General features: G+C 58.8%; 56 protein-coding genes and 1 tRNA gene (2 of these 57 only partly in view). 31 read left to right on the forward strand and 26 right to left on the reverse strand.

What is annotated here, in order from left to right:
- On the forward strand, positions 1–194 hold the 3' end of the coding sequence (hisA, locus tag BLT89_RS00510; RefSeq protein WP_090192583.1) for a 1-(5-phosphoribosyl)-5-[(5-phosphoribosylamino)methylideneamino]imidazole-4-carboxamide isomerase. 544 nt of this gene lie to the left of the window's left edge; 194 of the gene's 738 nt are visible here — the last part of the coding sequence; its start codon lies off the left edge, out of view; its stop codon occupies positions 192–194.
- Positions 195–293: 99 nt separating this feature from the next.
- Positions 294–1,064, forward strand: a complete 771-nt coding sequence (gene hisF / locus BLT89_RS00515; protein ID WP_090192584.1) for an imidazole glycerol phosphate synthase subunit HisF — start codon at positions 294–296, stop codon at positions 1,062–1,064.
- A gap of 12 nt (positions 1,065–1,076) precedes the next feature.
- Here the strand turns inward: hisF and BLT89_RS00520 are convergent, their stop codons facing one another.
- The 4 genes from BLT89_RS00520 to gpmI form a co-directional block, all read right to left on the reverse strand.
- On the reverse strand, positions 1,077–1,526 hold the full coding sequence (locus BLT89_RS00520; RefSeq protein WP_090192585.1) for a GNAT family N-acetyltransferase: 450 nt from the start codon (positions 1,524–1,526) through the stop codon (positions 1,077–1,079).
- Between the two features lie 53 nt (positions 1,527–1,579).
- Positions 1,580–2,911, reverse strand: coding sequence for a S41 family peptidase (locus BLT89_RS00525; RefSeq protein ID WP_090192586.1), 1,332 nt, complete (start codon positions 2,909–2,911; stop codon positions 1,580–1,582).
- A gap of 25 nt (positions 2,912–2,936) precedes the next feature.
- Positions 2,937–4,175 (reverse strand): murein hydrolase activator EnvC family protein, encoded by a 1,239-nt coding sequence (locus BLT89_RS00530; RefSeq protein WP_090192587.1) that lies wholly within the window; start codon positions 4,173–4,175, stop codon positions 2,937–2,939.
- Positions 4,176–4,268: 93 nt separating this feature from the next.
- Positions 4,269–5,804, reverse strand: coding sequence for a 2,3-bisphosphoglycerate-independent phosphoglycerate mutase (gene gpmI, locus BLT89_RS00535; protein WP_090192588.1), 1,536 nt, complete (start codon positions 5,802–5,804; stop codon positions 4,269–4,271).
- Between the two features lie 140 nt (positions 5,805–5,944).
- On the opposite strand from gpmI, the gene BLT89_RS00540 reads away from it, so the two are divergent.
- The 3 genes from BLT89_RS00540 to secB are packed head-to-tail and all read left to right on the forward strand — an operon-like array spanning position 5,945 to position 7,143.
- Positions 5,945–6,358 (forward strand): rhodanese-like domain-containing protein, encoded by a 414-nt coding sequence (locus tag BLT89_RS00540; protein ID WP_090192589.1) that lies wholly within the window; start codon positions 5,945–5,947, stop codon positions 6,356–6,358.
- The gene (gene grxC / locus BLT89_RS00545; protein ID WP_090192590.1) at positions 6,359–6,613 is read left to right on the forward strand and encodes a glutaredoxin 3; all 255 of its coding nucleotides are present in this window, start codon (positions 6,359–6,361) and stop codon (positions 6,611–6,613) included.
- A gap of 50 nt (positions 6,614–6,663) precedes the next feature.
- Positions 6,664–7,143, forward strand: a complete 480-nt coding sequence (gene secB / locus BLT89_RS00550; protein ID WP_090192591.1) for a protein-export chaperone SecB — start codon at positions 6,664–6,666, stop codon at positions 7,141–7,143.
- A gap of 81 nt (positions 7,144–7,224) precedes the next feature.
- Here secB and BLT89_RS00555 read toward each other — a convergent pair whose 3' ends face one another.
- Positions 7,225–8,199, reverse strand: a complete 975-nt coding sequence (locus BLT89_RS00555) for a serine/threonine protein kinase (RefSeq protein WP_090192592.1) — start codon at positions 8,197–8,199, stop codon at positions 7,225–7,227.
- A 56-nt stretch (positions 8,200–8,255) separates the two neighbouring features.
- Positions 8,256–8,990, reverse strand: a complete 735-nt coding sequence (locus BLT89_RS00560; RefSeq protein ID WP_090192593.1) for a ComF family protein — start codon at positions 8,988–8,990, stop codon at positions 8,256–8,258.
- 78 nt (positions 8,991–9,068) lie between these two features.
- On the opposite strand from BLT89_RS00560, the gene bioB reads away from it, so the two are divergent.
- From bioB to BLT89_RS00600, 8 genes are all read left to right on the forward strand, one after another.
- A complete protein-coding gene (bioB, locus tag BLT89_RS00565; protein ID WP_090192594.1) occupies positions 9,069–10,127 on the forward strand; it encodes a biotin synthase BioB in 1,059 nt (352 codons plus the stop codon).
- A 115-nt stretch (positions 10,128–10,242) separates the two neighbouring features.
- Positions 10,243–11,421, forward strand: coding sequence for an 8-amino-7-oxononanoate synthase (bioF, locus tag BLT89_RS00570; RefSeq protein ID WP_090192595.1), 1,179 nt, complete (start codon positions 10,243–10,245; stop codon positions 11,419–11,421).
- Positions 11,414–12,142 (forward strand): alpha/beta fold hydrolase, encoded by a 729-nt coding sequence (locus tag BLT89_RS00575; protein WP_090192596.1) that lies wholly within the window; start codon positions 11,414–11,416, stop codon positions 12,140–12,142. Before bioF ends, BLT89_RS00575 begins: the two co-directional genes overlap by 8 nt.
- Positions 12,135–12,932, forward strand: coding sequence for a malonyl-ACP O-methyltransferase BioC (gene bioC / locus BLT89_RS00580; RefSeq protein ID WP_090192597.1), 798 nt, complete (start codon positions 12,135–12,137; stop codon positions 12,930–12,932). Before BLT89_RS00575 ends, bioC begins: the two co-directional genes overlap by 8 nt.
- 4 nt (positions 12,933–12,936) lie before the next feature.
- Positions 12,937–13,626 carry a dethiobiotin synthase gene (gene bioD, locus BLT89_RS00585; RefSeq protein WP_090192598.1) on the forward strand — a complete coding sequence of 230 codons (690 nt, stop codon included), beginning with the start codon at positions 12,937–12,939 and terminating at the stop codon, positions 13,624–13,626.
- A gap of 454 nt (positions 13,627–14,080) precedes the next feature.
- Positions 14,081–15,886 (forward strand): phenylacyl-CoA dehydrogenase, encoded by a 1,806-nt coding sequence (locus BLT89_RS00590; protein WP_090192599.1) that lies wholly within the window; start codon positions 14,081–14,083, stop codon positions 15,884–15,886.
- Positions 15,887–16,046: 160 nt separating this feature from the next.
- Positions 16,047–17,336, forward strand: a complete 1,290-nt coding sequence (locus BLT89_RS00595) for a GGDEF domain-containing protein (RefSeq protein WP_090192600.1) — start codon at positions 16,047–16,049, stop codon at positions 17,334–17,336.
- Between the two features lie 128 nt (positions 17,337–17,464).
- Positions 17,465–19,243 (forward strand): acyl-CoA dehydrogenase C-terminal domain-containing protein, encoded by a 1,779-nt coding sequence (locus BLT89_RS00600; protein WP_090192601.1) that lies wholly within the window; start codon positions 17,465–17,467, stop codon positions 19,241–19,243.
- A gap of 109 nt (positions 19,244–19,352) precedes the next feature.
- On the opposite strand, the gene BLT89_RS00605 is transcribed toward BLT89_RS00600, so the two are convergent.
- From BLT89_RS00605 to rpsU, 4 genes are all read right to left on the reverse strand, one after another.
- Positions 19,353–19,429, reverse strand: a tRNA-Ile gene (locus BLT89_RS00605).
- 128 nt (positions 19,430–19,557) lie between these two features.
- Complete coding sequence (gene rpoD / locus BLT89_RS00610) at positions 19,558–21,405, reverse strand: RNA polymerase sigma factor RpoD (RefSeq protein WP_090192602.1); 1,848 nt, start codon at positions 21,403–21,405, stop codon at positions 19,558–19,560.
- Between the two features lie 66 nt (positions 21,406–21,471).
- Positions 21,472–23,388, reverse strand: a complete 1,917-nt coding sequence (gene dnaG, locus BLT89_RS00615; RefSeq protein ID WP_090192603.1) for a DNA primase — start codon at positions 23,386–23,388, stop codon at positions 21,472–21,474.
- 163 nt (positions 23,389–23,551) lie between these two features.
- Positions 23,552–23,767: a 30S ribosomal protein S21 gene (gene rpsU, locus BLT89_RS00620; protein ID WP_090192604.1), complete on the reverse strand. Its 216-nt coding sequence runs from the start codon at positions 23,765–23,767 to the stop codon at positions 23,552–23,554.
- 188 nt (positions 23,768–23,955) lie between these two features.
- On the opposite strand from rpsU, the gene tsaD reads away from it, so the two are divergent.
- Positions 23,956–24,981, forward strand: coding sequence for a tRNA (adenosine(37)-N6)-threonylcarbamoyltransferase complex transferase subunit TsaD (gene tsaD / locus BLT89_RS00625; RefSeq protein WP_090192605.1), 1,026 nt, complete (start codon positions 23,956–23,958; stop codon positions 24,979–24,981).
- A 28-nt stretch (positions 24,982–25,009) separates the two neighbouring features.
- Here tsaD and plsY read toward each other — a convergent pair whose 3' ends face one another.
- On the reverse strand, positions 25,010–25,579 hold the full coding sequence (plsY, locus tag BLT89_RS00630) for a glycerol-3-phosphate 1-O-acyltransferase PlsY (protein WP_090192606.1): 570 nt from the start codon (positions 25,577–25,579) through the stop codon (positions 25,010–25,012).
- A gap of 200 nt (positions 25,580–25,779) precedes the next feature.
- On the opposite strand from plsY, the gene folB reads away from it, so the two are divergent.
- Both folB and folK read left to right on the forward strand, forming a co-directional pair.
- Positions 25,780–26,133, forward strand: a complete 354-nt coding sequence (folB, locus tag BLT89_RS00635; protein WP_090198544.1) for a dihydroneopterin aldolase — start codon at positions 25,780–25,782, stop codon at positions 26,131–26,133.
- A complete protein-coding gene (gene folK / locus BLT89_RS00640; RefSeq protein WP_090192607.1) occupies positions 26,124–26,681 on the forward strand; it encodes a 2-amino-4-hydroxy-6-hydroxymethyldihydropteridine diphosphokinase in 558 nt (185 codons plus the stop codon). Before folB ends, folK begins: the two co-directional genes overlap by 10 nt.
- 29 nt (positions 26,682–26,710) lie before the next feature.
- On the opposite strand, the gene BLT89_RS00645 is transcribed toward folK, so the two are convergent.
- The 10 genes from BLT89_RS00645 to BLT89_RS00690 form a co-directional block, all read right to left on the reverse strand.
- On the reverse strand, positions 26,711–27,040 hold the full coding sequence (locus BLT89_RS00645) for a hypothetical protein (RefSeq protein WP_090192608.1): 330 nt from the start codon (positions 27,038–27,040) through the stop codon (positions 26,711–26,713).
- Between the two features lie 137 nt (positions 27,041–27,177).
- Complete coding sequence (locus BLT89_RS00650; RefSeq protein ID WP_090192609.1) at positions 27,178–29,919, reverse strand: LuxR C-terminal-related transcriptional regulator; 2,742 nt, start codon at positions 29,917–29,919, stop codon at positions 27,178–27,180.
- Positions 29,916–31,187 (reverse strand): multifunctional CCA addition/repair protein, encoded by a 1,272-nt coding sequence (locus BLT89_RS00655; RefSeq protein WP_090192610.1) that lies wholly within the window; start codon positions 31,185–31,187, stop codon positions 29,916–29,918. The genes BLT89_RS00650 and BLT89_RS00655 overlap by 4 nt, the downstream gene beginning before the upstream one ends.
- Before the next feature lie 74 nt (positions 31,188–31,261).
- A complete protein-coding gene (gene glpE / locus BLT89_RS00660) occupies positions 31,262–31,588 on the reverse strand; it encodes a thiosulfate sulfurtransferase GlpE (protein ID WP_090192611.1) in 327 nt (108 codons plus the stop codon).
- Positions 31,585–32,409 carry a symmetrical bis(5'-nucleosyl)-tetraphosphatase gene (locus tag BLT89_RS00665; protein WP_090192612.1) on the reverse strand — a complete coding sequence of 275 codons (825 nt, stop codon included), beginning with the start codon at positions 32,407–32,409 and terminating at the stop codon, positions 31,585–31,587. Before BLT89_RS00665 ends, glpE begins: the two co-directional genes overlap by 4 nt.
- 12 nt (positions 32,410–32,421) lie before the next feature.
- Complete coding sequence (gene apaG, locus BLT89_RS00670; protein ID WP_090192613.1) at positions 32,422–32,802, reverse strand: Co2+/Mg2+ efflux protein ApaG; 381 nt, start codon at positions 32,800–32,802, stop codon at positions 32,422–32,424.
- A 74-nt stretch (positions 32,803–32,876) separates the two neighbouring features.
- Positions 32,877–33,668 (reverse strand): 16S rRNA (adenine(1518)-N(6)/adenine(1519)-N(6))-dimethyltransferase RsmA, encoded by a 792-nt coding sequence (gene rsmA / locus BLT89_RS00675; protein ID WP_090192614.1) that lies wholly within the window; start codon positions 33,666–33,668, stop codon positions 32,877–32,879.
- Complete coding sequence (pdxA, locus tag BLT89_RS00680; protein WP_090192615.1) at positions 33,665–34,648, reverse strand: 4-hydroxythreonine-4-phosphate dehydrogenase PdxA; 984 nt, start codon at positions 34,646–34,648, stop codon at positions 33,665–33,667. The genes rsmA and pdxA overlap by 4 nt, the downstream gene beginning before the upstream one ends.
- Positions 34,645–35,937 (reverse strand): peptidylprolyl isomerase, encoded by a 1,293-nt coding sequence (locus BLT89_RS00685; RefSeq protein ID WP_090192616.1) that lies wholly within the window; start codon positions 35,935–35,937, stop codon positions 34,645–34,647. The genes pdxA and BLT89_RS00685 overlap by 4 nt, the downstream gene beginning before the upstream one ends.
- Positions 35,918–38,605 (reverse strand): LPS-assembly protein LptD, encoded by a 2,688-nt coding sequence (locus BLT89_RS00690; RefSeq protein WP_090192617.1) that lies wholly within the window; start codon positions 38,603–38,605, stop codon positions 35,918–35,920. The genes BLT89_RS00685 and BLT89_RS00690 overlap by 20 nt, the downstream gene beginning before the upstream one ends.
- A 126-nt stretch (positions 38,606–38,731) precedes the next feature.
- Between BLT89_RS00690 and BLT89_RS00695 the strand changes: the two genes are divergently transcribed.
- The 9 genes from BLT89_RS00695 to trpC all read left to right on the forward strand — a co-directional run bounded on the left by BLT89_RS00695 (position 38,732) and on the right by trpC (position 46,823).
- Positions 38,732–39,757 carry an aminoglycoside phosphotransferase family protein gene (locus BLT89_RS00695; protein WP_090192618.1) on the forward strand — a complete coding sequence of 342 codons (1,026 nt, stop codon included), beginning with the start codon at positions 38,732–38,734 and terminating at the stop codon, positions 39,755–39,757.
- Positions 39,754–40,428: an N-acetylmuramate alpha-1-phosphate uridylyltransferase MurU gene (gene murU, locus BLT89_RS00700; RefSeq protein ID WP_090192619.1), complete on the forward strand. Its 675-nt coding sequence runs from the start codon at positions 39,754–39,756 to the stop codon at positions 40,426–40,428. The genes BLT89_RS00695 and murU overlap by 4 nt, the downstream gene beginning before the upstream one ends.
- The gene (locus tag BLT89_RS00705) at positions 40,429–41,187 is read left to right on the forward strand and encodes a DnaJ domain-containing protein (protein WP_090192620.1); all 759 of its coding nucleotides are present in this window, start codon (positions 40,429–40,431) and stop codon (positions 41,185–41,187) included.
- Between the two features lie 106 nt (positions 41,188–41,293).
- Positions 41,294–41,968 carry a ribulose-phosphate 3-epimerase gene (rpe, locus tag BLT89_RS00710; protein ID WP_090192621.1) on the forward strand — a complete coding sequence of 225 codons (675 nt, stop codon included), beginning with the start codon at positions 41,294–41,296 and terminating at the stop codon, positions 41,966–41,968.
- Between the two features lie 44 nt (positions 41,969–42,012).
- Positions 42,013–42,666, forward strand: coding sequence for a phosphoglycolate phosphatase (locus BLT89_RS00715; protein WP_090198547.1), 654 nt, complete (start codon positions 42,013–42,015; stop codon positions 42,664–42,666).
- 180 nt (positions 42,667–42,846) lie between these two features.
- Positions 42,847–44,337 (forward strand): anthranilate synthase component I, encoded by a 1,491-nt coding sequence (gene trpE / locus BLT89_RS00720; protein WP_090192622.1) that lies wholly within the window; start codon positions 42,847–42,849, stop codon positions 44,335–44,337.
- 10 nt (positions 44,338–44,347) lie between these two features.
- On the forward strand, positions 44,348–44,944 hold the full coding sequence (locus BLT89_RS00725; protein ID WP_090192623.1) for an aminodeoxychorismate/anthranilate synthase component II: 597 nt from the start codon (positions 44,348–44,350) through the stop codon (positions 44,942–44,944).
- Positions 44,941–45,990: an anthranilate phosphoribosyltransferase gene (gene trpD, locus BLT89_RS00730; protein WP_090192624.1), complete on the forward strand. Its 1,050-nt coding sequence runs from the start codon at positions 44,941–44,943 to the stop codon at positions 45,988–45,990. Before BLT89_RS00725 ends, trpD begins: the two co-directional genes overlap by 4 nt.
- The gene (gene trpC, locus BLT89_RS00735) at positions 45,987–46,823 is read left to right on the forward strand and encodes an indole-3-glycerol phosphate synthase TrpC (RefSeq protein WP_090192625.1); all 837 of its coding nucleotides are present in this window, start codon (positions 45,987–45,989) and stop codon (positions 46,821–46,823) included. Before trpD ends, trpC begins: the two co-directional genes overlap by 4 nt.
- 53 nt (positions 46,824–46,876) lie before the next feature.
- Here trpC and crp read toward each other — a convergent pair whose 3' ends face one another.
- The gene (crp, locus tag BLT89_RS00740) at positions 46,877–47,521 is read right to left on the reverse strand and encodes a cAMP-activated global transcriptional regulator CRP (RefSeq protein ID WP_090192626.1); all 645 of its coding nucleotides are present in this window, start codon (positions 47,519–47,521) and stop codon (positions 46,877–46,879) included.
- 234 nt (positions 47,522–47,755) lie between these two features.
- Between crp and BLT89_RS00745 the strand changes: the two genes are divergently transcribed.
- Positions 47,756–48,178 (forward strand): OsmC family protein, encoded by a 423-nt coding sequence (locus tag BLT89_RS00745; protein ID WP_090192627.1) that lies wholly within the window; start codon positions 47,756–47,758, stop codon positions 48,176–48,178.
- 25 nt (positions 48,179–48,203) lie between these two features.
- Positions 48,204–48,692, forward strand: coding sequence for a DUF2505 domain-containing protein (locus BLT89_RS00750; protein ID WP_090192628.1), 489 nt, complete (start codon positions 48,204–48,206; stop codon positions 48,690–48,692).
- Between the two features lie 21 nt (positions 48,693–48,713).
- Here BLT89_RS00750 and coq7 read toward each other — a convergent pair whose 3' ends face one another.
- Together coq7 and BLT89_RS00760 are read right to left on the reverse strand one after the other, a co-directional pair.
- Positions 48,714–49,361, reverse strand: coding sequence for a 2-polyprenyl-3-methyl-6-methoxy-1,4-benzoquinone monooxygenase (coq7, locus tag BLT89_RS00755; protein WP_090192629.1), 648 nt, complete (start codon positions 49,359–49,361; stop codon positions 48,714–48,716).
- 65 nt (positions 49,362–49,426) lie between these two features.
- The gene (locus BLT89_RS00760) at positions 49,427–49,765 is read right to left on the reverse strand and encodes a histidine triad nucleotide-binding protein (RefSeq protein WP_090192630.1); all 339 of its coding nucleotides are present in this window, start codon (positions 49,763–49,765) and stop codon (positions 49,427–49,429) included.
- Positions 49,766–49,838: 73 nt separating this feature from the next.
- Between BLT89_RS00760 and BLT89_RS00765 the strand changes: the two genes are divergently transcribed.
- On the forward strand, positions 49,839–51,320 hold the full coding sequence (locus BLT89_RS00765; protein WP_090192631.1) for an AAA family ATPase: 1,482 nt from the start codon (positions 49,839–49,841) through the stop codon (positions 51,318–51,320).
- Positions 51,321–51,386: 66 nt separating this feature from the next.
- Here the strand turns inward: BLT89_RS00765 and BLT89_RS00770 are convergent, their stop codons facing one another.
- Complete coding sequence (locus BLT89_RS00770; RefSeq protein WP_090192632.1) at positions 51,387–52,379, reverse strand: DUF805 domain-containing protein; 993 nt, start codon at positions 52,377–52,379, stop codon at positions 51,387–51,389.
- Positions 52,380–52,499: 120 nt separating this feature from the next.
- A complete protein-coding gene (gene hemJ, locus BLT89_RS00775; protein WP_090192633.1) occupies positions 52,500–52,925 on the reverse strand; it encodes a protoporphyrinogen oxidase HemJ in 426 nt (141 codons plus the stop codon).
- A gap of 208 nt (positions 52,926–53,133) precedes the next feature.
- On the opposite strand from hemJ, the gene BLT89_RS00780 reads away from it, so the two are divergent.
- The 3 genes from BLT89_RS00780 to erpA all read left to right on the forward strand — a co-directional run.
- Positions 53,134–53,970 (forward strand): metal-dependent hydrolase, encoded by an 837-nt coding sequence (locus BLT89_RS00780; protein WP_090192634.1) that lies wholly within the window; start codon positions 53,134–53,136, stop codon positions 53,968–53,970.
- Positions 53,971–54,168: 198 nt separating this feature from the next.
- On the forward strand, positions 54,169–55,203 hold the full coding sequence (argC, locus tag BLT89_RS00785) for an N-acetyl-gamma-glutamyl-phosphate reductase (protein ID WP_090192635.1): 1,035 nt from the start codon (positions 54,169–54,171) through the stop codon (positions 55,201–55,203).
- Positions 55,204–55,291: 88 nt separating this feature from the next.
- Positions 55,292–55,375, forward strand: the beginning of a protein-coding gene (gene erpA / locus BLT89_RS00790; protein WP_090192636.1) for an iron-sulfur cluster insertion protein ErpA. 267 nt of this gene lie beyond the right edge of the window; only the first 84 of its 351 coding nucleotides appear in the window; its start codon is at positions 55,292–55,294; its stop codon lies off the right edge, out of view.

Here is a 55,375-nt window from a genome sequence, read left to right on the forward strand (position 1 = left end):
CCACTGCAGCCCTGGCAGCGGCCAGCAGGATTCCGGTGATCGCCTCGGGCGGTATTCACAATCTCGCTGATATCCGGAAATTGCTGGCGGCGAAGTCGCCCGGCATTATCGGCGCCATCACCGGTCGCGCGATTTACGAAGGCACTCTGGATGTCGCCGAGGCGCAAGCCTTGTGTGATGCCTTCAAAGGTTAATGAAGAAACATAGGGTGGAAAGCCGCGCAGCGTTTTCCATCGTGGAGCTTATGCTGGATAAGGCCGCTGGCCGTTTCCCAGCCTGCACGGGACACTCATATGGCACTGGCTAAACGCATTATTCCCTGTCTCGACGTGGACAACGGCCGCGTGGTCAAGGGTGTGCAGTTCGAGAATATCCGCGATGCCGGTGATCCGGTGGAAATCGCCCGGCGCTACGACGAGCAGGGTGCCGACGAGATTACCTTTCTCGACATCACCGCCAGCGTGGATAACCGCGACACTACCCTGCACACCGTCGAGCGCATGGCCAGTCAGGTGTTTATCCCGCTGACCGTGGGCGGCGGCGTGCGCAGCGTGCAGGACATCCGCAACCTGCTGAATGCCGGTGCCGACAAGGTATCGATCAATACTGCGGCGGTATTCACCCCGGAGTTTGTCGGCGAAGCCGCCTCGCGCTTTGGTTCGCAATGCATCGTGGTGGCGATTGATGCCAAGCGCGTATCACTACCCGGCGAACCGCTACGCTGGGAAATCTTCACCCACGGCGGACGCAAGCCCACCGGGCTGGACGCGGTGCTCTGGGCAAAGAAGATGGAAGACCTCGGTGCCGGTGAAATTCTGCTCACCAGCATGGATCAGGACGGCGTGAAGAGCGGTTATGACCTGGGGGTTACCCGCGCCATCAGCGAGATGGTCGGTATTCCGGTGATTGCCTCGGGAGGTGTCGGTAATCTCGAGCATCTGGCCGCCGGCATCCTCGAAGGCAAGGCCGATGCCGTGCTGGCCGCGAGCATCTTTCACTTCGGGGAATACACCGTGCCGGAAGCCAAGGCGTATATGGCCAGTCGCGGCATAGTAATGCGCTAGCCCACCCTGCGGTTAGCTGAGTAGCTGGCGGTACTGGGTAAAACCGGAATGCGTGGCGATGCGCTCGTAGAGCAGGCGAGCCCGGGTGTTGTCTTCCCGGGTCAGCCAGTGCACGCGACTTGCCTCGGCGGCTTTGGCGGCGGCATAGACATGCTCGATCAGGGCGCGACCGGCTCCGCTACCCCGTACATTTTCGTCAACGTACAAGTCCTGCAGATAGCAGTAGTCGCCGCTGGTCCAGCAGGAACGGTGGAAAATCCAGTGCACCATGCCGATGGCTACGCCATCCTGCCAGGCCAGCGCGGCGAACATCGGTTCGCCGGGATCGAGAAAGCGTTGCCAGGTCAGCTCGCTGGTTGCAGCAGGGATCGCGGTTTTGTAAAAGGCCTGATAGCCCAGCCACAGCGGCAACCAGTTCGCATGGTCACCGGCAGTCAACGGTTTGATCTGCAGCGCGGACATACTCGTACCTCACTGGAAACGGCTTGGCCAAGGGCGGCGCAGGGGCGCCTCAACTAGGGTCGGTTGCTGGTCACGTTGAGGCCCTTGAGCAGGATCAGTGCCTGGTTCAGCTGGTAGTCATCATCCTGGGGCCGCGGTTTGGCTTTGGCTTTGCTGCTCGGTTTGTCAGCACCACCATTGCCATTGCCCAGGTGGCCCGCCAGATCAGCTTCCTTGTAGCTCTCGTGAGCCTTCTCGCGGGTCACCTTGGCCGGTGTCACCTCGATATCCGGGGTGATGCCCTGGGCCTGGATGGAGCGCCCTTTAGGTGTGTAATAGAGTGCCGTGGTCAGCTTCAGGGCGCGGTCGTTGGTCAGGGGCAGTACGCTTTGTACCGAGCCTTTGCCAAAGCTCTCCGTGCCCATGAGGATGCCGCGCTTGTGATCCTGCAGGGCGCCGGCGACGATCTCTGCGGCAGAGGCGCTGCCACCATTGATCAACACCACCAGTGGTATGCCTTCGCTGGCGTCGGCCGGATCAGCCGAAAAGCGCATTTCGGAGTTGGGCACGCGGCCTTTGGTGTAAACGATCAGACCTTTTTTCAGGAAGTGATCGGACACCTCGACGGCAGCCTGGACCACCCCTCCCGGGTTGTTGCGCAGGTCGAGGACCAGGCCATTGAGCTTCTTGCCGCCATTTTCCTTTTTCAGTCTGGCGAGTGCGCTGCCGACTTCCGCGCCGGTATTGATCTGGAACTGGCTGATGCGCAGATAGCCGTAGCCATTGTCGAGCAGCAGGCTTTTCACGCTTTTCACCGGGATGGCGGCGCGGGTCAGCTCAACGGTAAAGGGGTCCTTTTCACCGCGGATCAGCGTCAGTTCGACGCTGGTGCCAACCTTGCCGCGCAGCAGCTCAACCACATCCATCATCGACAGGTTGTTGGTCGGTTTGCCGTCGATCTTGATGATCAGGTCGCCGGACTCGATACCGGCAGCGGCTGCCGGAGTGTCATCAATCGGAGCGACCACCTGGAACATGCCGTCCTGCATGCCGACTTCGATACCGATACCGCTGAACTCGCCGCTGGTGCTTTCCTGCAGCTCGAGAAAGTCTTCCGGGCCAAGGTAGGCCGAGTGCGGGTCGAGATTGCTGAGCATGCCCTTGATGGCATTTTCCAGCAGGGTTTTGTCGTCAACCGGTTCAACGTAGGAGCTTTTGATACGGTCAAACACTTCGGCAAAGGTGCGCAACTCGTCCAGCGGCAAAACACCCCGGGCACTGCTGTTTGCGCTGCTTTGCGTGGGGCTGGCGGGTGCTGCAGGCGGCTCGGCGGCGTGGCTGCCGGCGCTGCCCAGTAACAGTGCGAGACACATGCTCAGTGACGTTAGGCGGGACAGGTTGGGCATGAAAATCTCCTGATAGGGCGCGAGCTTAACCTTGCGTACGGCACCATTGGGTAGGGTTGACCGGGCGGCCCTGCTGGCGAATGGCGAAATACAGCGCGGGAGTCTGTTGTCCACCGGTGTTGCCGACGGTGGAGATGATTTCGCCGGTCTGGACAATATCGCCAGGGTTTTTCAGCAGGCTCTGGTTGTGCCCGTAGAGGGTCAGGTAACCGTCGCCATGGTCAAGAATAACCAGCAAGCCTGCGCCGCGCAGCCAGTCGGCAAACACTACCCGGCCGCCGTGTACTGCTTGTACCGGGCTACCTTCGCTGGCGCTGATCATGACGCCGTCCCAGGTGCTGCGCGAATCATCCCCGCGGGCGCTGCCAAAACGGGCCATCAGCCGGCCATTGACCGGCCATGGCAATTTGCCGCGGGCCTGGTTGATCGGGCCGCCGTAGCTGGAGGCGCTGCTCGAGACCAGCGGCCCCTGCACGGCAGGCGCGCCTTTGGCGGGTTCGACCTGTTGCGTCAGCGCTTGCTGGCGGGCTATCTCTGCATCTCGGGCCTGACGGGCGAGGGTTTCCTCGATGGTTTTCAGCACTTTGCCGAGCTGGGCCTGTTCCTGCTGGCGGGCCTTGAGCTTGCGGTCGCGGGCGGAATATTCCTTGTTCAGCTTGGCCAGCGCGTTACGCCGCTCCTGGCGTAACGCCACCAGCTGTTCGCGTTGCTGTTCAAGAGCGCTTTTCTGCTCATTCAGCAAGCCCTGCTGGGAAACGATGGCCTGTTCGACATTGGCCAGCTGGCGCAGGGTCTCGTTGAAGGCGCTGAGCTGCTCCAGCCGTGCCTTGCCCAGATATTCGTAGTAGGTCAGGGTGCGCGAGAACTTTTCCGGCTGTTGCTGGTTGAGCAGCAGGCGCAACGGTTCCTGCTCGCCGCTCTGATAGGCGGCACGCACCTGGATGGCGATCAGCTTCTGTTGTTCAAGGCGCGCGCTCTGCAGTTTTTTTTTCTCGTCATCCAGGCGATCCAGCTCGGTTTCGCTGTCCTTGAGTTCCTTCTGTAATTCGCGGACCTGCTTTTCCAGCGTACCCATCTCGGTTTCGGTCTTTTGCAGATCCTTCTGCACGCCGGATTTTTCCTGCTGCAGCTTCTGCATCAGCTGCTTGAGTTCGGCCACATCCCGGCTGGCCTGTTCCAGCTGCTGCTGGGCATCGCTGCGTTCGTCAGCAGTGGCTGGATGAAGCAGGGCAAAAAGCAAGATCAGGGTCAGGGCGCGAAACATGGCTGCTTGAAACCGGAAGAGTGATTGGCGGCTAGTATGCCTAAAAAACTGTCAGCAAGCTGCAGGGTTCGGGCTGTCCGCCGGCTGGCTGCTCTACAGCAGTTCGATTATCGATTTCCCGGTCATTTCGGCTGGTTGCGGCAGGCCAAGCAGCGTCAGCATGGTCGGTGCCACGTCGGCCAGCACACCGCCTTCGCGGAGTTTCAGCGGCCGCTTGCCGACATAGATGAACGGAACCGGTTCGCAGGTGTGGGCGGTGTGCGCCTGACCGGTGCAGACGTCTTCCATCTGCTCGACATTGCCGTGATCAGCGGTGATCAGTGCTTCGCCGCCGACCTTGTCCAGCGCTGCGGCAATGCGTCCGACACAGCTGTCCAGACACTCCACGGCTTTCACCGCCGCATCGAATACACCGGTGTGACCGACCATGTCGCCGTTGGCGTAGTTGACGATGATCACGTCAAAGCGCTGGTTTTCAATGGCCTCGACAATGCGGTCGGTGACTTCCGGGGCGCTCATTTGCGGCTGCAGGTCATAAGTGGCGACATTCGGCGATGGAATCAGGATGCGCTCTTCACCGGGGTAGGGCTCTTCGCGGCCTCCGGAAAAGAAGAAAGTGACGTGGGCGTACTTCTCGGTTTCGGCAATCCGCAGCTGGGTTTTGCCGTGGTTGGCCAGGTATTCGCCGAGCACATTGGTCAGTGCTGCTTGCTTGAAGGCGCTGGGGGCGGCAATCGAGGCGGCATACTGGGTAAGCATGACGAAATCGGCCAGCTGTGGCACGCGCTTGCGCTCGAACTCAGGAAAAGCCGGCTCGACGAAAGCGCGGGTCAGTTCGCGGGCACGGTCGGCACGGAAGTTCATGAACACCACGGCATCGCCGTCCTCGACCCGCACGGGTGCGCCGATGCTGGTGGCCTTGACGAACTCGTCACTTTCTTCCCGGGCATAGGCGGCCAGCAGGCCTTCCACGGCAGTTTCCGCCTGATAGGCGGCAGTTCCGTCGACGATCAGCTGATAAGCCTGCTGTACGCGATCCCAGCGGTTATCCCGGTCCATGGCAAAGTAGCGGCCGATCAGGCTGGCAACACGGCCCTTGCCCAGGCGGGCAAAAGTGCTGTCGAGCAGTTCGATGGAGGCCCGGGCACTGCGCGGCGGGGTGTCACGCCCGTCGAGAAAGGCATGCAGGTAGATTTTGTCGGCACCGCGTTGGGCCGCCAGTTCCGCCATTGCCACCAGATGGTCCTGGTGACTGTGTACGCCGCCATCGGAGAGCAAACCAAGGATATGCACGGCCTTGCCGCGGGTGACGGCCTTGTCGACCGCAGCACACAGGGCTGCATTGTGGAAAAACTCGCCGTCGCGGATGGCTTTGGTGACGCGCGTGAAGTCCTGATAGACCACGCGACCGGCACCGAGGTTCATGTGGCCAACTTCGGAATTGCCCATCTGGCCATCCGGCAAGCCGACATCCATGCCACTGCCGGAGATCAGGCTGTGGGGCTGGGTAGCCAGCAGGTGATCGAGAACCGGTTTGCTGGCTGAGTGGATGGCGTTGTATTCAGTGCTTTCGCTATGGCCAAAACCGTCGAGGATGATCAGCATCAGGGGTTTGTGCGTTGCCGTCATAATTTCGGGCTCTTCTCTGCAAAGTTGGGGAAGGCCGGCATTCTAAATGCGGGGGCGCTCTTAGTCACCGCCGGACGGGGCTTGGCCGACCTGCGGGGCTGTGTATACTGGCCGCCATTTTAGCTTTGTGGAACCTCCAGATGCTCGCCCACCTGATTGAATTTGCGAATAATCACTACTTGCTGACCAGTGCTTTCGTAGTTGCACTGGCACTGCTGGTTTTTTCCGAAACCCGCCGTGGAGCGCGCAGTATCAGCAATCGCGAGCTGACGGCGCTGGTCAATGGCTCCGGAGCGGTGATCGTGGACATCCGGGCGCACAAGGATTTTGCTGCCGGGCATATCGTGCAGGCGCTGAATATTCCCCTGGAAAAGCTGGCCGAACGTATGGTCGAGCTTGAAAAGCACAAGAGCGGCACCATTATTGTTATTGATGCGGCGGGACAGCACGCCGGTGGTGCCTGTCGCTCACTGAAAGAAGCCGGTTACGAGGCGGTGAAATTGTCGGCCGGGATTTCCGGCTGGCGTGGTGACAATCTACCGGTCGTTAAATAAATGCCTGATGTAGTCATTTACAGTTCCAGCTGGTGTCCATTTTGTACGCGTGCCAAGCAGTTACTGGCCAGCAAGCAGGTTGCCTTCAAAGAGCTCAATGTTGATGGCAACGCTGCGTTGCGTGCAGAAATGACGAAAAAAGCCGGTCGCACCTCGGTTCCGCAAATCTGGATTGGCGCTGCCCATGTAGGTGGTTGCGACGATCTTTATGCCCTGGAGCGTGCCGGCAAGCTCGATACGCTGCTGCAGGGCTGACCCACACTCCAATCAACCCGGATTCAATCGACCAACAAGAAGGCTCAGTCATGACCGAAGAAGCTAACAAGCCCGCCGCCCAGGAAGAACAGGGTCCACAATTTTCGCTGCAGCGAATTTATGTACGCGACCTGTCCTTCGAGGCCCCGAAAAGCCCGGAAATCTTCCGTGAAGAGTGGCGGCCGAGCGTTGAACTGGACATCAATACCCGTCAGCGCACGCTGGAAGGCGACTTCCACGAAGTCGTGCTGAAACTGTCGGTAACCGTCAAGAATGGCGAGCAGACAGCTTTTATTGCAGAAGTGCAGCAGGCCGGTATTTTCATGGTCAAGGGTCTGGATGCCAATGGCATGGGCCACACCCTCGGTGCGTTCTGTCCGAACATCCTGTTCCCCTACGCCCGTGAAGCGCTGGACAACCTGGTGACCCGCGGCTCATTCCCGGCTTTGATGCTGGCGCCGGTCAACTTCGACGCGCTGTATAACCAGGAGCTGGAGCGCATGAAGTCGGCCAATGAAATGCCCGCCTGATCTGACGCGCTGATCGAAAAAAACGCCCTTCGGGGCGTTTTTTCTTTCCGCAGCGGGGGAAAGCCCCGGTTTTCTGCTCTGCTAGAACAAGCGCAAGGGCTCTTCATCCAGCGCTGACAGTTGTTCACGCAATATCAGGATCTGCTCGCCCCAATAGCGCTCGGTGCCAAACCATGGAAAGCTCATCGGAAACGCCGGATCATCCCAGCGCCGGGCCAGCCAGGCACTGTAGTGCAGCAGGCGCAGCGAGCGCAGACCCTCGATCAGCAGCAGTTCGCGACTGTCGAAGTCATGGAATTCCTGATAGCCGTCGATCAGCTCGGCGAGCTGGCTGAGGCGTTCGTGACGCTCACCGGCCAGCATCATCCACAGGTCCTGAACCGCCGGGCCCATGCGGCAATCATCAAGATCGACCATGTGAAAGCTGTCATCGCGGCACAGCAGGTTGCCCGGGTGGCAGTCGCCATGCAGGCGAATCGGCGTGCAGCTGACCCGCCCGAACAGCTCGTCCAGACGCTTGAGGAGGTCGCGGGCCACCGACTCGTAGGCTGGCAGCAGGCTGCGCGGTAGAAAATTACCTTCGAGCAAAGTGGCGAGGGAGGCATGGCCGAAGTTGCTGACGCCCAGCGCTTCACGATGGGCAAAGGGCCGGATGGCACCCACTGCATGCATGCGTCCGAGCAGTTGGCCGAGGCGATACAGCTGGTCAAGGTTGCCCGGCTCCGGAGCGCGGCCGCCACGTCGCGGAAACAGCGCGAAGCGAAAGCCGGCATGGCCGAACAGGGTCTGGCCGTTGTGTTGCAGTGGCGCAACCACCGGCACATCACGCTCGGCCAGCTCGGCACTGAAGCTGTGCTCCTCGAGAATCGCCGCATCACTCCAGCGTTGTGGCCGGTAGAACTTGGCGATCAGTGGCTGCCCGTCTTCGATGCCTACCTGGTACACGCGGTTTTCGTAGCTGTTCAGTGCCAGTACCCGGGCATCGCTCAGAAAGCCCAGACTTTCCACGGCATCCAGCACCAGATCGGGTGTGAGAGCGGCAAATGGATGGGACATCGGGGTGCTCCTGGGCTGGGTCGCGGAGTGTAACAGGCTGCCCCGTCAGGCATGTCTCAATCTCCGGGCCTTGGTGTGCGCGCCAGGCAGTAGATATCCACGCGGGCAGCACCGGCCTTGTGCAGCAGGCGGGCAACGGCTTCCGCTGTGGCGCCGGTGGTCAGTACATCGTCGATGACGGCTATATGCCGGTTTTCCAGCGCGACGTCACCGGCGAGCTGGAATGCCCGGCGCAAATTGCGCTTGCGGGTTGCTGCATCCAGTTGTTGTTGCGCCGGAGTTTCCAGTGGACGCTGCAGCCGGTCATGCACAACTGCAATGTCGAGGGTCTTGCCCAGCCAGTCGGCGAGCATGCCGGCCTGGTTGAAACCGCGCTGCCGCAGTCGCCCTCTGGCCAGCGGGACGGGAAGCAGGTAGTCCGGGCGCGGCAGGTCCCGGGCAAAGGCATGCTGCAGGTGTTCGCTCAGCAGATCGGCGAGTAGCCGGCCATAGGGCCAGCGCGCCTGATGCTTGAACCGGGTAATCAGGCTGTCGATCGGGAAGCGGAAGCGCCAGGCCGCTTCAACCTGCGCGAAAGCCGGTGGCTTGCGCAGGCATTCACCGCAGATTTGCCCCTCGGCCGCTAATGGCAACGCACATATCCGGCAATGCGGCCCCAGCCAGGGTAGTTCCAGTTCGCAATCGATGCAGATTGGCCGTTCCTGTCGTGAGCCCAGATTACACAGCAGGCACGAGTGATTACTTTTTAACCAGTCGTAAACCTGCGCTCGCACTTTTGGTTGACAGTCCATTTGCCTTCCCTGAGTATGCCGCCCATCCATGTTGCGTCCAGCCTAGCAGGCGCCAATCGCTTTAACTGAGGAATTGTCATGAGTGCTACCCGCTCCCCCTCGCTTCGCCATGACTGGAGTCTTGCCGAGGTTCGTGCGCTGTTCGAACAGCCGTTCAATGACTTGCTGTTCCAGGCACAAACAGTGCATCGCGCACACTTTGATGCCAACCGGGTGCAGGTTTCCACCTTGCTGTCGATCAAGACCGGCGCCTGTCCCGAGGATTGCAAGTACTGCCCGCAGTCCGGCCACTACAACACCGGGCTGGACAAGGAAAAACTGATGGAAGTGCAGAAGGTGCTGGATGCGGCGGCGGAGGCCAAGGCCATCGGCAGCACGCGTTTCTGCATGGGCGCGGCGTGGAAGCACCCGTCGGCCAAGGACATGCCCTACGTGCTGAAGATGGTCGAAGGGGTCAAGGCCATGGGTCTGGAAACCTGCATGACTCTGGGCAAGCTGGACCAGGAGCAAACCAGGGCGCTGGCCGATGCCGGGCTGGACTACTACAACCACAACCTGGATACCTCGCCGGAGTTCTACGGCAATATCATTACTACCCGCACCTATGCAGATCGCCTGGAAACTCTGGGTTATGTTCGCGACGCGGGCATGAAGATCTGTTCCGGCGGCATTCTTGGAATGGGCGAGTCGCTGGATGATCGCGCCGGGCTGCTGATCCAGCTGGCCAATCTGCCGGAGCACCCGGAAAGCGTGCCGATCAACATGCTGGTCAAAGTCAAGGGTACGCCGCTGGCCGAAGAGCAGGATGTCGATCCGTTCGATTTCATCCGTATGCTTGCCGTGGCGCGGATCATGATGCCGCAATCCCATGTCCGCTTGTCCGCCGGCCGCGAGGCGATGAATGACCAGATGCAGGCGCTGGCCTTCTTTGCCGGTGCCAACTCGATTTTCTATGGTGAGAAACTGCTGACTACCGCCAACCCGCAAGCCGGCAAGGATATGCAGCTGTTTGCCCGCCTGGGGATCAAGCCGGAAGAGCGTGAGGAGCACTCCGACGAAGTGCATCAGGCGGCTATCGAACAGGCGCTGGTTGAACAGCGTGATTCGAAGCTGTTTTACGACGCCACCTCGGTCTGAAGCGGTGTTTGCTGGCGGGCTCTGAGCCAGCCAGCAAAGAAGCTGTCTGACTATTTCGTAGGTTCGTAGGCTGGATATCCCGTTTGCGGTTATCCAGCGACTTCCGGTGTTGCCCATGAGTTTCGATCTCGCCTCACGCCTTGCCGAGCGCCGTGCCGCGCACCTGTTTCGCCAGCGTCCGTTGCTGCAAAGCCCGCAGTCACCGCTGGTGTGGGTGGATGGGTGCCAGTTGCTGGCCTTCTGCTCCAATGACTACCTGGGGCTGGCCAGTCACCCTGAGGTGATACGGGCCTTGCAGCAGGGCGCAGAACAGTGGGGGGTAGGTGGTGGTGCTTCGCATCTGGTGATCGGCCACAGCACGCCACATCATGAGCTGGAGGAAGCGCTTGCCGAATTCACCGGCCGGCCGCGCGCGTTGCTGTTTTCCACCGGTTACATGGCCAATCTGGCGGCCGTGACCGCGCTGGTCGGCCAGGGCGATACAGTGCTGGAAGACCGGATCAACCACGCTTCTCTGCTGGATGCCGGCCTGCTCAGCGGCGCGCGGTTCTCCCGTTATCTGCACAACGATGCGGCCAGTCTGGGCAGCCGTCTGGAAAAAGCCACCGGCAATACCCTGGTGGTCACCGATGGTGTGTTCAGCATGGATGGTGATCTGGCTGATCTGCCGGCGCTTTGTGCACAGGCCAGATCCAGGGATGCCTGGGTGATGGTCGATGATGCCCATGGCTTCGGTCCGCTGGGCGCCAACGGTGGCGGAATTGTCGAGCATTTTGGTCTTGGTGCTGATGATGTGCAGGTGCTGGTGGGCACCCTGGGTAAAGCATTTGGCACGGCCGGTGCCTTTGTCGCGGGCAGTGAAGAGTTGATCGAGACGCTGATCCAGTTTTCCCGGCCGTATATCTATACCACCAGTCAGCCACCGGCTCTGGCTTGCGCCACTCTCAAGAGTCTTGAATTGCTGCGCACCGAGCACTGGCGCCGTGAACATCTGGACAAATTGATTGCCCGCTTTCGGCAGGGCGCGGCAGAGATCGGCCTGCAGTTGATGGAGAGTCCGACACCTATCCAGCCGATTCTGATCGGCGATAGCGCACGGGCTTTGCAGTTGTCCGAGCTGCTCAAGGCGCGTGGGCTGCTGGTCGGCGCCATACGTCCACCCACGGTGCCGGCCGGTAGTGCCCGCCTGCGGGTCACCCTCTCGGCGGCACATAGCGAGACGCAACTGGAACAGTTGCTGGAGGCTTTGGCCGAATGCTGGCCTTTGCTGCCCGCAGAGGCGGCGCATGGGTAAGCGTCTGGTTCTGCTGGCCGGCTGGGGTCTGGGCGTTGCGCCGCTGGAGCCGCTGGCACTGGCGTTGCGGGGACTGGATACGCGTCTGCAGGTGCAACTTGAGGCGTTGCCGGATTTGCCGGAAGGCGATTGGACCGCCTGGCTGGACGCGCTGGATGAGAGTCTGCCGCGAGACTGCTGGTTGGGTGGCTGGTCACTTGGCGGCATGCTGGCGACAGCGCTGGCTGCACGGCGGCAAACGCGCTGTCGTGGCTTGCTCACGCTGGCCAGCAATCCCTGTTTTGTTGCCCGTGCCGATTGGCCGGAGGCGATGCCGATAGCAACTTTCAAGGCGTTTGCGGACGGTTGCCGCTCAAGTCCGGCGGCCACGCTGAAGCGCTTTGCCCTGCTCTGTGCGCAAGGTGCGGAGGAGGCGCGAGGCCTTGGCCGGCAGCTGCTTGCCGGTGCGCCGCCAGTCAGGACGGAGCGCCTTTTGGCGGGTCTGGAGGTGTTGGCCGGGATGGATGTGCGCCAGGCGTTACGGCAGTTTGCAGGCCCGCAATTGCACCTGCTGGGTGCCGGCGATGGGCTGGTTCCCGCAACGGTTGCCAATGCTTTGCGTGCCTTGCAGCCGGCTAGCGAGATTGAACCCGTGCCCGGTAGCCATGCCTTTATGTTCGAGCAGCCCCATGCGGTGGCTGCAGTTATGCAGGCGTTTCTTGGCGAGGTAACGGATGACTGAGCTGGTGCAGGGTTTGCCGGACAAGCGGCAGGTAGCGGCGTCCTTTTCGCGGGCGGCCGGTAGTTATGATGGTGTAGCGGCTTTGCAGCGCAAGGTCGGGCAGCAGCTGCTTGATGCGCTGCCGGTAGAATTCAGCCCCCGTAGCTGGCTGGATCTGGGCTGTGGCACCGGGTTTTTCACACGGGCCCTGGCGCAGCGTTACCCGCTGGCCTGTGGTGCCGGGCTGGATATCGCCGAAGGCATGCTGGTGCATGCGCGCCAGCAAGGTGGCGCCAGATTTTTTATTGGCGGGGATGCCGAATCCCTGCCGCTTGCTGCGCAGTCCCGGCAATTGATCTTCAGCAGTCTGGCGGTGCAGTGGTGTGGCGATTTTGTTGCGGTACTGAGCGAGGCCAGCAGGGTTCTTGAGCCGGGCGGATTGTTCGCGTTCAGCAGCCTGTGCGTGGGTACTTTGCAAGAGCTGCGTGACAGCTGGCAGGTTGTGGACGGTATGGTGCATGTCAATCGCTTCCGCCAGTTCGAGGATTATCAGAAGCTGTGCGCGGCCAGCGATATGCACATACTGCAACTGGAGCGGCAGGCCGAGGTGCTGCATTTCATGGACTTGCGCCAGTTGACCGGTGAGCTCAAGGCGCTCGGCGCGCACAACCTGAATCCCGGTCGACCAGGCGGGCTGACCGGCCGCGAGCGGATTCGCGGGCTGATGGAGGCCTACGAAAGCAAGCGGGTCAGTCAAGGGCTGCCAGCGACCTATCAGGTGGTCTACGGCCTGTTGCGCAAGGAGGAATGAGCCTGTGAGTGCACAGTTTTTTATCACCGGTACGGACACTGACGCGGGCAAAACCACGCTTGCGGCTGCTCTGCTGAATGCGGCGCGCCAGGCCGGGTGCAGCACTGCAGCGGTCAAACCGGTAGCGTCCGGCTGCGAGTCAACGCCAGCGGGGTTGCGCAACAGCGATGCCCTGATTTTGCAGGGGCAATGCTCGCTGGCCCTGGAATATGCGCAAATCAATCCGTATGCCTTTGCCCCTGCCATTGCGCCGCATCTGGCGGCACGTCAGGTTGCTGTTGAGCTGCAGGTCGACAGTCTGGTCGCAGCGGTACAGCAGGTACTGGATCTGCGGGCTGGCTTCACGCTGGTAGAGGGTGCGGGCGGTTGGCGAGTGCCGCTGGGGCCCACCGCTATGCTTTCGGACGTGGCGATTGTCCTTGGTATGCCGGTCATATTGGTGGTGGGTGTCCGGCTGGGTTGTATCAATCATGCCGTACTGACGGCGCAGGCCATTGCCGCCGACGGCTTGCAGTTGGCGGGCTGGGTCGCCAATGTGGTGGATGCCGACACTGCCTGTCTTGCCGATATTCTGGCAACGCTGGATGAGCGCCTGCCGGCCCCTTGTCTGGGTCGCGTCCCGCGCCTGGCTGAGCCAGCCCCCGCAGCCGTTGCTGAATACCTCGATCTGGATTTGCTTCGGCTGTCTTGCTGAAATCCGGACCGGCAAGCTCCACTGGTTTTGCGAACGGTCCGGCAACAAGAAAAACCCCCGCCTGTGCCGTCCATTCCTGGATTTCTGGCACTCTGCGAGCGGAGCAATATGCCGGTGTATTCCGATATCAGCAGCTCCGCTGACCGGGCGACGAACGGCACTTTAGCTGTCAGGCCGATGTCAGGCCGCATCATTGAATAAAACAGATACCTCCGCTGTAGGGCTCGCATTTATTGGCCTGTACGTATTTTTCGGTATCAGGCTATGCGCAATTAACCAGCCTGGAACGGTTGGTTTGTTTGCTGCACGGGCCCTTGACAACAGGATGGCGTAAACGTATGTTTCAAACGCCTGTTTGATTGCTTGCCGCCTGCTGGTGTCGAGCACTACAAGACCTGACCCTTGACCCGATCTGCGGTCGAGCGCTCACAAACTTTCGCTGAGGTTAACTGCTATGTCTGACTACAAGGCCCCCCTGCGCGATATTCGCTTTGTCCGTGACGAACTGCTTGGTTATGAAGCGCACTACCAGAGCCTGCCCGGCTGCGAAGACGCTACTCCAGACATGGTCAATGCCATCCTTGAAGAAGGCGCCAAGTTTTGCGAGCAGGTTCTGGCGCCGCTGAATCGTGTTGGTGATCTGGAAGGCTGCACCTGGAGCGAGTCCGGCGTGAAGACGCCTACCGGCTTCAAGGAAGCCTACCAGCAGTATGTGGAAGGCGGCTGGCCAAGCCTTGCCCTGCATGTTGAACATGGCGGCCAGGGCTTGCCGGAGTCGCTGGGTCTGGTGATGAGCGAGCTGGTCGGTGAGGCCAACTGGTCATGGGGCATGTACCCGGGCCTGTCACACGGCTGCATGAATACGCTGATGGCGCACGGCACCGATGAGCAGAAGGCAACTTTCCTGCCCAAGCTGGTATCCGGTGAATGGACCGGCACCATGTGTCTGACCGAAGCCCATTGTGGTACCGATCTGGGCATGTTGCGTACCAAAGCGGTGCCGCAGGCTGATGGCACTTACAAGGTTAGCGGCACCAAGATTTTCATTTCTGCCGGTGAGCATGACATGGCGAGCAATATAGTCCATATCGTGCTGGCACGACTGCCGGATGCCCCTCAGGGCACCCAGGGCATTTCGCTGTTTATTGTTCCGAAATTCGTACCCAATGCCGAAGGTGAAGTTGGTGAACGCAATGGCGTGAACTGCGGCTCGATCGAACACAAGATGGGTATTCATGGTAATGCCACCTGTGTAATGAACTTCGATGAGGCTACCGGTTACCTGATTGGTCAGGCCAACAAGGGCCTGAACTGCATGTTCACCTTCATGAACACTGCACGACTGGGTACTGCACTGCAGGGTATTGCTCACGCTGAACTGGCTTTCCAGGGCGGCCTGAAATATGCGCGTGACCGTTTGCAAATGCGCTCGCTGACCGGGCCGAAGGCGCCGGACAAGCCGGCTGATCCGATTATCGTGCATCCGGATGTGCGGCGCATGCTGCTGACCATGAAGGCGTTCGCCGAAGGCAACCGCGCCATGGCCTTCTTTGCCGCCAAGCAGGTCGACATCCTCAGCTACAGCCAGGATGAAGAAGCGAAGAAATCTGCCGAAGCGATGCTGGCTTTCCTCACCCCGATTGCCAAAGCGTTCATGACCGAAGTCGGCTTTGAAGCAGCCAATCATGGCGTGCAGATTTACGGTGGCCACGGCTTTATCGCCGAGTGGGGCATGGAGCAGAACGTTCGTGATAGCCGGATCTCCATGCTTTACGAGGGTACTACCGGTATTCAGGCGCTCGACCTGCTGGGTCGCAAGATCCTGATGACCCAGGGTGCGGCACTCAAAGGCTTCACCAAGATCGTGCACAAGTTCTGCGAGGCCAATGCCGAGGTTGAAGCGCTCAGTGGTCTGGTTGGTCCGCTGGCCAAGCTGAACAAGGAGTGGGGCGACCTGACCATGAAGGTCGGCATGGCTGCGATGAAGGATCGCGAAGAGGTCGGTGCCGCTTCCGTGGACTACCTGATGTATTCGGGCTACGTCTGTCTGGCTTATTTCTGGGCTGACATGGCCCGTGTTGCCGCCGAGAAACTGGCTGCCGGCACCGATGAGGAAGCCTTCTACAAGGCCAAGCTGCAAACCGCACGCTTCTACTACGCACGTATCCTGCCAAGGACACGCATGCACGCCGAAGCAATGCTGTCGGGGGCTGGTAACCTGATGGAAATGGCTGAAGAGGATTTTGCTCTGGGGTATTAATCCTCCGCAGCACGTTCAAGCCTGAGCCCACCTTTATGGTGGGCTTTTTCATTGCTGCAGGATTGTTGGTGACAAGCAATCTGATTGTGCTTGTGTGGATGCCTTCTTACCGGTCAGCAGGCACAATACAGGCTTGACCCGGTGGTACTGGAGTTGATACTTGCGAGTTGCTGATCTGCGCCTGAGTCTTCTTGCTCCTTCGCTCGCGTTGCTGCTGTGCGGGCTACTGGCTGCCAGCTTTGTTCAGCTCAATGATTTCTTCCTTTCGCTTTTCAATGTGCTGCCCACGCTTCTGATGCTGTTGGGCGGGGCTTTTTGTGCCGCCTATGGGCGGCAGCGCGAGCTGTTCCTGCTGATTGTTATTTATCTGCTGTATTACCAGCTGGATACCCAGACCGATTTCTATCATCTCAACGGCGCGCCGATGGCCGATGCCGGGTTGATTTTCAATCTGTGTACGCTTCTTCTGCCGCTGTTATACGGCCTTTATGCTTTGTGGCAGGAGCGCACCCATCTGTTTCAGGATCTGCTGGCCCGTGCAGCTGTGCTGGTGCTGGTCGTCGGTGTGGCAGCCGCTTTGGGCAATCGTTATCCGGATAGCGTTAGTAATTGGTTAACCAGAATTCACTGGCCTGCGCTTTACGCGCCCTGGTTACGGCTCATTCAAATTGCCTATCCGTTATTCGCTATTGCCTTGCTGTTACTGGCAATTCAGTACATCAGGCATCCTCGTCCGTTGCATGCGGCCCAGTTCATGGGTTTGGCTGGATTGCTGTGGATGCTGCCGGACGTGTTCATTCTCAAGCACGCATTGCATGTGATGAGCAGTATGACAATGCTCATACTGGTTACGGCAGTAGCTCACGAGGCCTATCAGATGGCATTTCGTGATGAGCTGACCGGGCTGCCGGGTCGTCGCGCACTTAACGAAAGATTGATGCGTCTGGGCCGTCAGTACGTGATAGCGATGACCGATGTCGATCACTTCAAGCGCTTCAATGACACCCATGGGCATGACGTGGGGGATCAGGTACTGCGGGTCGTGGCCAACCAGTTACGCAAGGTCGGTGGTGGCGGGCGGGCCTATCGCTATGGTGGCGAGGAGTTTGTGGTGGTGTTTCCCGGCAAGACGCTGGATGCCTGCCTGCCTCACCTTGAGGCACTGCGAGCAGGGATAGAAGACTATGTGCTTAAACTGCGCGATCAGGAAAAGCGACCGAAAGACGATCAGGTCGGCCGCCAGAGTCGTAAAAAGCAGGTAGCTAAAAATGTGTCGGTGACAATCAGTATTGGTGTTGCAGAGCGGCAGTTAGCGCAACGTACAAGCGAAGAAGTACTCAAGGCAGCCGATAAAGCGCTCTATAGTGCAAAGAGTGCCGGACGTAATTGCGTTCGTATTGACGGCTATAGTCGAAGTGGTGCTGTGCGTGTGCGCGGCAATACAGACTGACTCGCCGCAACAAACGTGACTGTCCGGTCGTCTTTAGTCACATAATGACGATTTATATCCATTGATTTTTGCCGTATTATTTGTGCCCTGAAATGGCCCTTGGGCTCGGAATCCTTTGAGAGGTTTACATGGCAGATTACAAAGCTCCCTTGCGTGATATGCGCTTCATTCTTAATGAGGTTTTTGAGGTATCCAAACTGTGGGCCGAGTTGCCCGGACTGGCCGAGGTGGTAGACGAAGAAACCGCAGCAGCTGTTCTTGAAGAGGCTGGCAAGGTCACGGCGGGCGTTCTTGCTCCGCTGAACCGCACAGGTGACGAGGAGGGCTGCTCCTGGACCGCCGGTGAGGTGAAAACCCCGGCCGGTTTTCCTGAAGCCTACCGTGCTTATGCTGATGGTGGCTGGGTCAGTGTAGGGGGCGATCCTGTGTTTGGCGGCATGGGCATGCCGAAAGTGATCTCGGCGCAAGTCGAGGAGATGGTCAATTCGGCCAACCTCTCTTTCGGTCTCTATCCCATGCTGACTGCTGGCGCCTGCCTGTCGATCAATGCGCACGCCAGTGAGGAACTCAAGGAAAAATACCTGCCGAATATGTATTCCGGAGAGTGGGCTGGCTCCATGTGTCTGACCGAGCCTCACTCCGGCTCGGACCTGGGTATTATCCGCACCAAAGCTGAACCGCAGGCGGATGGCAGCTACAAGATTTCCGGTACCAAGATTTTCATCACCGGTGGTGATCATGATCTGACCGAAAACATAATCCATTTGGTACTGGCCAAATTGCCAGATGCGCCGGCTGGCCCAAAAGGCATTTCGCTGTTTCTGGTGCCAAAGAAACTGGTCAATGCTGATGGCTCGCTGGGTGATACCAACGCTGTGACCTGCGGCTCCATCGAGCACAAGATGGGTATCAAGGCCTCGGCTACCTGCGTGATGAATTTCGACGGCTCAACCGGATGGATCGTTGATGCGCCGAACAAGGGCCTGGCTGCGATGTTCACCATGATGAACTATGAGCGGCTTGGCGTTGGTATTCAGGGCCTTTCCCTGGGTGAGCGCTCTTACCAGAACGCAATCGAATACGCCCGCGACCGCATACAGGGTCGTGCACCGACCGGGCCGGTCGACAAATCCAAGGCGGCGGATCCGATCATCGTGCATCCGGATGTGCGTCGCATGCTGCTGACCATGAAAGCGCTGAATGAGGGCGGCCGGGCATTTTCCAGCTATGTGGCCATGCAGCTGGATACCGCCAAATACAGCGAGGATTCTGCTACCCGCAAGCGTGCAGAAGAGCTGGTGGCGTTGCTGACGCCTGTAGCCAAGGCCTTCCTCACGGATATGGCTCTGGAAACCACTGTCCATGGTCAGCAGATCTTTGGCGGCCACGGCTTTGTCCGGGAATGGGGTCAGGAGCAGTTGATTCGTGACTGCCGGATCACCCAGATATATGAAGGCACCAATGGCATTCAGGCGCTGGACCTGGTCGCACGCAAAGTGATTGGTAGTGGCGGTGTTTTCTACAAGCACTTTGCCGAAGAGATTAAAGGCTTTACCGATAGCGCGGATGCTTCTCTGGCGGAATTTGTCGAACCGCTGAAAGTGGCTGTCGCCACGCTCGAGCAAATGACCGCGGATCTGATCGAGCGTGCCAAGCTCAATCCCAATGAAGCCGGTGCCGCTTCGGTCGAATACCTGCAGGTATTCGGCTATACCGCGTATGCCTACATGTGGGCATTGATGGCGCGTACTGCGCTGGCCAAACAAGGCGACGGTGATTTCTACCAGAGCAAACTGGGTACCGCACGCTTCTACTTTGCCCGTATCCTGCCGCGGATTCATTCTCTGGCTGCAGCGGTCAAGGCGGGTAGCGAATCGCTGTATCTTCTGGATGCTTCGCAGTTCTAGGTGACCGTGTAAGCCAAAGAAAATGCCCATCAAACTAGTTTGGTGGGCATTTTTTTGTGGGGTTTAAATTACGCCCAAGAAAAAGCCGCGCATTGCACGGCTTTGAATATGGTGGGCCTGCACGGACTCGAACCGTGGACCAAAGGATTATGAGTCCTCTGCTCTAACCAACTGAGCTACAGGCCCTCAGAAAGCGGGCGAATTATAACGAGCTGTTCCCGGATGCGCCAACTGACGCGGCGCTTGTGGAGAACTATCTGATTGAGTGATACGGCTTGAAACAAGCCCCTCAACTTAGGCTGGGGGCTTCGGTCTTACTCGTCGAGGAAGGAGCGTAGATGCTCACTACGTGACGGGTGACGCAGCTTGCGCAGTGCCTTTGCCTCGATCTGGCGGATCCGCTCGCGGGTCACATCGAACTGCTTGCCGACTTCCTCAAGGGTATGGTCGGTGTTCATGTCGATGCCGAAACGCATGCGCAGGACCTTGGCTTCGCGGGCAGTGAGGCCGGCCAGTACTTCGCGTGTGGCTTCCTTGAGGCTTTCAACCGTTGCAACGTCTATCGGTGATTGCATGGTCGAATCTTCAATGAAGTCGCCCAGATGGGAGTCTTCATCGTCACCAATTGGCGTTTCCATGGAGATCGGCTCTTTGGCGATCTTCAGTACCTTGCGGATCTTGTCCTCGGGCATCTCCATGCGCTCGCCAAGCTCTTCCGGAGTGGGTTCGCGGCCCATTTCCTGCAGCATTTGCCGGGAAATCCGGTTCAGCTTGTTGATTGTTTCGATCATGTGTACCGGGATGCGGATAGTCCGCGCCTGATCGGCAATCGAGCGGGTAATTGCCTGGCGGATCCACCAGGTAGCGTAAGTGGAGAACTTGTAACCGCGGCGGTATTCGAACTTGTCTACTGCCTTCATCAAGCCGATGTTGCCTTCCTGAATCAGGTCAAGGAACTGCAGGCCGCGGTTGGTGTACTTCTTGGCAATCGAAATCACCAGGCGCAGGTTTGCTTCGACCATTTCTTTCTTTGCGCGACGGGCTTTGGCTTCGCCGATCGACATGCGCCGGTTGATATCCTTCACCTGGGCAATGGTCAGGCCAACCTCTTGCTCAAGGCTGATTAACTGCTGCTGACGGTTGAGGATGTCATCCTTGACCTCGCGTATCGCTGCCGCGTGCTTGGTCTTGCCCTTGGCAAGCTTGACCACCCATTCCTCGTTGGTTTCATTGCCGGGGAAAAGGCGTAGAAAGTCGGCGCGTGGCAGGCGGGCGTCACGCACGCAGAGCTGCATGATTGCCCGCTCATGGCTGCGAATATTGGTCTGCGATGTGCGTACGTGAGTGACCAGCGCTTCAAATTGCTTGGGTATCAGTTTGATGCGCATGAAGAGGTCAGCCAGTTCTGCCAGGGCGTTAATGCCCTGTTTGCTGTCGCGGCCATACTTCTTCAGTGCCTTGTTGGCTTTTACCAGTTGCTCCGATACTTCGGTAAAGCGCCGCAGCGCCTCTTCCGGATCAGGGCCGCCGTCACCTTCTTCCTCGTCGTCATCGCTGTCATCGTCATCATCGTCGTCATCCTTGTCATCGGAGCTGTCTGACGTTGGCTCGGGTGTCGGCTCAACTTCTTCTTCCTGAGCGCTGGCATCGTCAGGGTCGATATAGCCGCTGAGAATCTCGGCCAGACGGCCGCCCTCGGTGGTGACGCGCTGATACTCGGCCAGAATGCTGTCGACGGTTCCCGGGAAGTGAGCAATGGCACTCATCACTTCGCGAATGCCTTCTTCGATGCGCTTGGCGATCTCGATTTCGCCTTCGCGGGTCAGAAGCTCTACCGTTCCCATCTCGCGCATATACATGCGCACGGGGTCCGTAGTGCGGCCGATATCGGACTCAACGGCGGCGAGTGCGGCGGCAGCTTCTTCCGCGGCAGCTTCGTCCGTGTCGGCTTCGGCCAGCAACAGGGCGTCCGCATCGGGCGCGGTTTCGAAAACATTGATCCCCATGTCATTGATCATGCGGATGATGTCTTCCACCTGCTCCGGATCAGAAATATCCTCTGGCAGGTGGTCGTTGACTTCGGCGTAAGTCAGGTAACCCTGCTCCCTGCCGCGGCTGATCAATTCTTTGAGGCGAGACTGTTGTTGCATTATTCCGGACATATAACCCTATCCATTGGATGGTTTGGCGGGCTGAAGACAGCTGAGCATTATAGTCGAGATACGGCTCTATGCGCCAGACGAGGTCGGCTTTGCTGGTGAAGATTCCCGATTGAGAAGCTCCCGTAGCTGTGATTTTTCATCGCTGCTCAGTTCTGTTTGACGTGCTTTCAGCAGCAATTGTTCCAGTGCACGTTCACGTTGTCGCGCCGACAGGTTGTTTATGGTGTCGAAAAACTGCTGTTCAAGGTTGCTGGCGTCGATAAGCCATTCTTTTTCAGCCAGCGCACGCAACAATCGTCCTTGCTCCGTACCATGCCAGCGGGAGATTAGTTGCAGGGCTGACTGGTTGGGATTCTTTTGCAATGCTTCCAGTAGTGCGACGAGCAGTTGCGTGTAGATGTCACCGTCCGCGGCAAAGTGACTGGCCGTTTCAACCTGACCCGCCAGTCTGGGGCTTTGCAGGAGAGTGCGCAGGGCTGACAGCGTGGGAGACTCCACGCCGCTGGTGCGGCTGGATTGTCGGGGCGCCGAACTGCGCCTGGCGGATTCCCGGGCCCGGTAGCCGGTAAAGCTTTGACTGGTGGTGTTGCGCTCCGTGGTATCCGGAAAAGCAGGGCTGGAGTCGTAATAATACGCGTCAGTATCGACTGTTTCGCTCTTTGCGGGGTTGGCATTGGCATTGGAGTGGCCGGGGTCCGTTTGCAGTCCGGTGATTTCCCGCAGTCGCTGATGCATCAGGGTCTTGAGGTTCTGCCCGGGAATTTTGTCGATCAGCGGGACGGCGAGGGTTGCCAGATGAGCCTTGCCCTCCAGTGAGCTTGGGTCGGCCTCTTCACTGAGTTGCTGGAAAAAATATTCGGCCAGTGGCAGTGCTTGCTGGTGCAGGCGAGCCTGAAAGGCGTCGGTGCCTTCAGCGCGTACCAGGCTGTCGGGATCTTCTCCTTCGGGAAGAAACATGAAGCGTGCGCGGCGGCCATCCTCCAGGCTGGGAAGGGTTGCCTCCAGAGCGCGCCATGCAGCCTTGCGTCCTGCAGGATCGCCATCGAAGCAGAACAGGATGCTTGGTACCAGGCGGAACATGCGTTTGACGTGTTCGTCACTGGTTGCGGTGCCCAGCGTTGCAACCGCATTGAGCAGGCCCTGCTGGGCCAGTGCGATGACGTCCATGTAGCCTTCGACAACCATGAGTTCATCAAGGTTTCGATTGTTTTTACGTGCTTCGAAAAGGCCGTAAAGCTCCTGCCCCTTGTGAAAAATGGGTGTCTCGGGAGAGTTCAGGTACTTGGGTTTGTCGTCCCCCAGCACGCGTCCGCCAAAAGCAATAACACGGCCGCGGGTATCCCGGATGGGGAACATGATGCGGTCGCGAAACCGATCATAACGTTTTGTTTTTTCAGGATTATCTGTGTTTTCTATCAGGAGTCCAGAGTCGAGCATGGCCTTGAGCTGCAGGCTGTCACCACCAAGATGTTTCAGCAGGTTGTCCCAGCCCGGTGGTGCGAAGCCGAGGCGGAAGTCTCTGGCGATTTCGCCGGATAGCCCGCGGCCTTTCAGGTAGTCGACAGCTGCCTTGCGCGACGGGTGGCTCTTGAGCGTTTGCTGATAAAACTTGCTGGCTTCTTCCAGCAGGGCGTATAGCGGTGAGTCAGTGGGCGGGCGGGGGCGGCTTTCGCGCCCGCCTTCCTCGTGTGGCACATCCATGCCTGCACGCTTGGCCAGTTCCTCTACCGCCTGGGGGAAGTCCAGGTGGTCATGGTCCATGATGAAGCCAAGCGCATTCCCGCCGGCGCCGCAGCCAAAGCAGTAATAAAACTGTTTGTCCGGGCTGACGCTGAAAGAGGGTGTTTTCTCATTGTGAAACGGGCAGCGCGCGCTGAAATTCTTGCCGGCCTTTTTTAGCTGGATGCGTGAAGCCACCACTTCGACAATGTCGGTGCGGTTAAGCAGGTCATCGATAAAGGATTGCGGTATGAGTCCGGCCATAGGGGATTCAGGATAGTGCTGAAGCGCTGTGCAGGACAGCCGGGAATCAAAAACAGGAAAACTCCGCAAGCTCGCCGGGCGGCGAAGCGGAGTCGAACCAATGCAAATGCAAAGCCCGGCATAAGCCGGGCTGCGAGGGCGCGTCAGTTACTGAGCTGAAAACTCAGTACAGGCGCTCACGACGGCGCTGTTCGCGCTGCACTTTCTTGGCGTGACGCTTAACAGCTGCTGCTGCCTTGCGCTTGCGCTCAGTGGTGGGCTTTTCATAAAACTCGCGGCTGCGTACTTCGGCCAGAACACCGGCTTTTTCGCAGGAGCGCTTGAAGCGACGCAGGGCTACGTCGAATGGTTCGTTCTCTTTAAGTTTGACGGCGGGCATCCAAGTCGTACCTATCGCTGATATCTGAATGGCCAACGCATTCGGCCTTAGGGCACGAGGCGTCGGATTTCAAGGGCTGCGGATATTAACCCCTTGCGCAGCCGAATGCAAAGGTTCTGATAGAAAAGCCCTTGAAGGGCGCCTATTATGCGGGCCTTCTTTAGATTTTTGTCGGGTAATACAAGTCCATGCGTGTGCTGGGGCTGGAAACATCGTGCGACGAAACCGGTGTGGCGCTGTATGACAGCGAGCAAGGACTGCTCGCCGATGCACTGTTTAGTCAGATTGACCTGCATCGTATTTATGGTGGGGTGGTGCCTGAACTGGCCTCGCGTGATCATGTGAAGCGCATGCTGCCTTTGATCCGCCAGGTACTGGATGAGGCCGGTAGTACTGCCGAAGATATTGACGCTATTGCCTATACGGCAGGTCCGGGGCTGGTCGGTGCCTTGCTGGTTGGCGCCTCATGCGCCCAGGCTCTGGCCTTTGCCTGGGGCGTGCCGGCACTTGGCGTGCATCACATGGAAGGTCATTTGCTGGCTCCTATGCTGGAAGAGTCACCACCGGAGTTCCCGTTTGTCGCTTTACTGGTTTCCGGCGGCCATACCCAGCTGGTGCGGGTGGATGGCATCGGTCGCTACGAATTGCTTGGTGAGTCTCTGGACGATGCGGCCGGCGAGGCTTTCGACAAGACAGCCAAGCTGATCGGGCTTGCCTATCCGGGTGGCCCGGAAATCGCACGTCTGGCCGAAACGGGTATTCCCGGACGCTTTGTTTTCCCCCGCCCGATGACTGACCGGCCGGGGCTGGACTTCAGTTTTAGCGGGTTGAAAACTTATGCGCTGAATACCTGGCAAGCGTGCAAGGCAGCAGGAGATGCAGGGGAGCAGACGCGCTGTGATATTGCTCTGGCGTTTCAGCAGGCAGTGGTGGCCACGCTGGCGATCAAATGCAAGCGCGCGTTGAAGCAGACCGGGTTGAAACGTCTGGTGATTGCAGGTGGTGTCAGTGCCAATAAGGCGTTGCGTCAGGAGCTGGAAAGCATGGTTGCTACAGTTTCGGGTCAGGTGTTTTATGCGCGACCGCGGTTTTGTACTGATAATGGCGCGATGATTGCTTACGCGGGCTGTCAGCGCCTGCAGGCCGGCCAGCATGAAGGGCCAGCCATCGTGGTGCATGCGCGCTGGCCGATGGACAGCCTGCCGGCGCTTTAGGTTGTATTCAAAGGTTGCTGGAACCCGCTCAGAAATGCCGCTCACGGCCATCGAGCAGGTCGCGTAAATTGCGCCTATGGCGCCAAACGATAAGCGCAGTGAGTGCACTCATGGGCAGCAGGGCTTCGGGCTGTTGCCAGGCCAGTAGCGGCAGGATCAAGGGTGTAGATATGAGGGAAGCCAGCGAGCTGGTACGGGTCAGGATAAAAGTCAGCGCCCAGCTTGAGGTTGCCAGAAGTGCTGCGGGGGGATACAACCCCAGCAACATTCCGGCTGCCGTGGCTACACCTTTTCCGCCCTGAAAGTGGAAGTACAGCGGATACAGATGTCCAACCACGGCCGCGAGACCAATCCAGGCCTGCTGTTGGGTATCAAGTCCTGAGTATTGCGCGAGCAATACAGGCAGCAAACCTTTGAGCAGGTCACCGAGCAGGGTTAGTAGCGCAAGTTTTTTTCCGGCAACACGCAGCATGTTGCTCGCCCCGGGATTGCCCGAGCCGAGTGCGCGGGGGTCAGCTGTTGCAAACAGCTGACTCAGCACAATAGCGAAGGACAGCGAGCCGAGAAGATAGGCGAAAATCAGCAAAGGCCAGAACATGGTTGGTAGTTCCGCGCAAATGAGCCCCGATTCTAGCTGCCGAAGGTGTCAGGGCGTTATTTTTTAGTGAATGAAAGTTTATCTATTGCGCAGGTTTGCTCTCTTGCTGCACGCATCCGGTGCGGTTTTAGTAGAGAGTGGTGTTGCAGGAACATAATCTTCCTGAAACTGCCCATCCTGCTTTTGATCAGAGGCTGATTTTGGATACGGTTTTTATTGAGGGGCTGGAAGTAGATACGGTCATCGGTGCCTATGACTGGGAGCGGGGTGTCCGCCAATGTTTGCGTCTTGATCTGCAAATGGCCTGGGATATTCGCCAGCCAGCACATGCTGACGAGCTCGCCCTGGCGCTGGACTATGCGGTGGTTTGCCAGCGGATTCAGGCGTTTGCTGCCGAGGCCAGCTTTATCCTGGTGGAAACCTTTGCCGAAAGACTTGCGCAGCTGTTGATGAGCGAGTTCGGCATACCCTGGATTTACCTTAAGGTATCCAAGCCGGGTGCAGTTCCAGCTGCCGCGGCAGTGGGCGTGGAGATTGAGCGCGGATGTCGATAACGCACGTCTTGCTCGGGCTTGGCAGCAACTTTGAGCGCGTCACCAATCTGCTCGCTGGGCTTGATGCCCTTGATCGGCTATTGCCGGGAATCCGCTGTTCACCGGTGTTTGAGAGTGAATCGGTGGGCATCAAAAGCGGCGCCTTTTATAACCTGGTGGTGGCTGCGCAAACCGATTTGTCCATTGCCCAGCTGGATCGGCGGCTCAAGGACATTGAGGCGGACAACGGGCGCTACGCACCGCAGCGTCAGGGTTTGCCGCTGGATATCGATATTCTTGTTTATGGCGAGAGCGTCGGCGTTTTTGAGGGTTTGCTGTTGCCGCGCGAGGAAATCTTGCGCAATGCCTTTGTGCTCTGGCCGCTGTCACTGCTTGAGCCGGAACTGAAGCACCCCGGAGAAAAGCAGAGTTTTGCCGAATTATGGCGTGTATCGCGGATTGATCAGCGATTGTGGCCGGTTTCTTTTGCCTGGAACGGCAATGAACTTACGCCTCTGGAGTTGCGGCAGAAATACCCGGCACCGGTAAATGCAAAAACGCCTGACTAGTCAGGCGTTTTTGTTGTCGCGACAGTACTTCAGGCTGCGTGGTTGCCACGCAGGTTGGAGAAGTATTCGCGGACGTGGCCGCCAGCATTCTTGATGCTGTTGCGTACTTCCACAATGGCCATGCCCATGTGAATGTCGAACAGCACCCAGGGAACCAGGTTTGCCGGTACGTTGGCGGTCGCCTTATCTTCGATCAGACGAACCATGAAGCCTTCGGCTTTGCGCTTGTACTCGGGATGACTGTCATCGCCTAGTTCACTGATAGCGGCAGCGCGGGCTTCGTTCCAGAGCTCAACAACTGCTTCGTCAGTCAGACCGGCAGAAGTGGCCAGAATATGCAGGTTGGTTGGTGCACGCATGATGTCTCTCCTTGCCCCTGAAATGGTTTGGTGGGGCTGTGGAGTAAGCATATGACCGGCAAAGGGATCTAACGATCACCCGCGCAGGGTGGGAATGGGTGGGGTATGGGTGGGGTGCCCCCCCCCAAAAAAAAATCTCAGGGGATCAGCCCCAGCAGGCGGGCGCGGTCTACTGCATGTTGGCGATTGCCGGCATTGAGCTTGATAAACAGCTTTTTCATATGCCACTTGATGGTTTCGCTGCTCAGATTCATGGTCGAAGCTATTCGCTTGTTAGGTAATCCGCTGGCCAGCAGGTTAAGAACTTCACTTTCCTTGGGGGTGAGAAAGGCCGATGCAGCTGCAGTAATGGCCGGGCTCGGGGTGGCGGAGGGCTCTTTTGCCTCATCAATTCCGACGCCGGCTGCCTCCAGCACTTGCAGAATAAAGTCCGGACTGACCTGTTCGCGAGCGCTCGGGGTAATCGCCCAGCGGCTTATGAGGTCGGGAACCTCGGGCAGGGTGTCGGCAAAAACCCTGACCTGACCACAGGATTCTGCCCTGCCGAGAGCTGCATTGAGTAATTCGTCCGGAGATTCGCCTGCAGCGTCGCGTACAACTGCTTGCATGGCCTGTATCTGGACCATTTCACGGCCGCGGTTGAGTTGCTGGGCCAGTGGCCAGGCTTTATCCAGCCATTGTTCGGCGTTGGCGGGCTGGCCACTGGCAAAGGCGGTAAAGCTGTGTGCAAGATTGCGGTAAAGATGCAGCAAGGGGTGGAGGCCAACGGGCGTCTGGTGGGATTCTCTGGCGAAGAGTGCGTCCATATCCTGCAGAAGCGTTGAGCATTGCCCAGACCGGTGTCTTGCGGCATGCAGGCGGATCCGCTCGACCATGCTCATCAAGCGGATGCTCAGGATGCTCTGGGTGGTGCCTATGCTGGTCAGTGCTTCCAGCAAGGCAAAAGCCCGCGGTTCATCGCCGTCATAGGCTGCGATGCTGGCCTGTACCATATAACTGCGCTCGCTCCACATGAGGCTGCCGGCGCGGTCACCCAGATTAAAACGGAATGCGAGAAGCGCCCGCGCTTCATCGCGAGCGTCACGTTCCCAGCATGCGGCAGCGAGAATGCTGGCTAACGCCATGGTCAGTTCATTGCGGCGACCGGCAACCACTTCGCAGAGTGCGTGGCGCCTGCGCACAGCATCGTCGGCCAGCGTCGGACGCCCTTCCCACAGGTAGATATGGCCAAGGCTGCGGGCATGAAAGACTTCCTGGGCAAAGTAACGGTTATCACTGGGAATATTACTGAGCAGGTGGCGCGCTTCTTCGCTGGCTCCGCGAAACAGCGCAGAAAAAGCACGGATGTGCGTCAGGCTGCGCGAAGCCAGCGAATCCGGGGCGTTTTCCGGATAGGCGCGACAATACTGCTCTGCCACATCCAGGCGCTCTGCTCTTGAGTTGGCAACGGCCAGAATGGCCAGCGCCTCGCCATACAGAGTGCTGTCTGCGCATGGAGGCTCGACTAGCGTGCCGACATAATATTCGGCTTTCCTCCAGTTTCCCGTTAAAGCAGCCTGCCAGCCTGCTGTCAGGCGCAAGGCCGTGTTGTGAAAGATTTCCGACTCGGGCATGCGCTTAAGCCAGTCTGCAACAGTTCCGTAATGGCCTTCTTTCATGCACAGGTCATACAGGTTGACGGCTATCAGTGCGAAGGCCTCCTGTGCGTAACCGGCCGCCAGTGCATGGCGCGCAGCCTGCTCGGCATCACCCTGTTCGGCCAGCCATTGCCAGGCGCGCCGGTGAATTTCTTTCTGTTCGCTGGAAGAGAGACTGTTGCTGGCCTTGCTACGCAGGTACTCGCGGATCAGTGGATGCAGATGTAGCCAGTCGCTGTTTTCGATGGAGGTCAGTAACGGTGTTTCGCTGCGCAGTTGCTCGAACAGTTCCGCGGTATTGGATTGGCCGGTAATCGCGGCGCAAAGAGCCGGATGGATAGCGTCGAGCAGCGAACAGCGCAAGGCGAAATCGGCCAGTTCGGTCGGCAGGTGGGCGAGAAACCCGGTTACCAGTTGCTGTGTGGCCTGGTCGCCGGAGTGGGAGAATTGCTGCAAAGCCTGCTCGGGATCGGCGGACTGTTCCAGTGCGGTGACTGCCAGTTGCAAGCCAAGTGGCCAGCCTTCTGTGATGTCGTGCAGGCGTGCGGCCAATTCTACAGATGCCTTGTCACCCAGCTTCTGGGTCAGCAGGGCATGGGTTTCCTCAAGGTCAAACTGCAGATTCTTGATGTTTACCTGCAACAGGTTGCCATGGGCAAGCAGATCGCCGGTAGCCAGTGGCAAGCGGGTTCTCGAGCCGACCACAATCTGCAGATTGGGTGGCAGGTTGTGCAGCAGGTAGTTGCACAGGTCCACCAGTTCCGGGCTGCTTGGCCGTTCGCCATTGTCGAGGATGATTACCGTGGGGTGGGCGTATTCAGCAATCTCTGCAAGCAGCGAGGTGGCCGCCTGAGTAAATCCGCTGCCTCGGCGTATGGCTTCCAGTGCATCGTGGCCAAATTCGGGGCGTGCCGAGGCGCGCCGCAACCCTTCTATGATGCCGCTGCCCAGACTGGTAACGCTGTCATCGCTGTCCAGATCGAACCAGGTAACCAGAGTGCCGCTGTGCAACCAGTCAAGCCGCCATTGCGCCAGCAGCGAGGTCTTGCCATAGCCGGCCGGGGCTTCGACAAGAATGACTTCCACGTCTGCGGACTTTTCCCGCAGCTGGCGCAGCCGTTCGCGAGGCAGCAGGCTTTTGCGCAGGCGCGGAGGGGTCAGTTTAAGCACCAGTCCCGGCGGTACCGAATCAAGCACACCGGGTTCGGTGCTGCTGGAATTTTTGCTGCGTGCAGTGCTCATGCATCCTTCCGCGCTTGAAGTGCTGATTCGCCATCAGCTTTACGCCGCTGATCGTGCAGGAAAAGGCTTAATGCCTTCAAGCGCAAAGCATGCAAGCCCTGGCCAAGATTCTCTCCCTGCAAACCCTGCTCCAGCAGCGGTTGAACGCTGACTGTACGTGCGGTCGATGCTGCAGCCTCCAGATAGCCCGCCTGCGGGTAGGGCTGATGCTCCAGCCCGGTGCGGCCAAGGGCATCCATGGTGCAGGCAGCCACGAAGTCGCTGAAGCGTTGCGGCCGGCGAAATGCATCCATTTTCGCCAGCAGTTCGAGCAGGGTCGAGGCTTTCAACTCCAGCGCCCTATGGCAGTGGGTATGGTACTGGCAAACCAGCAGCGCCAGTTCCTGACAATCCTTCGGCGCCTTGCAGCGCTGGTTGATGGCCCGCACCAGCGGCACGCCTTTTTGCTCGTGGGCGATATGCCGGGGCCAGTCGGCAGGTTTGGTCAGGCCCTTGCCTACATCATGCAACAAGCAGGCCCAGCGCACGCTCAGGGGCTGCTCGTGTTGCGCGCACTGTTGCAGCACCAGCAGCAAGTGCAGGCCGGTATCGACTTCCGGGTGGTGCGCGGCGGGTTGCGGGACACCAAACAGGGCAGCCACTTCAGGAAGTATCACCTGTAGCGCGCCGCAGTCATAAAGAACCTGAATGAAAATGTCCGGACATGGCTCCATCAGTGCACGGGATATTTCCTTCCAGCTGCGTTCGGGCGTGAGTGCCAGCAGTTCGCCGGAACTGGCAAGCTGCTGCATCAGCTGCATGGTTTCGTCAGCCACGCGAAAGCCCAGAGGGGCATAGCGTGCGGCAAAGCGGGCGACGCGCAATACGCGCAGCGGGTCTTCGGCAAAAGCCGGGGCGACGTGGCGCAACAGCCTTGCTGCCAGGTCTGCCTGACCACCGTAGGGGTCTGTCAGCTGTCCATGAGCATCTTCTGCCATCGCATTGATGGTCAGATCGCGGCGCAGCAAGTCTTCTTCCAGGGTGACATCGGGCGTTGCATAGAAGGTAAAGCCGCCATAGCCACGGCCGCTTTTGCGCTCTGTGCGCGCCAAAGCGTATTCCTCCCCGGTTTGTGGATGGAGAAAAACCGGAAAGTCGGCGCCAACCGGCCGGAAGCCTTGGGCAAGCATCTCTTCAGCGCTGGCACCGACTACTACCCAGTCGTTTTCATGCACCGGTCTGTTCAGCAGGCGGTCACGCACGGCGCCACCTACCTTGAAAATCTGCATGCCCGCCCTCCCTGATTTTTCTAGCGCAACATGACTGCTGAGTGATTCTGACACTGAATCCCGAGCCGTGCTGTTTACGGATCCAGACGGGTTATGGCTTCGGGGTAGGTAGTGCTCCAGAGCTCGAAACCACCATCCAGACTGTAAACCTCGACAAACCCCTGACTGCTCAAATAGGCAGCAGCGCTCTGGCTGGAGTTGCCGTGATAGCAGCTGACGATTACCGGCGTTTCGTAATCGGCACTGGCAATGAACGCGGCCAAGGAGAAGTTATCCAGATGTTGTGAGCCGCTGATATGACCCATGGCATAGCTTTGCGGATCGCGAATGTCGACCACAATAGCGCCCTGCTCACGCAGTACCTGGGCTTGCCGGGGCGGGATGCGTTTGAAGCTGCTCATGCAGAAGGCTCCTGACATTGGCAGATGTGGCGTGCACCGGTGTCGATATTCAGCAGAGTCATGCTGCCACCCCAGACGCAGCCGGTATCCAGTGCCGTCAGACCGGCGCCTTGGCAATTGCCTTCCAGCGCTGCCCAGTGGCCAAAAATGATTTTCTGTCCATGGGTTTTGCGCTGCGGATAACTGAACCACGGGGCATAGCCTGGCGGGGCGGTTTCCACGCCTTCCTTGCTCTTGAGGTCAAGGGTGCCATCGGCTTTGCAAAAACGCATGCGTGTCAGGTAGTTGGTGATGACGCGCAGGCGCTCTATGCCATGCAGGTCCTTGCTCCAGCAGGCCGGCTCGTTGCCATACATGCCGTCGAGAAACGGCAGCAAGCGGGCATCATCCTGCAGGACCTCCTCAACTTCGGCGGCCAGGCGCAGCGCCTTGCGCAAGGTCCATTGCGGCGGGATGCCTGCGTGAACCAGTGCGATGTCTCGCTGCTCGTCATAGTGCAGCAATTTCTGCTGGCGTAACCAGTCGAGCAGGTCGCGACGATCCGGGGCAGCAAGAATGTCCTGGAAGGTGTCATGCTTTTTCATGCGTTCGATATTGTGGGCGACTGCGAGAAGGTGCAGGTCGTGATTGCCCAGAACGCAGGTCAGGCTGTCGCGCATGGCAAACAGGAAGCGCAGGGTCTCCAGGGATTGCGGGCCACGGTTGACCAGATCGCCAACCAGCCACAGATGATCCTTTGCAGGCTTGAAGCCAACCTTGTCGAGCAGGCATTTGAGTGGTTCCAGGCAGCCCTGAATGTCGCCAACGGCATAGGTGGTCATGTGAGCGTTCCCTCAGTGCAGTGAGCCGGGTACGGCCAGGCGGAAGGGGCGGATGATGGCGTCGAACTTGTTACCGTCCCCTGCGAGCATCTGATAGCTGCCCTGCATGGTGCCCACGCGGGTACTCATGACGGTGCCACTGGTGTAGCTGTGGGTTTCTCCGGGCGCGATCACCGGCTGTTGCCCGACCACGCCAGCACCACGCACTTCCTGTACCTGACCATCGCCATTGGTAATCAGCCAGTGACGCGATAACAGCTTGGCCGGCAGACTGCCTGCATTATGGATCGCGATGCTGTAGCTGAAGGCAAAGCGATTCTGCTCGGGCTGGGATTGCTCGGGAAGAAACTGGGTGGTGACGCTTACTTCTATCTGGTATCGGGGATCGGACACGCGAACCTCTCTGCTGATTTAGCCATGAGTCTAGGCTTGATTTGCCCCGCCGGCTGTAAGCTTGCGCTTCCCGCTCAGCTGGCGAGCTGATCGGCCAGGCGTACGAATGTAGCCAGATCCAGCTGTTCTGGACGCTTGCTGCCATCCACCTGGGCGGCCTCTATCTGCTCGGCGGTCAGCAGTGCTTTCAGGGAGTTACGCAAGGTCTTGCGGCGTTGATTGAAAGCCTCGCGAACCAGCTTCTCGAGCAGGCGATGATCCTTTGCCGGGTGCGGTAAAACGGGGTGTGGCACCAGCCGGACAATGGCAGAGTCGACCTTGGGTGGCGGATTGAACGAGCCGGGTCCGACGTTGAACAGGTGCTCTACGCGGCAGTGATACTGCACCATGATCGACAGGCGGCCCCAGTCTCCGCCGCCGGGTTCGGCAGCCAGACGCTGTACCACTTCTTTTTGCAACATGAAGTGCATGTCACGAATCAGGCCGGCATTGTCCAGCAGATGGAAAATCAGCGGAGTGGAGATGTTGTAGGGCAGGTTGCCGACCACCCGCAGACTGTTCGCTGCAGCACCCAGGCGGTTGAAATCGAACTTGAGCGCGTCGCCCTGATTCAGGGTGAACTGCGGGTTGCTGGCGTACTTCATGTTCAGTAACGGGATCAGATCCTTGTCCAGCTCGATGACATCCAGTCGTGCGCCGCTATTGAGCAGCCCTTCAGTGAGCGCACCCTGGCCAGGGCCGATTTCCAGCAGATGTTCGCCCGGCAAAGCGTGGATCGCGCGCAGTATCCGGTGAATGACGCCAGCATCATGCAGAAAATTCTGGCCAAAGCGCTTGCGCGCCCGATGTTGATAATTTTCGCTCATGCGTGGGCCATTTCGTAAGCGGTTTCCAGGGCCACAGCGAGGCTGCCGGTATCGATTCGTCCGCTACCCGCCAGGTCAAGGGCCGTGCCGTGGTCAACCGAAGTGCGGATTATCGGCAGGCCGAGAGTGACGTTTACCGCCGCGCCAAAGCCCTTGTACTTGAGCACGGGCAGGCCCTGGTCGTGATACATCGCCAGTACGGCATCACAGTGCTGCAGGTGTTTTGGGGTAAACAGGGTGTCGGCCGGAAGCGGGCCAGTCAGATTGATCCCTTCACTGCGCAATTGGGCAAGGGCTGGCTCGATGATATCGATCTCTTCGCGACCCAGATGGCCACCTTCGCCGGCATGCGGATTGAGCCCGCAAACCAGAATGCGTGGTTGCGCAATGCCGAATTTTGCCACCAGATCAGTGTGCAAAATGCGTGTTACCCGTTGCAGGCGATCGCCGGTAATGGCTGTGGCTACGTCTTTAAGCGGCAGGTGGGTGGTTACCAGCGCAACCCGTAACCCGCGGGTGGCCAGCATCATCACTACCTGTGGCGTGTCAGTCAGCTCGGCCAGAAATTCGGTGTGGCCGGAAAAGGGGATGCCGGCCTGGTTGATCACGCCCTTGTGTACCGGTGCGGTGATCATGCCGGTGAAATGGCCGTCAAGGCAGCCCCGGGCGGCGCGGGTCAGGGTTTCCAGCACGTAAGGGGCATTGTTGCAGTCCAGCTGTCCGGCCGTCACCGGCTGGTGCAGCGGGGTATCCCAGACATAGAGGGTGCCGGCGCTGCAAGCTTCGGTTGGCCAGGCGTCGGGACTGACGCAGCGAACGTCAATATCCAGACCCAGTTGCGCGGCCCGCTGGATCAGCAGGTCGCGGCTGGCGATGACAATCAGGATTTCTGGCTGGCTTTCCCCGGCCAGCATCAGGCACAGGTCAGGGCCGATGCCGGCAGGTTCGCCGGCGGTTACTGCAAAGCGGCGTGGCTTCACAGTTTGGTTTCCACGTAGGCCTCGTCGCGAATTTCCCGCAGCCAGCCCTGTAGCTCCTCATCGTACTTGCGGTTACGCAGGATGTTCATTGCCTGCTGCTCACGCATTTGCTCGCTGCTGTCGGTCGCCCGGCGCCCGAGCACTTCCAGTACGTGCCAGCCATAACCGGTCTTGAATGGCTTGGACAGCTGGCCACTGGGTGTGCGTTTCATGACCTCCTGAAATTCGGGTACCAGGATGCCCGGGTCCACCCAGTCAAGGTCGCCACCGTTGCGCGCAGAGCCAGGGTCTTCAGAGAAGTTCTTGGCCAGGGTGCTGAAGTCTTCGCCAGCAACAATGCGCTCGTACAGACGCTCTGCCATTTTTTGTGCTTCAGCATCGGTACGGATTTCGCTGGGCTTGATCAGGATGTGCCGAACATGCACTTCGTCACGCAACTGATTGCTGCCGCCGCGCTTTTCCAGCAACTTGATGATGAGGAAGCCGCCCGGGGTGCGCACCGGCTGGGTTACCTGCCCTGGTGCCAGCGCAGGAATCAATTTGTCAAACGGGGGTGGCAATTGCGCGGTTTTCCGCCAGCCCATGTCACCACCTTCCAGGGCGTTTTCGCTGGAGGAGCGGCTCAGTGCCAGATCGGCGAAGCTGGCGCCCTGTTGTAGCTGCTGATAGATCTGCTGCGCCTGAATGGCGGCTTTCTCGATTACCGCGGCAGTTGAGCCTTCGGGAACTGGCAAGAGGATATTGGCCAGATGAAAGTCCTCGGAAAGCTGAAGCTGACCATGTTCCGAGGCCATGAAGCGTTTGACTTCCTGATTGGTCACGTCGATACGGTCGGCCACCCGGCGCTGGCGCACCCGGCTGATGATCATTTCACGACGAATCTGCTCACGGGCAGCAGAAAACGACAGGCCGTCCTGTTTCAGGGCCATCTGTAACTGCTCAAGATTCATGTTGTTGCGCTGGGCAATGGTCTCGAGCGCCTGATTCAGCTCTTCGTCAGTGATACGCACACCGGCACGGTCACCAATCTGCAGCTGGAGATTTTCCAGGATCAGGCGTTCCAGTACTTGTTGCTGCAGGACGTCCAGCGGCGGTTGATTGGCGCCTTGCTTGACGATGCTCTTCTGCACCTCGGTCACGCGCTGGTCGAGCTGGCTTTGCATGATTACATCGTTATCGACGATAGCCACCACACGATCCAGCGGTTGTACTTCGGCATGGGCCAGCGAGCCAAACAGCAGGGCGCCGAGCAGTAGCGTGCGGAGGGTGTTAGAAAGCTTTATCTTCACGTTCACGATAGCCTTGAATGCCTTGGTCGAGGAAGCTGTCAACCTGGTTGCCGGCAATGCCGCCCAAGCCTTTCAGCACAATTTGCAGGAACACCCCATGGTCGCCTTGTTGATTGGTTTCGAGGTTGTAGTCGTCCGGCTGAACCCAATAGCGGCTGACCAGTCGCAGCTTCCAGCAGCAGGAGTCATACTCGAAGCCACCAAAGGCCTCGAGGGTGCGACTCTGGTTGAAGTCGAATTGCCAGCGGGCGATGGCACTCCATTGGGGGAGCACTGGCCAGATCATCGAAACGTCAGACTGTTCGATCTTGTACTCATCGTCATTGCCGGCCTCGTACTCATTGGTGTCTTCATTGAACACAATAGCGTCGTTGCGATAGCGGTAACCGGCATTGAATATCTTGTTCGGAGTTGCTTCTGGCTGATAATGGAACATCAGATTACCAGAGCTGGTCTTACTAATGTCTGAGTTGTAGGCGTAGTCCGAGCTCACCCGCCAATCGCGATCCATTCTATATTGGCCGAATAGTGCTGTAGGTGAAACGGAAGCATCTTGTGTTGTAATTCCGGGCATTTGCACTTGCCGGTCTTCGAAATAGAAAGCTTGGCCTATGCCTATTTGAGCGCGCTGAAAACCATTATCTTCGACAAAACTGCTAGTGGTGCCTGCAGAAAGTTGATTGCTGTCGCCAATACGATCTTTGCCGACAAAGCGGTTTTCGCGAAATAGCGATTGATAGTTAAAGGAAGGCTCCGAAGTGTCAAAAATTGGTAAGTCATCCTGATCTTTGTAAGGCACATAGAGGTAATAGAGTCTTGGTTCAAGCGTCTGACGCAGGCTCTTGCCAAAAAGCGTAGTATCCCGGTCGAAGTACAGGCCGCTGTCTAGCGAATAAAGTTCTATATTGCGGTTTTGGTTGTCGTCATATTGCACACCACTAGCCAAGGTGCTTTGGCCGCGGCTGTCCAGATCCAGCGAGTAATTGGTGTACAGGTATTTTGCCGATGGGGTCAGATAGCCCCAGCTATTTTCCATCGGTAAGCTGATGCCTGGCTGCGCATGGCTGCGATCGCCGCTGGCGCGATTTAATCCTGTCAATTTCTGATCTGGGCTTGCAATGCCGTTAAAGTAGTAGCTATCTAGATCCCGCTGGAAACTGACGTACTCAGTGCCGTAAGAAAGCTGCAGGCCGCCCGGCTGGTAGGGCAGGATGCCATCCAGAGTGACCTGCGGCAGGCGGTCATACGGAGTAATGTCGGTTACCGAGGCCAGCTCATAAGACTGTACATTGAGTCCTGCAGTGAAGCTGTCACCGCGCCAGGTCAGTACACCCTGTTGGTTGACATAGGTCTGGCTGGAGACATCAAGGTCAGTGCCCAGATCCTGAAAGTAGTAAGGATCGCTGATATCGGTGTAGTCCACCTCGCCGAGCAGGCGCTCATCCAGTCCCTGGGTATGTTGCCAGGAGGCCAGATAACGGGTTTGCTCGTACTTGGGCTGGCCCTTGTTTTCGTCGTCCTGATCATCCAGATAGGAGCCGGATATCTTGCCTTCGCTGCTCTGGGTCAGGTAACGCCCCTCGCCGGACATCATCAGGCCGCGTTCGCTCATGATGCGCGGGTAAAGTGTGGCGTCATAGTTGGGTGCGAGGTTGAAGTAATAAGGCGTTATCAGCGTGACACCGTCGGAGTTCGAGTAACCGGCGGTGGGCGCGAGGAAGCCGGACTGCCGGCGATCGTCGATCGGGAACTGGATATACGGGGTATAGAACACCGGAATATCCTTGATCCGCAGCGTGGCGTTGGTCGCCGTGCCCATTCCCGTGGCCGGATCCAGCTTGATATTGTTGCCCTTCACCTGCCAGGCATTATTGCCGGGCGCACAGGTGGTATAGGTGCCGTCCTTGAGCCGAATGATGGCGTCTTCGCCACGTTTGACGTATTTGGCGCCGCCACGGGCATTGGCTTCGTGCAGGACATACTCAGCCTGATCAATCTGGGCCGCGCCCGTGTCCAGCTGGATTTCGGCTTCATCGCCAACAACCAGCATGCCCGGGCTGCGCAGTTTGACATCACCTTTGAGTTCACCACGATTCTCGGCCTGATATAGATTGGCTTCGTCAGCTTCGATCTGAATATTTGACTGACGCAGTACAACATCGCCTGCGAGTGTGGCTACCTGCTCCTGCTGGGCATAGCGTGAGGCTTTGGCCGAGACGAACATCGGTGCCTGACTCATCGGGGTCTTGTCGTTCATCCCCGGGCGTTTCGGCTCAATGTAGTCACCGCTGCAATAAGGGCCAACTTCCTTGAGTTGGGCCGTTGTGAGCTGGCTGCGCGGCACCCAGTCTAGACGGCTGAAGTCAACACTGCCTTTGCCGGCCTTGAGCGACTGGCCAGCAATTGCAGTGCCGGCAACAACGCCCGAACTCTCGCCGGATGCAGCGCTACCGTCTGCAGCCGCAGGCATGCTTTGTTGTGCCGGCGGTCGTGGCGGTAGATTGGCGTTTGCGCTGGTCGGGGTACAGGCCCAGCCACCAGTGGCGGATGCCTTGCAGTCGAATTGGTCGGCCGCAATGGCCTGCCCGACCGCAACCGGCAGCAGCAGAAGGCTGCTGGTGACCAGTAATGGCAGGTTTCTGCGGAAATCGGGTAGTTTTGTCGCCATCTTGTTATTCCGGCCATTTTGCGCACCATCAAGCAAAGCGACGGTCGCAAAGCTCTCGATGGGCTGAAAAAGATGCTGGATAATAAAGCATGACCTGCTCAAGGGATAGACTCGTTGGAGAGTGGAATGCCTATTCAAGATGAACGTTTACAACAATTGACTGACTGGATGGGGCAATGTTTGCCTGCTTTGTTCGCCGCCAGAAGGTGGGGTGAAGTGCCTGTGGGCGAGCTGTTTCCCGCCAGTAGCGATGCCAGCTTCAGGCGCTATTTTCGTTGGCAGGCCGGTTCGCGCAGCCTGATTCTGATGGACGCTCCACCACCGCAGGAAGACTGCAGGCCCTTTGTGAAAATGGCGGGTGTGCTGGGCCGCGCGGGAGTCCATGTGCCGCTGGTGCTTGCAGAGGACCTGGCGCGCGGTTTTCTGTTGCTGGATGACCTTGGCCGGCAGACCTATCTTGACGTGATCAGCGGCGCGAATGCCGATGCATTGTTTGCTGACGCCATTGCGGCATTACTGGCGTTTCAGCAACTGCCACTGGAGGACGACCTGCCGTCCTACGATGACGCCCTGTTGCGCCGCGAGCTGCAATTGTTTCCCGACTGGTACGTGCGCGAGCATCTGGGCTGCACCTTGAGTGAAACACAGCAGATTCAGTGGAGGCGTATTTGCGATCAGCTGGTTGACAGTGCACTGGCCCAGCCCCAGGTGCTGGTGCACCGTGATTTCATGCCGCGCAATCTGATGCTCAGCCAGCCGAACCCCGGCGTGCTGGATTTTCAGGACGCTGTCTACGGCCCGGTGACCTATGACATCACCTGCCTGTTCAAGGATGCCTTCCTCAGTTGGCCGCAAGCACAGGTAGATCGCTGGTTGCTCGACTACTGGGAGCGGGCACAGGCACTTGCGGTGCCGGTCCAGGCGTCGTTCGAGGAATTCTTGTGTGCCTCGGATCTGATGGGCGTGCAAAGGCATCTCAAGGTGATCGGTATCTTTGCGCGTATCTGCTACCGCGACGGCAAGCCGAAATATCTGGGTGATGTGCCGCGCTTTTTTGCCTACATCCAGGCGGTGCTTGCCCGTCGTCCGGAGCTGGCAGAGCTGGGAGACTTCCTTGCCAGCTTGCCGGAAAAGGCGTCGGTAACCGCATGAAGGCGATGATTCTGGCCGCCGGCAAGGGCGAACGCATGCGCCCGCTGACACTGACCACGCCCAAACCGCTGGTCTGCGCCGGCGGCGTACCGCTGATCGTGTATCACTTGCGGGCCCTGGCCAAAGCCGGATTTCGCGAGGTAGTGATCAACCATGCCTGGCTTGGCCAGCAGATCGAAGACTATCTGGGTGACGGTGCGGCGTTTGGCCTGAGCATCGCCTACTCCCCTGAAGGCGAGCCGCTGGAGACGGGCGGCGGCATTTTCCGTGCGCTACCGCTGCTGGGGAGTCAGCCGTTTCTGGTGGTCAACGGTGATATCTGGACCGACTACCCGTTTGCCCGTGTGCCGCGAGCTATTGCCGGGCTGGCCCATCTGGTGCTGGTGGACAACCCGCCGCACAATCCGCAAGGTGATTTTGCATTGACTGGCGATATGGTCGGAGAGGGTGCTGCAGGTTCGGCAAAACTCACCTACAGCGGCATTGCTGTTTTGCATCCGCACTTGTTCGCCGGCTGCAATGCCGGCGCATTCAAGCTGGCACCACTGCTGCGGCAAGCCATGCAGCAAGGCCTGGTGAGTGGCGAGCATTTTCCCGGGCACTGGGTGGATGTCGGCACGCATGAGCGCCTGGCCGAAGTCGAGCACCTGCTGGCAGCAGGAGCCTGCTAGTTGATCTGGCCGGCGACCTGGCTGGCTGCCGCTGCGGGATTCGGTCTGGCCAGTATTCCGGGCGCACTGCTGGGAGTTGTGCTGGGTTATGTAGTGGATCGAAATTTGCGCTTGGGTAGCTGGAGGCAGCTGCGGGCACGGCTTGGGCGATCATCGCGATTGGGTCTCGATGAGTTGCGTTTCACGCTGCTCGGGCGGCTGGCCAAGTGCAACGGCCAGGTGCGGCAGGTGCACATTGATCAGGCTCGCGATGAAATGCAGCGTCTGGGGCTGGATGGCCCGTTACGGCAATTGGCCGAGCAGGCCTTCAGGTGCGGCAAGCAGGCAGGCAATGATCTGCAATTACCGCTGAGCCGGTTGCGCGCACAGCGGGCCGAAGCGCAAAGCCTGCTGCTCAGCTGCTGGCGCATGGTTGAAGCCAGCGGCGGAGCAACGGTGCAGGAGCGGCAGCTGATCACGTTGTGGGGGCAGTGGATGGGCTGGTCGTTTGACGAGCTGGAAGCGCTCACTATCGGTCTGGGGGCGGGGCGTAGCAGTACGGATGCGGCTTACCGGGCGGCCCTGAAACTGCTGGGCGTATCCCCGGATGCCGATCCTGCGGCCATCAAGCATGCCTATCGGCGCCTGCTCAGCCGGCAGCATCCGGACAAGCTGGCCGGGGCTGGCGCCTCTGCCGAACAGCTACGCCTGGCCACCGAAAAGACCCGCAACCTGCGCAGTGCCTATGCGTTGATTCGTGAGCGAAAAGGCTTCAGGTAATCAGGCTGTTCTGCACACATTATCCCGTGAAAGGATTCTGCAAGTGCCGTTAAGGGGGCAGGCCGGCTACAATGCGCGCCATCGTGAATCTGCTCCGAGGTGCGCCATGCAACCCTTTGCCCTTGCTCCGTCGATCCTTTCCGCCGACTTCGCCCGCCTGGGTGAGGAAGTGGATAACGTGCTGGCCGCCGGCGCCGACATCGTCCATTTCGACGTCATGGACAACCATTATGTGCCTAACCTGACCATCGGCCCGATGGTTTGCAGCGCCTTGCGCAAGTACGGCATCATCGCGCCAATCGACGTGCACCTGATGGTGTCGCCGGTGGATCGCATCATCGGCGACTTCATCGAGGCCGGCGCCAGCTACATCACCTTCCACCCCGAAGCCAGTGGCCATATCGACCGTTCCCTGCAGCTGATTCGCGATGGCGGCTGCAAGGCCGGCCTAGTGTTCAATCCGGCGACTTCGCTGGAAAGCCTGAAGTACGTGATGGACAAGGTCGACATGATTCTGCTGATGAGTGTGAACCCCGGCTTTGGCGGGCAGAAATTCATCCCCGCTACGCTGGACAAGCTGCGCGAGGCGCGTGCGCTGATCGATGCCAGCGGCCGCGATATCCGGCTGGAAGTGGACGGCGGCGTCAACCTGCAGAATATTGGTGAGATCGCCGCTGCGGGCGCCGATACCTTTGTTGCCGGTTCGGCGATCTTCAATGCGCCGGATTACGCCCAGGTAATTGCCCGAATGCGCGAAGAGTTGGCCCGGGTGCGCGGTTGAATTCACTCGTCCGGCAGTTTCATGGCCAGCTGCCCCGGCTGGTGATGTTCGATCTGGATGGCACCCTGCTTGATTCGGTGCCGGATCTGGCCGCTGCAACCGATGCCATGCTGATGCAGATGGGCCGGGAACCCGCAGGTGTTGCGCGGGTGCGTGACTGGGTCGGCAACGGTTCGCTGGTGCTGGTGCGTCGGGCACTGGCCAACAGCATCGAGCATGCTGAAGTTGATGTGGTTGAAGCAGCTGCGACGCATCAGAAATTCCTGGAAATCTATGCCGACTGCCATGCCCTCAGCCGGGTGTATCCCGGCGTGGTTGAATGCCTGGACTGGTTGCGTGGCAAGGGAATCGCGCTGGGGCTGGTGACCAACAAGCCATGTCGTTTCATCGCGCCCTTGCTCGCAGAACATGGTTTGGCCGATTACTTCCAGTGGCTGCTGGGCGGTGACAGCCTGCCGCAGCAGAAACCTGATCCGGCGCCGCTGCAATGGATGCTTGTCCGGGCCGGTGTCACTGCCCAGCAGGCGCTGTTTGTCGGTGATTCGCGCAGCGATGTGCTGGCCGCGCGCGCTGCCGGGGTGCCCTGTGTAGCCGTCAGCTATGGCTACAACCACGGCCGGCCGGTCGCCGCGGAAAACCCGCTGCTGGTCCTGGACGACCTGCGCCAGCTGGTTGATTCGTTGCGGGGGCTCGGGTAGTGTTGCGTCAAGCAACTTCAACCCCGCCCCAAGAGATCTGATCGTGGTGGTTATCCGCAAGCAATGGATGAACGTGATCAAGGCCCTGGCCCGTTGGCGCTGGCGCGCTTGATCTTGTCTGGCCGGCGCAGTCGGCATGTTTGCACCTGACCGTTACACCCTCAAGCCACGAGGCTGATCATGACCCGCGAAGAATTCCTGCGTTTGGCCGCTGAAGGCTATAACCGCATTCCCCTTGCCTTTGAAACCCTGGCCGATTTCGATACGCCACTCTCGCTGTACCTGAAACTTGCCGATGGGCCTTACTCCTATCTACTGGAGTCGGTGCAGGGTGGCGAGAAATGGGGCCGCTATTCGATCATCGGCCTGCCGTGTCGCACCGTATTGCGTGCCTTTGAGCATCAGGTGACGGTGAGCATCGACGGCCAGCAGACCGAGCAGCACGACTGTGAGGACCCGCTGGCCTTTGTCGAGGCCTTCAAGGAGCGCTACCAGGTCGCGCCGATTGCCGGTCTGCCGCGTTTCAACGGCGGGCTGGTCGGCTACTTTGCTTACGACTGCATGCGCTATGTCGAGCGCAAGCTGGCCAAATGTCCCAACCCCGACCCGCTGGGCAATCCGGACATTCTGCTGATGGTGTCCGATGCCGTGGTGGTGTTCGACAATCTGGCTGGCAAGCTGCACGCCATCGTGCTGGCCGATCCTGGCGAGGCGGATGCATATGAGCGTGGCCAAGCGCGTCTGCAGGAACTCATGGAGCAGCTGCGCCAGCCGATCACGCCGAGACGCGGACTGGACTTCAGCGGTCTCGATGAAATCGCCGAGCCCAGCTTCCGCTCCAGCTTCAGTCGTGAGGACTACGAGCGCGCTGTCGATACCATCAAGGAATACATCCTGGCCGGTGACTGCATGCAGGTCGTGCCGTCGCAGCGCATGAGCATCGACTTCAAGGCGGCGCCGATCGATCTGTACCGCGCACTGCGCTGCTTCAACCCGACGCCCTACATGTACTTCTTCAACTTCGGCGACTTCCATGTGGTTGGCAGTTCACCGGAAGTGCTGGTGCGCGTTGAAGACGGGCTGGTCACGGTGCGGCCGATTGCCGGTACCCGTCCGCGTGGCGCCACCGAGGAAGTCGATCTGGCGCTGGAGCAGGACCTGCTGTCGGACGCCAAGGAAATTGCCGAGCACCTGATGCTGATTGATCTGGGCCGTAACGACGCAGGACGGGTGTCGGAAACCGGTACGGTGAAAGTTACCGAACAGATGGTCATCGAACGCTATTCCAACGTCATGCACATCGTCTCCAACGTCAATGGCCAGCTGAAGAAGGGCCTCAGTGCGATGGATGCGCTGCGCGCCATCCTGCCGGCCGGCACCCTGTCCGGCGCGCCGAAGATCCGGGCGATGGAAATTATCGACGAACTGGAGCCGGTCAAGCGCGGTGTTTACGGCGGTGCCGTGGGCTATCTGGCGTGGAACGGCAACATGGATACGGCGATCGCCATCCGCACCGCGGTGATCAAGAACGGCGAACTGCATGTGCAGGCCGGTGGTGGCATCGTCGCCGACTCGGTGCCTGCGCTGGAATGGGAAGAGACGCTGAACAAGCGCCGCGCCATGTTCCGCGCGGTGGCGTTGGCCGAACACACCGTCAAGACCCAGGGTTGAGGAGATTGCCATGCTGCTGATGATCGACAACTACGACTCCTTTACCTACAACGTGGTGCAGTACCTGGCCGAACTGGGCGCCGAGGTCAATGTCATTCGCAATGACGAACTGTCTGTGGCAGAAATCGAGGCGCTACAACCCGAGCGCATTGTGGTCTCGCCGGGGCCTTGTACCCCCACCGAGGCGGGCGTGTCGCTGCAAGTGATTGCGCATTTTGCCGGCAAGCTGCCGATTCTCGGTGTGTGTCTGGGCCACCAGAGCATTGGCCAGGCTTTTGGCGGTGATGTGGTGCGGGCCCGACAGGTAATGCACGGCAAGATCAGTCCGGTTTACCACCACGACCTGGGCGTGTTTGCCGGGCTGAACAATCCGCTGACGGTTACCCGCTATCATTCACTGGTGGTCAAGCGCGAGACACTGCCGGATTGTCTGGAAATCACCGCCTGGACCCAGCTGGAGAACGGTGCGGTCGACGAGATCATGGGCCTGCGACACAAGACCCTGAATATCGAAGGTGTGCAGTTCCATCCGGAATCGATCCTGACCGAACAGGGCCATGAACTGCTGGCCAATTTCCTCAAGCAAAGTGGAGGCGTGCGCGGATGAACATCAAGGAAGCCCTCAATCGGGTGGTGGCGCAGCTGGACCTGAGTACCGAGGAAATGCAGGACGTCATGCGCGAAATCATGACCGGCCAGTGCACGGATGCGCAGATCGGCGCCTTCCTCATGGGCTTGCGCATGAAGAGTGAAAGCATCGACGAGATCGTCGGCGCGGTGTCGGTGATGCGCGAACTGGCGAGCAAGGTCGAGTTGCCGAGCCTGGAGCACGTGGTGGATGTGGTCGGCACCGGTGGTGATGGCGCAAATATCTTCAACGTATCCACCGCAGCGGCTTTTGTGGTGGCTGCAGCCGGGGGCAAGGTCGCCAAACACGGAAACCGCGCGGTTTCCGGCAAGAGCGGCAGTGCCGACTTGCTGGAGGCGGCCGGGGTATATCTGGAGCTGACGCCCGAGCAGGTAGCCCGCTGCATCGACAGTGTCGGTGTCGGTTTCATGTTTGCCCAGGTGCATCACAAGGCCATGAAGCATGCGGCTTTGCCACGGCGGGAAATGGGTCTGCGCACCATCTTCAACATGCTTGGTCCATTGACCAATCCTGCCGGTGTACGGCACCAGGTGGTCGGGGTCTTCAATCAGGCGTTGTGCCGGCCGCTGGCGGAAGTGCTTTTGCGGTTGGGCAGCAAGCATGTGCTGGTGGTGCATTCCCGAGACGGGCTGGATGAGTTCAGTCTGGCGGCCGCGACCCACGTGGCAGAGCTCAAGGGTGGCGTAATCAGCGAATACGAAGTCTGCCCGGAAGATTTCGACCTGCAAAGCCAGACCCTGAAGGGGCTGGAAGTCGACGGTCCGCAAGCCTCGCTGGAGCTGATTCGTGATGCATTGGGTCGGCGTAAAACCGAGAGTGGCCGCAAGGCCGGCGACATGATTGCGCTGAATGCCGGTGCGGCACTGTATGCGGCCGACCTGGCCACCAGCCTGCGCGAAGGCGTGCAGCTGGCCCATGATGCCCTGCACACCGGCCTGGCGCGGGAAAAAATGGAAGAGCTGGCTTCATTTACTGAAGTATTTCGTCAGGAGAATCAAGCGTGAGTCTGCCGACCATTCTGGAAAAGATCATCACTCGCAAGTACGCCGAAGTTGCCGAGCGCAGTGCCCGGGTCAGTCTGGCTGAGCTGGAACGCGCGGCGCGCTCTGCGGATGCCCCGCGCGGCTTTGCCCGCGCGCTGCAGGAGCGTGTCGCGCGCAGTGAGCCTGCGGTGATTGCCGAAATCAAGAAAGCTTCTCCGAGCAAGGGTGTGCTGCGCGAAAATTTCGTCCCGGCAGAACTGGCCAGGAGCTATGAGCAGGGTGGCGCTGCCTGTCTCTCGGTGTTGACCGATGTGGATTTCTTTCAGGGCGCTGACGAGTTTCTGCAACAGGCGCGCGCGGCCTGCAAGCTGCCGGTGATCCGCAAGGACTTCATGATCGACCCCTACCAGATTGTCGAAGCGCGCGCGCTGGCAGCGGATTGTGTGCTGCTGATTGTGGCTGCGCTGGATGACGTGCGTTTGGCCGAACTGGCGGCGGTGGCGGCGGAGTTCGGTCTCGATGTGCTGGTCGAAGTGCATGACGAGCCAGAGCTGGAGCGCGCCTTGACGGTACTGGATACACCGCTGATCGGTATCAATAACCGCAATCTGCATACCTTCGAGGTTTCGCTGGATACCACGTTGAATCTGTTGCCGCAAATTCCGCATGGTCGTCTGGTGGTTACCGAAAGTGGCATCTTTCACCGCGCCGATGTCGAGTTGATGAGCATCAGTGATGTGCATGCTTTTCTGGTTGGCGAGGCCTTCATGCGTGCGGACGATCCGGGCCTTGAGCTGCAGCGCCTGTTCTTTCCGGATAAAACCCGCAGGGTACTGGGTGCGGATCCTGACTGACATAACGAACAAGGCCGGCAATGCCGGCCTTGTTCGTTATGTGCCCGATGCTTTCAGCGGGTGCCGAATACCACCATGGTTTTGCCCTTGACGTAAACCAGCCCCTGGTCTTCCAGAGCCTTGAGTACGCGGCCGACCATTTCCCGCGAGCAACCGACAATGCGACCGATCTCCTGACGGGTGATCTTGATCTGCATGCCATCCGGATGTGTCATGGCGTCCGGTTGCTTGCACAAATCCAGCAGGGTGCGGGCTACCCGTCCGGTTACATCGAGAAAGGCCAGATCGCCGACTTTGCGGGTGGTCTGGCGCAAGCGCTCAGCCATCTGCGTGCCGAGGGTAAAGACCAGGTCGGGATCCTGCTGGCTGAGTTCACGGAACTTGGCATAGCCAATTTCGGCTACTTCGCACTCGGTCTTGGCGCGAACCCAGGCGCTGCGTTCCTGCTCCTGCCCTTCCTGGCCGAACAGGCCCATCTCGCCGAAAAAGTCTCCGGGGTTCAGATAGCCGATGATCATCTCGCGGCCATCATCATCCTCGATCAGGATGGTGACCGAGCCTTTGACAATAAAGAACAGACTCTCGCAGCGATCGCCGGCATAAATGATGGTGCTTTTGGCCGTATAGCGACGGCGCTGGCAGTGCGCCAGAATCTTGTCGAGATTCTTGATTTTGGGTGTAAGGGTTATCGCAACCATTCCCGATGCCCTCATTAGAAGTAAGGACCTTGAAAAATGGGCCCTTTGATATTGGGTTATAGCATGAACTGCCAATAATCAGGCGTCAGCTTATCAGGTACTGCTCTGCCTGCGAACAGTTATACGGCATGGTGCTTGGCAGCGGCACTGTTTAATCAGCGTCTGCTGCCTGGCAGGGCGCGACAACGGCCGTGATAAGCTGCGATCTTTTGATTCTGGCATGGAGTTGCGGTGATGAAAGCGCGTATTCAGTGGGCGGGAGAAGCCCTGTTTCTTGGTGAGTCCGGTAGTGGCCACGTGGTGGTGATGGATGGCCCCCCCGAGAGTGGCGGCCGTAATCTTGGCGTGCGCCCGATGGAGATGCTGTTGCTCGGGCTCGGCGGCTGCTCCAATTACGATGTGGTCAGCATCCTGAAGAAGTCCCGTCAGCCGGTGGAGAGTTGCGAGGCGTTTCTGGAAGCCGAGAGAGCAGAAGAAGATCCCAAGGTGTTCACCCGCATTCACCTGCACTTTGTAGTCAAAGGTCGCGGACTGAAGGAAGCGCAGGTCAAGCGTGCGGTTGAGTTGTCGGCGGAGAAGTATTGTTCAGCTTCGATCATGCTGGGGCGTGCTGGCGTTGCCATCAGCCATGATTATGAAATCGTCGAACTAGCCTGAAGGCAGGGAAATCCGGGGAGTTGGTATGAAAGTTAATCTCGAACACAAGTACAACGTCGATGTGGATAGCCTGTTTGCGCTGTTCCAGGACCCGGAGTTTATTATTGAGCGCTACCTGGAAACGGGATCGCCAAGTGCCTCATTGCTGGAGCTGAGCGATGACGATGGCGTGGTGATTCGCGTGGAGCGAGTGGTAGAGGTCGATGTGCCGGCATTTCTCGGTAAGTTCATGCAGCCGACCACCCAGGTGCTGCAAACCGAGCATTGGCACGGTGAACCGGGCGGGCCTTATATCAATGACATGCAGGTCGAGATAAAGGGAACGCCGGTCAAATTGCATCTCACCATGCAGTTGCTGGCCAGGGGCAAGGGCTGCGTCAATCTGGTGGAAATCGATACTAAATGCGGTATTCCCCTGATCGGCAGCAAGATTGCCGACTTCGTCGCCAGAGATGCCGAGCGGACGGCCAATCTGGAATACGACTTCATCAAGAGCTATCTGAAGCGCAAGTGAGTTCGACTTGCTGCGGGTTCGTCAGATGCGATAAGTGCTTTTGGTCATGACTTTGGACAGCAAGGTCATGCCGAGCTTTACCGGCGTGGGAAAACGCATGCCGCCGGCCTCCATGGCGCTGGTGGCATGCCGCTGCTCGTCTTCGCGCATCTGCTCGAGGATGGCGCGGGACTTCTGGTCGGCAGCGGGTAGTTGCTGCAAGTGCTCGTCGAGGTGCTTGCACACCTGGTTCTCGGTTTCGGCAACAAAGCCGAGACTGACCTTGTCGCTGATCAGCCCGGCTACTGCGCCCACGCCAAAGGACAGGCCATAAAACAGCGGGTTGAGAATGCTCGGGCGGCTGCCCAGCTCCCGGATGCGTTTTTCGCACCAGAGCAGATGATCAATTTCTTCGACAGCGGCATGTTCCATGGCTTCGCGCACCTTGGGCAGGCTCGCGGTGAGCGCCTGCCCCTGATACAAGGCCTGGGCGCAGACTTCACCGGTATGGTTGATGCGCATCAGGCCGGCGATGTGCGTAGTCTCGTCACGGCTTAGTTCGGCATCTTCCCGGCTTTGTGCCGGTGATGGCCGGTTCGGATGGGCGCTGAGAGGCAGCAGTGTGCGCAACGCCGAATCTGCCTGCATCAGCAAGCGGTCAGCCGGTGAAAAGTGGCGTTGGGTGGTCATGCGGTCACTCCAGAAGCAAACTCGGCGCAGTTTATCTTATCGGTCGAAGAGCAGATTGATCAGGGTCATCCCGGAGGCCAGTGCATCTGGCGCTGACCCAGCACATGCATGTGAATGTGATAAACGGTCTGGCCACCCAGCGGGTTGCAGTTCATGGTGATCCGGAATCCCTCTGCGCAACCCTGTTCGTTGGCCAGACGCTGTGCGGTGTAGAGAATATGCCCGGCAAGTGCCTTGTCCTCCTCGCCGAGGTCGTTGAGCGTGGCGATGTGTTTTTTCGGGATGACCAGGAAATGTACCGGCGCCTGTGGGGCAATATCGTGAAAGGCGATTACCTGGTCATCTTCATAAAGCTTGCGGGCGGGTATCGTACCGGCGACGATTCGGCAGAACAGACAGTCCACTGGAGGAACTCCTCTGGTAGGGAAGTATTTCGAGTTTAACCTTCCGCGCGTTTCGACAACACAAGGAGAGCCTGTGAAAAACGATGTGCACGATCTGGGGCTGGTGCTGGATTCAAGGGTGAAACTGGTGCTGATTGAGTCCTGGGACGAGCCCCGGGTGCTGGAAACCCTGACCATGCTGGCGATCAAACGTGGGCTCAGGTTGCTCAACTGGACGGTGACAGAAGGTTTGCACGGCCAAGGTGAACTGCGAATTGCCGACGAATCTGTCGACAGTCGCGAGCCGGAGGTTGCGCTGCGCCTGGTCAAGGCGGACCCGCAGCCGACCTTGTATGTGTTTTGCGATCTGCATCCCTATCTGGAGGACAACCCCCGGCTGGTCAGGCAGCTGAAGGACATCGCCATTGCCGGGGGAGCCCATCGTCCAACTCTGGTGCTGGTATCACATGCCTGCCGCTTGCCTGCTGAAGTGCAGCGCCATGCAGCGCGTTTCAGCCTGGCTTTGCCGGGCGAGGAAGAGTTGCTGGGCGTCGTGCGCGAGGAGGCAGCGCGCTGGAGCGAGCGCAATGGCAATCTGCGTGTACGTACGGATAACCTCACTTTGCAACAGGTAGTGAAAAACCTGCGCGGGATGAGCCATGGCGAGGCGCGGGTGCTGGCGCGGCATCTGATTTGCGATGATGGCGCCATTACCCAGGAAGATCTGCCGGCGCTGAACAAGGCCAAGTTCCAGCTGCTCGATATGGAGGCCGTGCTGAGTTTCGAGCAGGATTGCGCGCGTTTTTCCGATGTTGGCGGGCTTGGCCAGCTCAAGCGCTGGTTAGCCGAAAGGCAGGCGGCATTCCTGGATGAGAAAGGCGTTGATGTGCCCAAGGGAATCTTGCTGGTTGGTGTACAGGGCGGCGGCAAGAGCCTGGCCGCGCGAGCGGTAGCCGGCTTGTGGGGCTTGCCCTTGATGCGGCTGGATTTCGCCGGTCTGTATAACAAGTTCTTCGGTGAAACCGAGCGCAACTTGCGTGAAGCGCTGCAGCTGGCGGAACAGATGGCGCCCTGTGTGCTGTGGCTGGATGAAATGGAGAAGGGCCTGGCGACAGGCGATAACGATGGCGGTGTCAGTCGGCGTGTACTGGGCACCCTGCTGACATGGATGTCTGAACGCAAGGTGCCGGTATTCCTGGTGGCGACCGCCAACCAGATCAGTCAATTGCCACCGGAGCTGGTGCGCAAAGGGCGCTTCGACGAGATGTTCTTTGTCGACTTGCCGAGTATGGAGGTGCGAGGCGAGATATTCCGCATCCATCTTGCGCGGCGGGATCTTGATCCTGTGCAGTTCGATCTGCCGGGTCTGGCTAGCGTCAGCGAAGGATTCAGCGGCGCCGAGATCGAGCAGGTAGTGGTTAGTGCTCTGTATGCAGCGCAGGCGAGGCAGCAAGTGGTGGATCAGGCGTTACTGCTGCACGAGCTGCAAGCCACGGCACCCTTGTCGGTGGTAATGGCCGAAGAACTGGCTGCCTTGCGTGCCTGGGCCAAGGGCCGTGCGGTAATGGCTGACTAGCTCTTTGCAGGTGTAAAGCTCGAATGGGTGGCGGGACAGAAAGCCTGTCCCGACGTTGCGCATAAGCTAGCTGGATGCTTGCTGTAGATATTCTTGATATGACGGCAAGGCGATGGCGGCGAGAATGCCGATTACGGGTACAAGTATCCACAGGCAGGCAAGAATCTTCACCGCACGGCTGTTTTCCGGAGGAGGGGCGCCATAGCGATTCGCCCCTGTATTGCCCGGCAGGATCATTATGACCAGGCTGAAGACGCTGCCCAGATACGGTACCAGTGCCAGCAAGTACAACCAGCCCGACCAGCCGATATCATGCAGTCGCTGCACGCCAATCTGCACGCCAACAACTATCGCTGCAATCACGGCAACTGTGCCGAGCAGATAACCTATTGCTGGCGTTATGGCATAGCCAACTCCCACCACTATGGTGCCGGCGGTCAGCAGCAGGATCAGGCTGAGGGACCATGCCATGTAGCGCAACCGACCAATTCGCCCGTTGGTGCTGAATACTTTCAGCGTGGCATATTCCGGCAGGTTTTCTGCAACTGACGCTTGCGGCGGTGTATACGGTGAACTTGCTGGTGTGGCTGTGGTTTCGGGTTTGCGGGCTTCGGCCTCGGGCGCGACAGTGACTTCGGCCTTGGGGAGCAGAGCCTGCCGGGCAATGAACTTCTCGATAATGATTCCGCAGGCGGAGCATTCGACGGCTTTGGTCTGCTCATGGCCGCACTTCGGACAGGTCATGATACTACTGGTGGGCTGAGCGTGTACGGCTTCAGGCTGGTTGTCATGCTCTTCCGTAGCAACCAGGCTCAGGCTCGCGGCCAGATCGGCTTCCTTGCGTACCAGCGCACCGGCATTGTGCAGGGCGGCCAGATATTTGTCGGCGTCTGCTGCTTTCAGATCGCGCTTGAGTACAACCGCTTTTCCGGTGAACAAGTGGTCAATTTTGCCGAGATCGCTCTTGAACAGCTTCGCCAGATTTTCCCTGACTGTGTCCAGCGCAAAGCCGGGAAGCAGTTCGCCGGAAAATACGACTTTGAAAAGAGGTTCGGTCATCTGGATATCCTTGTCGGAAAATGTTCAGTTCAGGGCATTCGGCAGACTAATGGCGGCGCGGAGTCGAATGCAACAGTACAGCGTCACAAGCGTGTCTTCCCGTGTTCGGCTGGTCGAAAGTCAGAACGGCTTGATCACCACCAGCAAGATAATGGCAATCAGGAACAGCACCGGGACTTCGTTGAACCAGCGATAAAATACATGGCTGCGCGCATTTTCACCTCGGGCAAAGCGCTTGAGTTGCGCGCCGCACAGGTGGTGATAACCGATCAACACCAGCACCAGTGCCAGTTTGGCGTGCATCCAGCCCATATTTAGCCAGGCTGGATTGAGATGCAGCAGCCACAGCCCGAAAATGACCGTAGCCAGCATGGAGGGCAGCATTATGCCGCGGTAAAGCTTGCGCTCCATGATGCAGAAGCGCGCTTTGCTCGTCTCGTCCTCGCTCATGGCGTGATAGACAAACAGGCGCGGCAAATAGAACAACCCGGCGAACCAGCAAACCATGGCGATGATGTGTAGAGCTTTGATCAATAGATAGGTCATTTCGGTTCTCAGAGACTCTCTGCAGTGATGTATGGAGGGTCGTCAGCGGCGCTTTTGGGGCATTATCTTAACTGCGGGAGCAGGCTGTTGGCAGCAAATGACGTTTTATCTGTCAGATGACAACCTTGCCCCGTGCGGGTGCACGGAGCATATTCGACAGATACGCAGAGCAACCATGCCTTGTGCCATCGGTTTAAGTGAGTTTGCAATGATCAGTACTACCCCGGAAGGTCTTGAAATCCACCCCCGCCATCTGGAAGCGGCTCTTCCTGACCCCATGCCACGTCATTGGCACGGCGGCGACCCGTTCAAGAGCCATTTCTTTAATGCCATGTCGGTACTGTTTCCCGAGGGTGAGCGCTTTTTCATTCATTCGGTCAGATTGTTCCGGGAGCAGATCAAGGATCCTCTTCTGCTTGAACAGATACGCGGCTTCATTGGCCAGGAGGGGCATCACAGTCGCGAGCATGAAAACTATAACCAGCGCCTGCGTGAACTGGGTTATGACATTGATTACCTTGAGCGCGGGGTAAAGCGCCGCATCGCCTTTGTCAAAAAGCGCTTCCCACCTGAAGGCATGCTGGCGGGAACCTGCGCGGTAGAACATTTTACGGCGATACTCGGCGATGTGCTGTTGACCAATCCACTAATGTTGGCGGGGGCAGACCCGCAGATGGCAAGGTTGTGGCGCTGGCATGCCCTGGAGGAGACGGAGCACAAGTCGGTGGCGTTCGACGTATACATGCGGGTGTGTGGTGACCGCAAGTTGCTGCGCAAGGCGATGCGCCGCAGTACCTTCTTTTTTACCCTTGATACCGCCAGGGGGCTGATCCATATGCTCAAGCGCGATGGCCTGTTGTGGAACTGGCGCATCTGGCGAGACGGCATCAGTTGGCTCTGGGGAAAGCAGGGTGTTTTCCGCTCCTTGATTGGCGTGTACAAGGATTTTTACCGCGATGGCTTTCATCCCTGGCAGCAGGACAACATGTATCTGGTAGAGCAGTATCGCAGTGAGTTTGACGCGCCTGCAGCACCTGCTGGATAAAACTCCAGGCGCCCTTGCCCGTCTTTGCGGCTGACACGGCATAGTGCCGTTTCATCGGGACTGCAGAGCCTTCTGATAGTCCCCGCTGCTAGTCAGTACTATCCCTTTTTCAGGTGTGGATGCGCTTGCGCGATTGGCCACAGCCGCGTGCCGGCCTTATGATCTATAGCTTTTCAGCAGTTGCTTGAGGTTTGGCTCATGATCAAGGTCGGTATTGTTGGTGGTACGGGTTACACGGGTGTAGAGCTGCTCAGGCTGCTTGCACAGCATCCTGAGGCCGAGGTGGCGGTGATCACCTCGCGCTCAGAGGCAGGCATCCGGGTTGCCGATATGTACCCAAACCTGCGTGGGCATTACGACCAGCTGGCTTTCAGCATTCCGGATGTCGCTTCTCTCGGAGCCTGTGATGTGGTTTTTTTTGCTACACCGCATGGTGTGGCGCACGCACTGGCCGGCGAGCTATTGGACGCCGGAACCAGGGTTATAGATCTTTCTGCGGACTTCCGTCTGGTTGACGCAGTTGAGTGGGCGCAGTGGTATGGCCAGCCCCACGGTGCCCCTGACCTGCTCGGCGAGGCCGTCTATGGACTGCCCGAAGTCAATCGCGAGGCCATTCGGGGTGCGCGGCTGATTGCGGTTCCCGGCTGCTATCCAACAGCCACCCAGCTTGGGCTGATTCCTTTGCTGGAAGCTGGCCTGGCAGATACCCGGCAACTGATAGCCAATTGCGCGTCCGGCGTCAGTGGTGCCGGGCGTGGTGCCAAGGTTGGCTCGCTGTTGTGTGAGTCGAGCGAAAGCATGATGGCGTATGCAGTGAAGGGCCATCGCCACTTGCCGGAAATCAGCCAGGGCCTCCGGCGGGCGGCCGGCGAGCCGGTTGGGCTGACATTTGTTCCGCATTTGGCGCCGATGATTCGCGGTATCCATGCCACCTTGTATGCGCAGGTCAGTGACCGTTCTGTTGATCTGCAGGCCTTGTTTGAGCGGCGTTATGCGGGCGAGCCTTTTGTCGATGTGATGCCGGCGGGAAGTCACCCGGAAACCCGTAGCGTGCGTGGCGCAAATGTCTGCCGTATTGCCGTACATCGGCCACAGGGCGGTGATCTGGTGGTGGTGCTTTCGGTGATCGACAATCTGGTCAAGGGCGCTTCGGGTCAGGCACTGCAGAACATGAACATCATGCTGGGTCTGAACGAAAACATGGGGCTTGCTCACGCTGCGATGCTGCCTTAGCTGTCAGGCTAATAGTTGACTGTTTTGATCGGAAAAGCGGATAATAAGCGCCTGTAAAGCCCCAGCGTTACCCTTGGAGAAATTGAGCATGACCGTTGAAACCTTCATCCCTACGCCGTTGGTGTTTTCTGCTGCGGCGGCGCAAAAGGTGAAGACGCTGGTTGAGGAAGAG

The organism is Pseudomonas pohangensis (genome assembly GCF_900105995.1).
GTDB lineage: Bacteria > Pseudomonadota > Gammaproteobacteria > Pseudomonadales > Pseudomonadaceae > Aquipseudomonas > Aquipseudomonas pohangensis.

What these genes read in the sequence shown, in the direction of transcription:
- hisF (WP_090192584.1), top strand. Translation starts at nt 294, where the DNA reads ATGGCACTGGCTAAACGCATTATTCCCTGTCTCGACGTGGACAACGGC.
- BLT89_RS00520 (WP_090192585.1), bottom strand. Translation starts at nt 1,526, where the DNA reads ATGTCCGCGCTGCAGATCAAACCGTTGACTGCCGGTGACCATGCGAAC.
- BLT89_RS00525 (WP_090192586.1), bottom strand. Translation starts at nt 2,911, where the DNA reads ATGCCCAACCTGTCCCGCCTAACGTCACTGAGCATGTGTCTCGCACTG.
- BLT89_RS00530 (WP_090192587.1), bottom strand. Translation starts at nt 4,175, where the DNA reads ATGTTTCGCGCCCTGACCCTGATCTTGCTTTTTGCCCTGCTTCATCCA.
- gpmI (WP_090192588.1), bottom strand. Translation starts at nt 5,804, where the DNA reads ATGACGGCAACGCACAAACCCCTGATGCTGATCATCCTCGACGGTTTT.
- BLT89_RS00540 (WP_090192589.1), top strand. Translation starts at nt 5,945, where the DNA reads ATGCTCGCCCACCTGATTGAATTTGCGAATAATCACTACTTGCTGACC.
- grxC (WP_090192590.1), top strand. Translation starts at nt 6,359, where the DNA reads ATGCCTGATGTAGTCATTTACAGTTCCAGCTGGTGTCCATTTTGTACG.
- secB (WP_090192591.1), top strand. Translation starts at nt 6,664, where the DNA reads ATGACCGAAGAAGCTAACAAGCCCGCCGCCCAGGAAGAACAGGGTCCA.
- BLT89_RS00555 (WP_090192592.1), bottom strand. Translation starts at nt 8,199, where the DNA reads ATGTCCCATCCATTTGCCGCTCTCACACCCGATCTGGTGCTGGATGCC.
- BLT89_RS00560 (WP_090192593.1), bottom strand. Translation starts at nt 8,990, where the DNA reads ATGGACTGTCAACCAAAAGTGCGAGCGCAGGTTTACGACTGGTTAAAA.
- bioB (WP_090192594.1), top strand. Translation starts at nt 9,069, where the DNA reads ATGAGTGCTACCCGCTCCCCCTCGCTTCGCCATGACTGGAGTCTTGCC.
- bioF (WP_090192595.1), top strand. Translation starts at nt 10,243, where the DNA reads ATGAGTTTCGATCTCGCCTCACGCCTTGCCGAGCGCCGTGCCGCGCAC.
- BLT89_RS00575 (WP_090192596.1), top strand. Translation starts at nt 11,414, where the DNA reads ATGGGTAAGCGTCTGGTTCTGCTGGCCGGCTGGGGTCTGGGCGTTGCG.
- bioC (WP_090192597.1), top strand. Translation starts at nt 12,135, where the DNA reads ATGACTGAGCTGGTGCAGGGTTTGCCGGACAAGCGGCAGGTAGCGGCG.
- BLT89_RS00590 (WP_090192599.1), top strand. Translation starts at nt 14,081, where the DNA reads ATGTCTGACTACAAGGCCCCCCTGCGCGATATTCGCTTTGTCCGTGAC.
- BLT89_RS00600 (WP_090192601.1), top strand. Translation starts at nt 17,465, where the DNA reads ATGGCAGATTACAAAGCTCCCTTGCGTGATATGCGCTTCATTCTTAAT.
- rpoD (WP_090192602.1), bottom strand. Translation starts at nt 21,405, where the DNA reads ATGTCCGGAATAATGCAACAACAGTCTCGCCTCAAAGAATTGATCAGC.
- dnaG (WP_090192603.1), bottom strand. Translation starts at nt 23,388, where the DNA reads ATGGCCGGACTCATACCGCAATCCTTTATCGATGACCTGCTTAACCGC.
- rpsU (WP_090192604.1), bottom strand. Translation starts at nt 23,767, where the DNA reads ATGCCCGCCGTCAAACTTAAAGAGAACGAACCATTCGACGTAGCCCTG.
- tsaD (WP_090192605.1), top strand. Translation starts at nt 23,956, where the DNA reads ATGCGTGTGCTGGGGCTGGAAACATCGTGCGACGAAACCGGTGTGGCG.
- plsY (WP_090192606.1), bottom strand. Translation starts at nt 25,579, where the DNA reads ATGTTCTGGCCTTTGCTGATTTTCGCCTATCTTCTCGGCTCGCTGTCC.
- folK (WP_090192607.1), top strand. Translation starts at nt 26,124, where the DNA reads ATGTCGATAACGCACGTCTTGCTCGGGCTTGGCAGCAACTTTGAGCGC.
- BLT89_RS00645 (WP_090192608.1), bottom strand. Translation starts at nt 27,040, where the DNA reads ATGCGTGCACCAACCAACCTGCATATTCTGGCCACTTCTGCCGGTCTG.
- BLT89_RS00650 (WP_090192609.1), bottom strand. Translation starts at nt 29,919, where the DNA reads ATGAGCACTGCACGCAGCAAAAATTCCAGCAGCACCGAACCCGGTGTG.
- BLT89_RS00655 (WP_090192610.1), bottom strand. Translation starts at nt 31,187, where the DNA reads ATGCAGATTTTCAAGGTAGGTGGCGCCGTGCGTGACCGCCTGCTGAAC.
- glpE (WP_090192611.1), bottom strand. Translation starts at nt 31,588, where the DNA reads ATGAGCAGCTTCAAACGCATCCCGCCCCGGCAAGCCCAGGTACTGCGT.
- BLT89_RS00665 (WP_090192612.1), bottom strand. Translation starts at nt 32,409, where the DNA reads ATGACCACCTATGCCGTTGGCGACATTCAGGGCTGCCTGGAACCACTC.
- rsmA (WP_090192614.1), bottom strand. Translation starts at nt 33,668, where the DNA reads ATGAGCGAAAATTATCAACATCGGGCGCGCAAGCGCTTTGGCCAGAAT.
- BLT89_RS00690 (WP_090192617.1), bottom strand. Translation starts at nt 38,605, where the DNA reads ATGGCGACAAAACTACCCGATTTCCGCAGAAACCTGCCATTACTGGTC.
- BLT89_RS00695 (WP_090192618.1), top strand. Translation starts at nt 38,732, where the DNA reads ATGCCTATTCAAGATGAACGTTTACAACAATTGACTGACTGGATGGGG.
- murU (WP_090192619.1), top strand. Translation starts at nt 39,754, where the DNA reads ATGAAGGCGATGATTCTGGCCGCCGGCAAGGGCGAACGCATGCGCCCG.
- rpe (WP_090192621.1), top strand. Translation starts at nt 41,294, where the DNA reads ATGCAACCCTTTGCCCTTGCTCCGTCGATCCTTTCCGCCGACTTCGCC.
- BLT89_RS00715 (WP_090198547.1), top strand. Translation starts at nt 42,013, where the DNA reads ATGTTCGATCTGGATGGCACCCTGCTTGATTCGGTGCCGGATCTGGCC.
- trpE (WP_090192622.1), top strand. Translation starts at nt 42,847, where the DNA reads ATGACCCGCGAAGAATTCCTGCGTTTGGCCGCTGAAGGCTATAACCGC.
- BLT89_RS00725 (WP_090192623.1), top strand. Translation starts at nt 44,348, where the DNA reads ATGCTGCTGATGATCGACAACTACGACTCCTTTACCTACAACGTGGTG.
- trpD (WP_090192624.1), top strand. Translation starts at nt 44,941, where the DNA reads ATGAACATCAAGGAAGCCCTCAATCGGGTGGTGGCGCAGCTGGACCTG.
- crp (WP_090192626.1), bottom strand. Translation starts at nt 47,521, where the DNA reads ATGGTTGCGATAACCCTTACACCCAAAATCAAGAATCTCGACAAGATT.
- BLT89_RS00745 (WP_090192627.1), top strand. Translation starts at nt 47,756, where the DNA reads ATGAAAGCGCGTATTCAGTGGGCGGGAGAAGCCCTGTTTCTTGGTGAG.
- BLT89_RS00750 (WP_090192628.1), top strand. Translation starts at nt 48,204, where the DNA reads ATGAAAGTTAATCTCGAACACAAGTACAACGTCGATGTGGATAGCCTG.
- coq7 (WP_090192629.1), bottom strand. Translation starts at nt 49,361, where the DNA reads ATGACCACCCAACGCCACTTTTCACCGGCTGACCGCTTGCTGATGCAG.
- BLT89_RS00770 (WP_090192632.1), bottom strand. Translation starts at nt 52,379, where the DNA reads ATGACCGAACCTCTTTTCAAAGTCGTATTTTCCGGCGAACTGCTTCCC.
- hemJ (WP_090192633.1), bottom strand. Translation starts at nt 52,925, where the DNA reads ATGACCTATCTATTGATCAAAGCTCTACACATCATCGCCATGGTTTGC.
- BLT89_RS00780 (WP_090192634.1), top strand. Translation starts at nt 53,134, where the DNA reads ATGATCAGTACTACCCCGGAAGGTCTTGAAATCCACCCCCGCCATCTG.
- argC (WP_090192635.1), top strand. Translation starts at nt 54,169, where the DNA reads ATGATCAAGGTCGGTATTGTTGGTGGTACGGGTTACACGGGTGTAGAG.